This window comes from Rhizobium sp. LC145, from assembly GCF_001005825.1.
Classification (GTDB): domain Bacteria; phylum Pseudomonadota; class Alphaproteobacteria; order Rhizobiales; family Rhizobiaceae; genus Neorhizobium.
The window spans coordinates 1-49,366 of sequence record NZ_LBHV01000018.1; the positions used below are offsets into that span (position 1 = coordinate 1).

The following is a 49,366-nucleotide window of genomic DNA, read 5'->3' on the forward strand; positions in this document are numbered from 1 at the left end:
CGCCCGGCCGGGCGAAATGCTGCAGCTCTACCAGGGCATGCGCACCCGTCATTGCCGCAGGATCATACCGGATGCGCCTTGCGTCGGCGTCGACCGGATCATCATCGAGCGCCGGCGGGTCGAGATCTCGGGGATCGAGATCAACGGCGTCCGGCTTTCGGCCGACGAGATCGAGGCCTTTGCACGCGCCGATGGGTTCGCACCCGAGCAGCTGCTCGGCGCCGGCGGCTTGGACAGCATCTTCGCCCGGCACAATATGGGGATGTTCTGGTCGCTCAATCATCCGGAAGGCGGCAACTTCGAAGGCGTGTTGATCCGCTGGCAGCCTCCCAGAGAAGCGGCATAATGGAGCGTCCGGAAAACGGTCGTTTGTCAGCCGGCGCCGAATGCTTCCACCATAGTTGCGAATCAATGGGAAATCGGAAACATTCCAAAGTTATCGAAATAACGGATGATTCTTGCGCCATGGCTTTGATCGGCTACGTCAGAGTTTCAACTGATGACCAGGACACCACCCTACAGCGTGACGCCCTTACCAGGGCTGGCTGTGACAAGATTTTTTCGGACGTTGCTTCCGGCGCGAAGGCCGACCGGCCGGGATTGACCGAGGCGATGCGCTTCCTGCGAGACGGAGACACTTTCGTTGTCTGGAAACTCGATCGCGCCGGCCGATCGCTGAAACACCTGGTGGACCTCGTCGTCGAGCTGGAGAAGAAGAAGGTCGGCTTTAAGTCGCTCACAGAGGAAATCGACACGACCACACCAAACGGTCGGCTGTTCTTCCATCTGTTTGGAGCATTCGCCCAGTTCGAACGCGACCTCATCAGCGAGCGCACCCGCGCCGGCCTGATGGCGGCGAGCGCTAAGGGACGCAAAGGCGGCCGCAAGCCGGTAGTGGATGCGGAAAAGCTGAAGCGCGCGAAAGAGTTGATCAAGAGTGGACTGAACGTGAAGGAGGCCGCCGGCCGCCTTAAAGTCGGGAAGTCCGCACTTTACGACGCACTCAAGGCCGAGCGGGGCGGCGCGCCGCTGCTGCCGGCAGTTTTAGGAAACACGAGGTCTCAGAGTGAACCGATAAGGGCATAAAGTAAAAGCCCCGCCTTTGGCGAGGCAGGGCTTTTTGGATGATAGGCAACTATGGTGAGCGCCCAAGAACACGCTCAACATAGTCCACAGAATTAAAACCTGCAAGAGTCACGACTCGCGGGAATGCAGATTCTTTGCCCTGAGTCCATGCCCTTCCCAAAGTGGAAGGACGGGAAGCATGTTCAAGCAGATGGGTGCCGCGCTGGCGATCGTGCCGGCGAAGGGTAGGCGTGCGCGCACGCCGGTCCACCGCAACTCGCGGCTTGCGGGTCACTGCGAGGGAGTGTTCTGGCGCCGCACGACGCGTCAGGATGCCAGGCGCATCGTACTCGCCGCACGCAAGTATGAGATCGCCAATAAGCAGCACGGTTGCCGCAATGGCCCGCTTGGTGCTGTCGGTATCGAGATCCTTGAGTATCTTGCAAACCTGATCGACTTCAGGACCGGCCGCCTTGAGCCATCGCTTGATACGATGATGGCTAAACTGCGCCGCTCCCGTGATGCGATCGTGCGTGGGCTGAAAGCGTTGCGCCAGCATGGCTTCATTGACTGGCTGCGTCGCTATGTGCCGACAGAGAATGAAGGCAAGGGCCCGCAGGTCAAGCAGACCAGCAATGCTTATCGCCTCGCCCTGCCCCCGAGGGCTGCCGCATGCCTGGGCCGCTATGGCGAAGCCCCTCCCCTCCCCGAGGATCGCGAACAAGCCGATATGGAGCGTGTAGCCGTTATCGAGGAACACCGTAAAGGCTTAGCGCTGGATCAGCTGGCACTCTTTGACGTTGGCGATAACCGGTTAGGACAAGCCCTCGCCCGGCTTGGTTCTTTCATTAAGCAACGCGAGTCCGCCAGACAGACTGAATCCCCATCTAGATTCCTTAGTAAGAGAGAAGAATGAGCGGTCGCCGCTTACAGCGTCCGCTAACGCGGCCGCGCGGCGGGCACACCGAGATAGGTTTCTTAAAAAGGTCTAGCCTTGCGACCTTTTGCGAATGTTGCATGGGCTCTTGAAAGAGAGCCTGCCGAAATCGCCAATTCCATTATTGACGCATCTGCGTCATGATTAACGCACGTCAACGTAAGTGCAGTATAATGCGGGATGAAGCGCGATAACGCATTTGCGTCCATCATGTAGAATGTTAACGTATGGGCAAGCATTATCGTTGATCATGACGCCTCATCGTCCACCAAAAGAAAGGCTCCCCGATGCCAGTGATCGCCGTTGCCAACCCGAAGGGCGGAGCGGGCAAGTCGACAACGACGCTCGTCCTCGCCACCACGCTTGCCCGCCAGGGCGCGAGCGTCACCATTCTGGACTGCGACCGCAACCAGCCGATAGCAGGATGGAGGGCAGGGGGGTCGCAAAATCCAGTCATCGTCGACAGCGCCACCGATGAGGAGAGTTTTAAGCAAAAGCTCGACGAACACCGCCGGCTCCGCCAGTTCGTATTCGTCGACCTTGAAGGAACCGCAAGCCGCCTGATGTCCCGCGCTTTGTTCCGCGCGCACCTGGTCATAATCCCTATCCAGGCGAGCCCCACGGACGCGGAGCTTGCAGCGCGAGCGATCCACCTGATCAAGGACGAGGGGGATGCCTTCGACAAGACAATTCCGTTCCGCGTCCTGTTCACCCGCACGTCACCGCAGATCCCGACGAAGCTGGAAAAGGCCATTATCAAACAGCTTCAGGCCGGCAGCATCCCGCAGTTCAAGTCGCATCTGAACGAGCGGGCCGCGTTTAAAAGCATGTTCTTCCATCAGCTCGACCTTCAGGAGCTGGACCCGGCCGAGGTGAACGGGCTGCCGCAGGCGCGCGACAATGCTCTCCGGCTGACGGAAGAGCTGGTAGACATCGTCATTGAGAAGGAGGCTGCAGAATGAGCGGGAAAAATTTGGGCTTCGATCGCCTCGCCAGCATCAAACCGGATACCGAGCCGGAAACCGTCGTACCCGATCGCAAGATAGACGAGGTCGCGGAGAAGCATGGCTTCGTTTCGCGGGAACCGGTGCAAAAGATCGTCCGCAGGAAGGAGGCGGAGCCCTCCGCCAACCTGAATATTCGCCCGCCGATATCGACTTATAACCGGTTCGTATCATGGGCGATGCAAAACCGGCTAAGCTATCCCGAGGCACTGAAAGAGCTGATGGATAAGGCCGGCGTTCCTTGACGCATATGCGTTAACGCAAATTGACGCATTGCATGCGAGAATGCCCTACCTGTAATCTGCCGCCGTAGGTACTGAAACCAAAGTCTGTTTTCGGTTTCTAACTGAGGCGAATACCGTCAAGATACAAGAGCTTATGTCGGCAGGAGAAATCCCGTCCATGGAAGTATAAAGCCGCCCCGATCTTCGGAGCGGCCTTTCCTATTGAAGGGCAGGGGTGCGCGATTGTGGTTCCTGCCAAGGAACGCTTGACAGAGCGCTAAAATAAGAACATTTAAAGAACGCGCTTTGCGGCGGCGCTTGATGAAAACATAAGGTCGCCGCCATGGATGATATCACCCGAGAACTCAAGTCTGCCATTGCCGTGCAGATAGGTTGCTTATCAAAACCCAGTATCAATGCATTCGCCGGCACTGGTCGGTCGCGCCGGCGGCATGCCGGCGATATCCATGCAATTGCTCGCCAGCTCATGGAGCGGGGAACGTTCGGTCCATTCTCCTTTCACTGGGACTTCGGAAACAGAGAGCCGGCCGGCCGGCACGATGTCTATCTGACCGTTTTTACCGCACTCTTCGATATCGATGATGACGACGCGAAACGGTGGACGGATAGAGCCGAATGGGACATTGCCCGGCATGAGGCGGCCGGCGACATCGCCCGAGCTTTGACGAGGAAATTCGATGTCGCCAAGCGACGGCTCACTTTATCGCAAGCTGATCCTGAAAATCCCGGCCAGGCTGGCAGCGCGCACAGCCTGAGCAACAGCAGGTATGAGGATAATCGGGACTGGTAGTCTCAAAGAACCATTCCGATACCCTGACGCGCTGTAAGCAATCCGCTTACGATGCTATTGACAATCGTAAGCAACTTGCTTACATTCTCGCCATTGTTAACAGCCAATGGGCAGCGCATGGAAACGTAGGAATGACATGATTAAGACATTTAAGAGCAAAGCGCTCAAAGAGCTTTTTGAAACAGGAAAATCAAGCAAGGTTCGGGAAGATCTTCAAAAGCGGATTTTGGTTCGATTGGACCGCCTAGAACAGGCGACCAACTTAAGCGATCTAAAGCTGCCGGGGTTTAACTTTCACCCATTGAAGGGCTTCGATCCGACGCGGTACACAATCCATATCAATGGCCCATGGTGCATCACGTTTGAATTTGAAAATGGCGAAGCATCCCAAGTTGATCTGGAGCAATACCACTAACAAATCCAGCGCCAGCTTAGACGGCTGGCGCTGGTAACTGCCGAGGCAGCAGTTCCTAGAAAGATGACTATGGAGAAGAGAATGGCTTACGATGTAGCAAGGCCCCTCAAGAGGTGCCCGTCTCATCCGGGCGCGTTACTCAATGACATTATACCGGAGACCGGTAAGAGCAAGATTGAAATTGCCAGCATGCTCGGGATTTCTCGACAGCAGTTGCATGATATTTTGGCCGAAAGGAAGCCCGTCTCCGCGAATGTGGCAGCGCGCCTGGGAAAGCTTTTTGGTGACGGCGCAACGGTATGGCTGCGTATGCAGGCCGCATATGACGCATGGCATGCCGAAAACAGCATTGATCTGAGCGCAGTTCCCACACTGGAAATGGCGTAACCGCCTTCCGCACGGAGAGATTTGAGAAGGGAAGCCAAAGGCCCCTTTATCAAGACCAGAAACCAAAAAAGCCGCCCCGTTTCCGGAGCGGCTTTTTTAGTTCTTAAACAGGCAATCGGGAACGATTCCCATTGATCCCGGTTGAAATGCTCGACGTGCGGAGTTCGTCCGATGCAAGGCGTATGGAGTAAACCGATCGAAGCCGAGCTGGGAAAGATCGGCGCCTATAAGGTTATCAGCGACACAGAGGAGGCGGCCCGTGTCCTGCTTTACGAATGGCCGACAAAAAGAGGCACCGCCTACAGTACGGCAAAACAGGCCTGCCTTGCAGTTTTGGAAGGCAAGCAAGATCCCGATCGTGCACGGGAAGCTTTTCTAGCCGCCGCAACCGAAGCGGATATCAGCACCCGGATATGGCAGCGCGACGTTCCGGAGGGCAAACCGGTCAACACGCGCTTTGGCAAGCGGCGCAGGCGCTGATTACGCCGACTTGCGCGCAATCCATTTCTGCAAAAGCACCTCCATGCCCCGAGGCCCCAGATAGGCGAGGGCGGCGATCAGCCCCGTGGAAACCGGCTGCCCGAGATCGAAGTAGGACGCCGCACTTTCACCGACCAGCGCCATGCCGAGAGCAACCGGAAACTCCCATAGCAGCTCTATGCCGAAGAATTTCCGATGCCCCTTGCGCGCCTCGTTGCCGTGCCACATGGCGCGGCCGACCATGGCGGCAAGTATTGTCGTCGCCGCTCCGCCCATCCAGGCGTTCAGCAGCTCAATGAGCGAATTGTATTTGTCGGGCATGGCCGGCCTTTTCGTCAGTGGGTGAAAGCTATTTTCGGCATGCCGGATCGCGCCGGCACTGCTCGTTATTGGTATGGATGGCCGGCCCGGCAGTGGCATCTTGCGAGGCAAGGCGCGCAGCGGCCGGATCGGAAAACCTTACGATCTGATAACCCGCGCCGTCACTCACACTCCCGCTCTGGCAAGCCGCTGTCACGCATGAAGACAAGACAACGATCGCGATCCGAAAGCCTGCGGAAATTCGCATTGTTCTTCTCCAGTTTCTCGATGCGATTGAGTGCATTCTTGGCCGCCTCGATTTTGGCGGCCTCGGCCGCTTCCTGCCGGCCGTAGAAATAGGCAGGAGCGGCCATGAGGGCGCCGCCGACGATCGCGCCGGCACCAAGCTTCATCCAGTCGAGGAGGCCCATCACGCCATTCCCTCCACCGTCTTCGCCACGGCCTTCCTGTCGGCGCTCTTGCGCCAGTAGAGGAATCCGGAAATCCCGGCCACGGCGAGCAGGACCAGTAACAGGTTTTGCCAGGGCATCCCGCCGATCGCGGAAAGAGCGCTGGACAAACCCGTACCCGTCACGGCCGGCACAAGCACTTCCTTCGACTTCCACCAGGGGGCATCGAGGCTTGGCGGCGTGACTGGAACGGGAACGGGCTTCTCCTCCGTCACCGGAGCAGGCGACACAATCGCGGGGCCGATCGCCTTGGGCGCGAGATCCGCGAGCATGAGGTGGATCGCTGCGCGCGTCTGCGGCCCGTCCAACCCGTCGAGGTTGCCGCGATATTTCCCGGCCGCCTTTGCGGCTTTCTGGAAAGCTAGAATTTCCGTCGCTTTATAACCGAGATATACGAGCCCGAGGCGGGTGTAATAGTCGAGCCGGTCCGGATAGCCGTTCAGGCCGCCGTTCCACCGCCTCGTTATCATCTCCTGGTCGTTGCGGTCGGCATAGCGATTGAGCGACTTGCGATCGGGATTGCCGACATCCCAATACCAGATTGGCCCCAACCCCTCCCAGGGGTCGGTATTGAGCAGTTCCGGGTTCTTGACGAAATCCGGAGGGTTCATGCCCTTCTCGGCGCACCAGTCGCGGAAGGCGGCGTAATTTGCCCGGCCGGTAATCTGCCCTCCGGTGCGCCCCATGAACTTCTTGCCGTCGCCATCCTTCTGCGGCGTGTTGCCAAGGTCGGCGCGCGTGTCGTACCGCTCCTGCGCCGGCGTCGGGCCCCAGATTTCCCGATCGAAACGGAAGCTGCCACTCTCGTGCATGAGCTGCGCCAGATAGGGCACCTCGCGATGCGGAAGGTTGAGGCCAACGGCCGGCCCGAAGCGCTGGAGCGCGATCAGGACAGAGCTGAGATTGCTTTCAACGACGCGCACCTTAGCGGCCGCGCGCACCTGTGCGGCAGTGATCATGATTTTCTCCAAATGTTGAGGGGAGGGGAGGCGCGAACTGGCGCCGGGATTGCGGTCAGCTCCGGCAATGGAGCCGCCGCGATGTCGGAAGGGTGATTGAAGATCTACCGCAGCGGTAGGTTAGGGGGCATAGGGTCTTTGCCGTCGAGGATGATGACCTCACCGACGTCTTTGCCGACGCCACCGCGAACCGTATAGGTGAGATTGACGGAGATCATCGGGAAGGCCGAAAACACCTCGCGCACGCCGGCGCAGTCATTGAGCGAAATCATGAATCGCCCTTTGATCCTCGCCAGGCGCTCGGCCATGACGGTGAAGGTCGAGCGAGAAAACGCATCCTTTCCATAATCGCCCTCGTTCCCGTAATAGGGAGGGTCGAGATAGAAGAGGGTTTCCGTCCTGTCGTAGCGGTCGACGAAGTCAGACCAGTCAAGGTTTTCTATCACCACCCCGGAAAGCCTTTCGTGGACTTCCTCAAGGATGATGCCAAGGCGGCCGAGATTGAACCGGGCCGGCCCGGTCGTATCCACCCCGAAACTACGACCCACGATCTTGCCGCCGAATGAGAGACGCTGCAGGTAGAGAAATCTTGCAGCCCGCTCCAGATCGGTAAGGGTGGAGGGATCGGTTGCAGCGAGACGCTCGAACTCTCGCCTTGAAGTGAGCTGGAACTTCATGACTTCCATGAATTGCGGGTAGTGCCGTTGCAATATCCGGAAGAGCGTGGCGACGTCGCCAGACCGATCGTTGATCACCTCGCTTTTCGGAACGAGAGAGCGGCGGAAGAAAACACCGCCCATACCGATAAATGGCTCGGCATACAGATTGTGCGGGATCTGCTCCAATAGGGAGGCCACCCGCTGTGAAAGCTGTTTCTTCCCACCCAGGTAAGCAGCGGGTGGGGACACGGGCCGGACGGCCGTGAACTGGAAAAAGTCTTGCATTGTGAAGGACCGAATTTTCTGCCAAACCCCTGCCGCCCGAAAGGGCCTTGGGTGTGGCGATGATCCTACCGGATTGCCAGGCGGGAAGAGACGGCAATCAACGCCCGCCGTTGCAGCCGCAGGGCTGCGACCACCCGAAGCCGGGGGCTCAATGGCCGGGAGGAGACTCCCGGCCAACCTCTAGTTCTCGTCGGTGCGCCCGTAGCGGCGGTTATATTCCTCAAAGGTGCGATTGCCGGCCGGAGCCGTAGGCGCTGTACCGTTGGAAGCATCCCCGCCGCCCGAGGTAGAACCCTCGGCGGCCGAGGTCGAACCCGACCGGCCCTCGCCGGACTTGCGATCATCCTTGCCCGCACCGCTCGACGGCTGTTTCAGCTCCAGCGCTGTCGTCGATCCGCCCGATCGGTCGGCCTGATGCGTCACGCTGACAATGCGGTAGGAGCCGTCGATACCGGGCCGCGCACCTTTCAGAACGAACGTTCCTTCGGCCTGCGCTGTCACTTCGAGGTCGAGGGTGACGTTTCCCTTCCCACCTTCGCGCTCGCTTTCAGACTTGCGCCCTTCTGCAATCGCCTTCGCCTGCCCCTCGTCCGCTACTGTCGTGCGAACCTCATCCGTGGCATCGGCTTCAATTCCCGTCTCCACCTCGATTTCCTTGAAGCTCGCTGACTTGCGATCGAAATAGCGAGCCTTCGACTTGGAGAACTTTCCCCGACCGTTGAGCGGGGCGATGTCCCAATTAATGACATTGCCAATAGTTTCGCCGGGAGCCGGAGCAATGCCGACTACGGTCGGCATGGGTTGGCCGGTGGCAGACAATCCTTGCCCTCGCTTTGCAAGCACCGCCTGGTCACCGCGGATCTTGAAGGTGCCGCCCAGTTCGCGGGCGAGCTTCTGGCCGAGATGCAGGAAGCTTTCCGAACCGGCCGACCAATAATCCCGCGAAATGCTGGCAAAGTCTGGATCGATGGTGATGCCCTTCAACCCGGCATTCTTCGCCGCCTTGTCGAGGAACTGCTGAAGTGTCGCGTCATCCATATGATGCGACTGCGGCTCCTTCGCCTTTCCCTTTGCATCGAACCCCTTGGCGCCGACCGATAGCGTTCGGCCGCTTCCGCGAGCCCCACGAGAGCGGACACTATCGACCTTGCCGGTGAAGGCAGAAACACCCTGCAGGAATACCTGCACGCTCACCCCTTCCGCCGGCATCTTGATTTGCCCGTTGCTGTCGTCGAATTCGAGACTGCAGGTATCGCTGGCCGAACCGTCCTTGTCGGAGATCGAGATCTTCAACAGGAATGGCCGCATAGCCGAAGTCATGTCCTCGCCGTCGACGAAGACTTTCCAATCCACTGTCCAAGGCATGTTCAGTTTCCGAAGAGAGAGACGACGGGCTTGAAGACGAAGGCATCAGCGGCCGGCTTATCGGGGATGGTAAGCACCGTACCGAGCGGCAGGAAAGGCCCGAGGCTGGAAAGGCCGGGATTCTTCTCAAGCGTTTCCTCGAGGAGGGAGCGCCCCTCCACGCCGTATGCCTGGTGAAGCAACAGCTCGACCGTCATTCCTTCGCGGCGGATCTTGAAGGTTTGTGGCATCGTCTACTCCATGAGCCCGAATAGGGAGAGTATCGAATTGATGACGGAGGTGGAGGAACGCTCGGGGCTGCTCTTCGTCAGTTCGATGGAATGCCTGATGAAGAAGCCGACCCCGTCGCGCATCAATTCCTTGTGCCCCTCTGAAACCTTGTCGATCGTAAACCAGCCGACGCGCGTACCATCGCCGCGTTGAACCGGTTGCGAGAGTCCGGCGAGCATCATGCTCTTCACCAGCTCCAGTTCCGTCAGGCCACCAGTCTTGAAGGGCAGCAGCTGGCCGGAAAGGATCAGCTTGTCACTACCTTCACCCATGAATTCGCGGGCGATCATGCCGCCCACGATAGGCTTGTCGGCGAAATCGGCCGACATCGTCCGCTGGACCTCGTCCACGCTGAAGGGACGCGTGTCGAGTTTTAGCGCTCCAATCAGATACAACATCAGGCAACTCCATATCCGGTGTCCGCATAGACGCCGGTGACCTCTTCACGAAGCTGCTGGCCGACTATACCCGACACCCGATTCGCCAGCTCCTCGGGGTTGGTGACCCCGTGATTATGAAAGATGAGGGTCATATTGACGTTGGGAGCAGGGCGCGGATTGGTGACGTTGACGTCCTGCGTGCCACGCGGCTGGGCTATGGCGTCGATGCTTGCGGCATCGAGGCTGATAGGCTTGGCCGCACCCAAAGCATCGATGTCGCCCGCCGGCGCTCCACTGGCGGGCGGCGCGGTGGGATTTGTCTGGATGCCGAAGTGATCGCGAGCGTTGAAATCAGGCTCCGCCGACTTGCCCCACCAGAACCGATCCCAGCCGGAGACTCCCTTTTCATCCTGGTTGAGGCCGAGGATGCGGCGAAGGTCTTCCCTGTACTGCTTCTGCAGGCGCACCTGGTCTTCAAAGGTGTCGCCGGGAGTAACAGACATCGCACCCGACATGAGACCGGGAGCACCAGCTACGAAAGCACCTTTTGCCCAGCGCCCCCACTGAGCCAAGCTGGCCAAAAGACCGGTTTCCGCAGCCGGCACACCCGACTTAGCTGATGTTTTAGTCCCTCCGCCCTTTGGCATGGTACCGCCAGACATGACGTCCGCGATCGTTCCAACCGTCTTGAGGGCACCTATGATCGCGGAGGCGCCGCTGAGAAGCATCAACGCCGATGCAAGCTTCCGGACTGTGCCCGCGAGGAAGGCTATGCCGGCACCCCACAGCATTATCTGCAAACCATAAGGAGCGATCTCGGCGAAGAACTGCGCAATCGGGTTCTCCTTCAACGCGGCATTGAGTTCGCGGATCGAAGCCCCCCATTCCTTCGCCTGCATGAAGATCCGGCCGAGCTGGTCGCCGGCATTCGGGTCGATCTTGCCAGCAAAGAGGTCACCGAGATCCTCGACGATTTCACGGATGCCGCTATATCCGAGGCCCTGCGCGAAGCCCTTCATCCCGACTTCGATCTGGTCGAAGATTGAAACGCGCTCGCCGAGCGTGTCGAGGACGTAGCCTATACCTGCGGCAGCTTCCTTGATCGTCGGCAACATCTGGTCGCCCATCGCCCAGAAGACGTTGGAAACCTTGTTGCCGAGCAGCTGCAGCGCGTTGGCGGTCGTATTCGAGCGCTCGATATACTCGTTGAACGCGGAACCGGAATATTTCGTCTTGTCGCCGACACTGTCGAGCGCCTGTTCAAGCAGCCCCATATTTCCGATCAGCGGCGCGAATGCCTTTGCCTCGTCGCCAAAGAAGTCGGAGAGGAGGGCGATATGCCGATCCTTCGGCGCTTTCGCAATCGCCTGCAGGACCTTCTTCATCGCCTTCGGCGCATCCTTCTGCATCTCCTTTGCGATCTGCGGAAGGTTAAGGCCGAGTGCGGCGGCAACCTCTTTCTGTCCTTTCTTCGCGGACGCGCCACGGGTGAGCGCCTTGACGACGTTCTGCATGGCCGTGCCCGCAACTTCGGCCTCGGCGCCGGCGGCAATCATGGCACTGCCGATACCGGCAATCTGTTCCTTGGTGAAGCCGCCCATTTCGGCGAGGGCGCCGACGCGCAGCATGTAGCGCGTGATATCCTTCGCTTTGGAAGCCATGTTGTTCGACAGGTGATTGATGGCATCCGCCATGTCACCGGTCTCGGCAACCGAAAGACCAAGCTGGGTCTTGAGCTTCGCGAGGCTTTCGCCGGCCTCGCCGGCCGACATATCGAACGCGATACCGACGCGGGCCGCCATCTCGGAGAAAGCCTTGAGATCCGACGTCGCCACTCCGGATTCGCCGGCTGCGGCAAACAGCGCAGCGATGTCATTGGCCGCGATCGGCAGCTCGGTCGACATCTGGCGAATTGTCCGGCGCAGGTTCTCGAACTGCTCTTCATTCGCATCGACGACCTTGCGGACGTCGGCGAAAGCGCTTTCGAATTGGATCGCAGCGCCGGCGGTGCTCTTGATGCCTTCCGACACACCCAGATATGCACCGCCGAATGCAAGCAGCTGCCCGCCGAGCGAGCGGAACGGCGCGTAGAAAGACGCGGCCTGACGCTCGATCCCGCCAAGGGCGGCGGAGATCCCGCGCGCACGGCTGGTCACCTGATCCAGCAGGGTAATTTTCAGCCGGCTTTCATGCGTGGTCATGGCCGCGTTCCTTACTTTTCAAACAATTTCTTTGTGCGATTGAAAGCCTGAAGCAGGCGGGCAGGGCGCCACCGCCAGATCATGTCCAGCGGCGTATTCGTCCAGTGTGCGACGTAGATCGAAATCCCCAGCCAGTCGGCGTCTAGATCTCGTTTCCCACCGGGTTGCCGACCTGCTTCATGATGCTTGCCAGGTCGCGGGCCTTGATCTTCCGGAAAACGGGGAGGGGAGTACCGGAGATCGCAGCCATTACGGTCACGATCTTTTCCATTTCGGTGCTGCAGTTGGCGGCATCGAGGAGGTCACCGACTTCGGCTTCGCGGAAAGTAAGCTCGCTCACCATTTGATCGCCGTTCTGGATCGGCGTCTGCAGTTTTACGGTGGTTGTCTTCTCCGACATTGTGTTTTTCCTTTCGACGTGAAAAATTGCCGGCTCGCGGCGGGGCTTTTGAGGTGAAGATGTCAGACGTTGAATTGGGGCTGCTGGTGATTGGGATTGCCAGCATTGGTGGCGCTGCGGGCGCAAAAAGCGGGGGGCAACCGGCATGGAAGGGGTTGACGATTGTACTTCTGTCCATGCTGCTCGCCGATATCGTCTTGCGGATGGTCGCCGCTCAGAACCTGCTAATCGGTCTCTTCCTTGCGATACTTTTCGCCTGCATCATTGGAGGAGCGATGAAGATGAGCGCACGCCAGATAAGCGTGGTCCTGATCGGCGCCATCGTTATTCTTTTGCCGGCGGGCTTAGTCATAGCGATCTAAGCCCGCGAGGCGGATCACCCACCCAGCGCGCGGCGATGGCTCGCAAAACGATCAACGCCGTTGACGCGCATGATGCGCTCCCAGAAATCGACATAGAACAGTTCCTTCCCGTCGAGGTGGAACTCGTAATGCGTCACTTCCGCGAATGTATGGGTGCATCCCTGGAATTCCGCCGGCGCGCTCTCGTCGGGCTCCCATGCGTTGATGACCCCCTCGATAATGGCGCGGCCGGCAACCGGAGCGCCGCCACCAGGGCCGCGCTTCAGGTAACTGCCGGCGAACACCCATTTGTCGACCTCGCCCAGTCCACTGAAGATATCGGTGTCGATGCCCTTTGCGGAAAAAGCCGGCTCGGGCGCTTCGACGCGCGGCAGCGAGAAGTTCACCGCCATCACGCCACCGCCGGGATTATGCTCGCCGGTTGCAAACGTGATGCCGGGCAACGTGAGCGAAGCGATCGTGATGCCGCGCATCGTATCCGGCTGCGACACCCGGCGAACGTCAACCGCGGTGAGCAGGTAAAGAGGCATTTGTGCCATGGGGAATAATCCTTCCGAGCTTGGTTAGTTGACGGTGCTGAGACGGGCGATAATGTCGTTGACCAGGCCGGTGACCGCGTCGCGGTAGCGGCGCACCTCGTGTCGGGCGATCTTGAAGGCGGGCGCCGGCTCGATACCGATGTTGACGGTCAGGTGGCCGAGACGGATTTCTTCCGGGCTGTTCTTGTCGGCACGGAATTTCAGGTCGGAGCCAAGGATGTCCTCGTCTGCCGTATGATCCCGAAGCATGAACTTCAGGCTGTTAAGCCATGCTTCGGTGCGGCTGGCCGAGACCTTCTTTCCGAGGAACTGACGGGTGATCTCCATCATCTTCACGGTCAGGTAATCCGTGCCGCGCACCTGGTGGATCTGCTTCCACAGCTCGCCGGTCGTGGTGTTGTCAGTGCCGATGAACACGAAACCGCCGTCAGCTACCGCACCGTCAACCCCGCTTTCGCCGGCCACGACGATGGAAACTTCGCTTTCCAGCATCTGCTGGCCTTCCGTCGAGCCGTCGAGAAGAGAGAACGGGATCTGCCGCGACAGGCCGGCGATGCCATAGAGCGCCCGGTTTGCGATCGGGTCGAACGGCTTGCCGTTGTTTTCGGAATCGACGCGCTGAAAAAGACCGATGACGCGCGGGCCCATCGGCCGGGTGACCAGGTTGGCGCCTTCATAGATCCGAGCCGCCACGCCGACCGGCATGATGCGTTCGGAATTCAAGGTCTCGCGCGCATCGATCGCGTTGGCGGCCGACGTGTCGTCGACGTCGATGATGGATACCGCCAGCAGGCGTTCGCAGGCGGCATGCAGGGCGGCAGCCACCGGCCCGGCCGTCTCCATATTCGCGCGATAGGCACCGCGACCCGCCCAGATCAGGCGAGGCGTCGCATTCACAGCCGAGGGAATGGCGGCAACATTGGTCGGCGAAAGAGCGGTCGCGATGTTGGCGGCCGTCTCGGCGGCCGTCGCACCTTCCGCCACGCGATAGATCGTGACGTCGGCGCCGGCATTGAGGCCGTTCAGCTGGGCATTGATGCCGTTGACGGCATCGCGCAGCAGGCCGGTTCCGAGCTTGGCAATCATGCCGGCGTCGCCGGTCGAGATTCGGATCGGCTCGCCGATCGGAAAGGCCGTATTGTCGGCATCCGCCGAGGTCTCGATGAGGAGGCCCTTCGAGAAGTCCGCACCCAGCGCAGGTACAGGCTCGTCATCAGGGCGCGAGAAGGTCATGCCGAACACGGGATCGGACATCATAGGCTCCATGAATGTTGGGTAAGCCTTGCCCAAGGGCTGAAAGGGCAAAGAAAATCCCGCCGGAGGCGGGCAATTTCAGAGGTTGTCATCTGAATGATCTGGCGGGTTCAAAGCGTCAGGGCCGCTTCCCACATCGCGTCGATCGTTTCTGACGTGAGGCCGAGCACCGTACCGACCTGCGCTATGAGTGGATGCGTTCGGTTGAACGTCGATGCATATTCCCACTCGATCTTTGCGACCGCCCGATCCTGCGGGTTCTCGATCGCGTCGATCGCTGCCTCGACCTGCTCGATCGCATAACCGTTCATGACGAGGCCGAGCCGGAGTTGCCGGGCCGTAAGCGGCCCGAGGACTTGCGGAGGCGAGACATAAGGCGGAATGACGTTCCCCGCAGCTTCCCATGCCGCGATTTTCTGCCGATCAGCGTTCTCCATGTCGTCGGGGACGAATGAAACGGCTTCGCTCCCATCAAAGATGACACGGATCAGGCCGGCGTCAGTGAAACCGATCACGTTCATATTTCGCACTCCGCCAACCAATTAGTTTCGAAGTAGGTTTGGCTTGTCCCGCTGGCATCGAAGAGCAAGTCGAACTTGTAGATTGTAGGCACTTCGACGCGCAAGTTGATGCCGCCGCCGAGCGTGGCGTTAATCAGGGTGACTGTCGGAGCGGCCCGCTTTGTGACAGCAAATTCAATGCTATTCCCGAGGAACACGGCTTGGTTAGGTCCCCAAAAACGCTTCGTTCCTCTTTCATAGTAGCGCTGGCACATCATCAATTCTTGAGAGACGTGGCGAGGTTCGAACGGGTCGGCCTCGCTTCTGGCGTCACCAAGAACCACGGATACACGCGAGATGTCGAACGTTCCGGAGCGTTGGCCGAGGTTGTCGAAGCGAGAGTTCATGTCGCTTCCAGCCTCAAACCAGAAGGTGAGCGCGGTTCCCGATCCACCATTAGAGCCAATCGTTTTTCCTGCGATGCTCGGAAGGGTCACAAGGAAATCAAAACGCTGCCATGCGGTTGACAGCATAACCTTTCCGGCCGGGATGTTCACCGCTGTGGACGGTGAGCCGCCCACTCCAAATGTTTGGGTCATCTCCACAAACATAGGAAGAGCGGCATTAGCCCTTGCATAGAAGGTTATTGTCACCGTCTTACCACTGAGGAGACGAACATCCTCAATGGTTTGCCGCTTCATGTGGTAGTTTCCCGCACCGGCGGCGTGGGTGACAATGGTTCTTGAAAAGAACGTAGGATTGCCCGGCACGTCGGTTTGACCAAGCGGATGTTGCCAAACTGATACCGTATGCGATCCGCCGATATAGTTGTTGGCCCAACGGTCATCGCTTCCGTAGCCGCTTATGGTTTGTGAGCTTGCCCGCTGCCAGATGTCAAAGTTTCCGTTGAGGAGTTTGTTTCGATATCCGGCGAGGATGTCAGCGCCGATATTGCCGCGTGCCCGCCCTTTCTCTAGTTCCGTGAACTGTTGGGCATTATCAACCCGAACTCGCTTCGCAAGTGCGTTTGCCTGTTCGGTGCTGATAGGCTTGTCTGCATCCTTTGTGTTGTCGACGTTCCCTAGGCCGACATCTTCCTTCTTCAGCGCGATATTGCCGTCCAGGGGCTTGTTGTTGATCGTCAGCGAGGTCGAGACCTTGCCGGCAAGGCCGTCGATCAGCGCCTGCGCAGACGCATAGTACGAGGGAAGCTGGCCGCCGAGCTTCAGCGAATTCGGCGAGACCCCGTCAATGATGATCTGGTCGATCTGGTCTTGTGCGAGCTGGATCGAGGTTTGAAGGTTGGCGATCTGCGGGGCGAGGTTGGCCTGAATGTAATCAAGCGACGCCTGAATGCCCTGCGCCTGAAGAGCTTCGAAGGAGGCTTCCAGATCCTCACGCGCAGTAAGACGATCGGCGATGTCTCCAAAAATGGAATTCCACAGATCGCGCGTGAAGTCGGTAGGCGGCCAGGACGGAAGCTGGTAGCGGTTAGAGCGGTCGGGCATAGTCGATTGCGTCCTCTCCATCCTGCTCGATGATGGCGGCAAGAACCTTGCCGGCCATATCGATTTCGTTCAGCGGCTTATAGGTGAAGGCGCCCAGCTTCACGGGGCGCGCCAACTTCACCTGGTAAGACTTCTCGGGGTTCACTTTCATGATTGGCCTCACAATGCCGAGATGAAGACGTCCTGAACGAATGGCACCGTGACGACATTGTCTGTGGTGGCCGCCATCCGCATCCTCGCAGCCGTGGCGGCGGCGCCGAGGGTATAGGTAGAAAGATACGTGCGCCGGGTCGGCCTGTTCGGATCGACGGAAACTTCCGTCGTCGAGGGCGCGACCACGGCAGCACCCACGATGATGGACGGCGTGAAGGCGTGATGGGCCGGGTCGAACGCATCGACCGTGTACTGCGTCACGATCGAGGTCGTGGAGATCCCGAAATTGATCGCCTTGCTCACCCCGACCATGTTGGCGCGGTTTCGCGAGACGCGGGAAACCGCCTTCTCGTCAAGCTGGATCATCGGCTGGAGGTCAGCCGTACCCATCATCACCATGCGCAGCTCGACGGAAGACGGCAGACCCACGAGCGGGTTTGTCGCCGGATCGCCGTCATCGAGTTCCACCCACTTGTCGGTTCCGGCAGGGCGGATTTCCCAAGCGAGCTGGCAGCCACCAGGCACCCAGCCGGCATAGATCATGTCGATCTGCGTCATCCCGTCAGCGAGGTTGAGCGCCTGCATCGGTATGACTGTGCGCGGGCTGCGGTAACGCGCGGCGTTGACGCGGAAACAGAAGTCGGTTTCCGTCGACCCTTGAGCGAAGGCGCCGTCCGTCGTGACGAACTGCGTCCCGCCCGTGTACTTGTTGGCGGCCGAGACATGGAGCGCGTGCGCCCCTGTCGTGACGGTCATGATCGCGTACCGCTTGCCGCTTTCCAGCAGCGTGATCGGCAGGATGCATTTGTTCCAGCCGACCGACAAGGAAGCATGCGGCAGTACGCCCTGCGCGAGAACGGCGTCGAACTTCGGTGTGCCGGCATTGGTGGTTTCGACGATGAAGACATGGACGTCGCCATCCACACCGACGCGGGCAAACGCGAGATCGACGCTGGTCATCTGCATCGGCTGCGCGACAAGGAAGGTCTGCGCATAGATCGAGCCGTTGACGCCGACTTCCTCGGTCACATACTCCCAGTATGGCTCGTTATAGATCTCGTAACGGATCTGCCGAACGCCATAGGTCTGGTGACCGGGGCCATGGTTGACGTCCTGATAGACGACTTCGAACGTTTCGCCGCCGACGTTCAGCATCTGGCCGACACGGGCATCGCCGCCGAGGCCGGCCCAACCTGCCTGATTCTCGCAGGCCCATTGCGTCGGGCCGTAAGTCATCCGGATACGCGACGCTTCCTTTCGGACGAGCGTCGTTTCCGTATGCACCAGCTGGGAGATGTTCAGCGTGCCATCAAGCGAGGTGTTGGCGATGCGCGTCACCTCGTCAAAGGCGGGCACCATGCGCCGGCCACGGAAGGCGATCTTCGGATCATCCTCCGCCTGCACCTCGAGGCGGGCTTGCAAGGTGGCAGCGAAGCCGAAGCGCACGCCTTCCTCGATCCGTGCCAGCCAGTCCACATGGGTATTGTCCCACTGATCCATGACAAGGCCCTGGTCGAAGGCATAGGCGCGCGCCTCGTCCGGAAGGTCCACCTTCAGGCGAGCCGCTCCGATATCACGCTGCATCTGGCGGATGATGACCGGGCGCGGGATCTCGCTAAGCTTGCCCCAGATGTTTACAATCTGGGTCTCGATCGTTTCTGTGCGCAGGAACAGCCCGCTCAGATCCACTTCCAGCGCCGTAACCCGCCCCTCGATCTCAAAGAGGGTTTTCACGCGGCTGTCGTTACCGGGCTCGATTACGTCGATGCCGGCGGAGGTCAGCAGCACATAGGCGATGCAGGCGTCGGTCGAAGCTACCACCGGCTTACTCGGGACCGGGTTCGCTTCGCCGGGCTGTACGATCAGCGAGACAACGCGCTTGACGGTCTTCGGCGTCGTACGCTGGACGATGATGCTGGTTTCCGGATCTTCGGAAGTTTCGAAGGGCCGGTTTTCGCTGACGATGACCTCTTCGCCGCGCAGCAGGATGGCAATCCACCGCTGATCGGAGGCAGCGGCGGGGATCTGCAGCTGCAGGTTCAGGTTTGTCGGCTCGGCGTGCTCATAGACAATCTCGCCGGCGACATAGCGGCCCGCCGAAACGGTGACCTCCTGCGCTGATTTCTGAGTGACGGTAAAAGCCGCCCAATGAGCGGGATAGCCGATGGCATCGAGCCAGATCCCGTCTGTGGCGTCTTGAGCGTAACGGCCGATATTCTCGAAGTCGCCGTGATCAGCGATCTCGGCGTCGGCGAATGACACGCGGTTCATGATAGCTCCTTAATCGAGACGCAGTCGGTCTCTCCACCCGCCGACGATATGACTGCCGTCGATCGGTATTCCGTCTTGAACAGTGATCGGTCGGCGCCAGGCGAACGTGACCGAATATTGAGTTTCCGGGATCTTCGCGATCGTCATCGCCCGCTTCACCCGGCGCAGCGGCTCAAGATCGACGGGCCGAAGAGCAGCGCGGCCGAATGCCGAGCGACCGATCTGGAAACGGTTGGCCGGTGCCTCAAGGGACACCCGCACCAGGTAGTGAGCAACGAAGCTGCGATGATGGACAGGCGCCCGCCCGAGGATCGCTCGGCCAAAGGTGAAACGGGCGGGATGAGCAATGCGGTCGACGATCTCCGCGTCGACAAAGGCCAGATACCGTTTCAGCCCAGCCAGCGTTCCCTTCAAGGCAGCCAGAGGCGACGCGGGATAGACCGCAGACAGGCCGGCCGACTGCGCGATCATCTCCCGCTTGCGCGCCTCCGACCAGTCGTCGAACCACAGATCGACCGAATGGTGGGCCGCAAGCCATGGGAGGAAGGCAAGCGGTGTCTCATAGGGGTTCATGATCTGGGCATAGGGAACCGGTAGATCATCGGACGCACCGGCGGCCATAGCCCATTCCAGAGGGCCCGTGCCTTCAGCCAAAATCACGCGAGCGTTCGTCATGGGCGGACCTCGACTGTGATCGACAAGCCGGCCATGACCGGAACCGTGTAAGGCTGAGGCTCGATGACGACCGGCGACAGATCACGAACCCGGATAACGCCCGGCCCATAAGCAGCGCCGGCAAGAAGCCCTTCGGGAATTTCGCCTCCGATCATGATGCGGTCGGTCGCCGCCTTGGTGACGCGCGCCTCCGCTTCCGTTCGGATAGTTTCCGCAGAGGGACCGACGCCCGGAACTTCCAGCACAAGCGAAACCGCATACTCCAGACGGGTCGCATGCATGACGGAAATCGCCACAGCTTCCGGAGCGCGGTTCGGATCGGTCACCGCAGCTCGAACCGCTGAGATTTCCGCATCCGAGGCGAGGCGACCAAACGGGCCGATGATGACGACGTCGGTATCGCCACGCCGCCCGTGAACGGCACGGCCATTGATACGAGCGTCCCACAGGCCCAGCGCCCGATCTTCGGACTGCGGCCAAGCGGACCATGCGTCGAACAGATACCGACCGGCCGAACCTGCGGAAGGGACATCGAAGGAAAGCAGATAGCGGCGAAGCAGTGCCTCATCACTTTCCAGAATAGCAGGCTCGTCGGCAGTGGCCGGCGCGATCACAAGCCGCTGGATGTTGCGGCCGGCGACAAGCGCGTCGAGATTGCTTCCCGTCGAGAGCGGCGCCAGCAGCGCCCGCAGGCCATCATTAACCCGCTGGCGATCGAGAAGGCGCAAGTAGGTCCACGCACGGCCGACGACGATCGCCGGGTTCGTCTGCAATCGCTGCTCGTCGAAAGCAGGAAGCGTCGGATCGACGATCCGCTGCTCGGCCCAGAACGCAAGAAAGCGGTCGATATAGGCCTGCAGCAGCGTCGGCGTTGAAAGAGGCTCGATAGCCTGCGGCGCGGGAAGGCGCGAAAGGTCGATCGCCGTAGGAGCATACGTGGATGTCATGATGCTACCGCCCTGATGCCGCCGCCAAAACTGAGAGTGAAGCCGACCACGCGCTCGACCGTGTAATCGCCGAGGTGACCACGAGGCCGGAAATCGGCCTCGATGAGCAGCCCCGCTTTGCCCGTCCGGATCTCGTCGACGGAGCCTGTCGGGACGACGCGCCGAACAGAAAGGCGCGGCTCCCAAAGATCGATCGCCGTAGCGATAAGCTGCTGCCAGGCGGCAAACAAAGATGGCGTCATGCTCCGGCCGAGAAGCTCGATCACCCCACCGCCGAACTCGCGAAGCAGAACGACGGAAGAAATGCGGGTCGAGAGAATGAAAACCGCCGCCTGCAGGGAAGACGAAAGATCGTCGATAATTGCGCCCGTGCGCCGATCAATCCCGGCCATCGTCAGCACCGGCGCCGATCGCGGGAGCCGGCCAATCGTCCGGCACTGGCTGCGCTGCAGGCGAAATGCGACCGAGGCCGAGATCATAGGCCGCCTCCTGCGCATTCAAGGTAACGGTTTGCTGGTCTTTGACGCGCTTTCCGTTGATCCACGGGACGCCCGGCTTGATGCGGTATTCGACCGCGCCGTTTTCAGGTGCAGCCGTCGTCGTCTCGCCGACCTTTGCCGGCGAGCTGGTTGCCTTCTTCATGATCGTTCTCCTGTTAGTTAGACGGCACGCTCGTGTATTCCCCGCCGCGCACGACGCCACCATGCACGTGGGTGGAGCCAACGTCATGGCCGTTATGCGTTTGCTTTCCGCCGGCCTGCTCGAAGCCGTCTCCACTGAAGCGAAAGGTGACACCGCCCGCCTCGATCGTAAGCGCCCCCTCAGCGACTGAAACGCGGACGCCGGCGTCCTCGAAGACGTTGGCACCCATATTGTCGTTCGGGCTCGGGTTATCGTCAGAGTAGCCACCGCGGAACATCAACCCTTGCCGGGGATCTCCGCTCGGATTCACGACGCCAACGACCTGCCCCTTTTTAAGAGGGATGGACGTTTTGCCCGTCTCCGGATGCGGATACCAAGGCGAAAGAAACGGCTCGTCGTCTGTACCGCCGAGGCGCAGCCGATATCCCTTTTTCGCGTCGATGACCTCGACCGGCCCCACCTTCAGGGAGTTTCCGAAGGCGGTTTTCAGCATCTCGATATCAAGGCGCATCGCAACGAAATCGGAGATCATGAGCCGGTCACCGTCACGGAATTGAAGTTTTCGACATCGAGCGTCGCACTCGTCATCGGAGGCGTCGCACGTTCGGCGTCAGCCGCAAGAGGCCCCTGACCAAGCGCAAGCAGCTCGGCGGCCGTCATGCCGCGCCGCCGCTGCAGCTGTTCCCAGTCCTCGCTGGAACCATTGATCAGCGCTCGCATGAAAGCAGCCTGCTCGGCATAAGAGCGATCGCCATGGCCTTCCAAGGCAGTCAGGAACTGCATGAATGGAGTCTGAGGATCAAGAGGCTCGCGCGCCACGGGATCGTCGGCCAGCTCCACGGTAAGCCGCATTTGATGCCCGGCCAGGCGCTGGCCGTCCTCAGCGTTGCGGGCGCCGGCAAATTCGATTTTGGCGATACGGTAGTGCAGCCCGCGCCAGATTTCCGCCCACCGATTATTAGGATCAGCGAGCGCGTCACCTATCTGACGCTGGACAACGTCGAGAAAGAATTCCTGATTCCCGTCAGAAGCCGGGATTCCGACCCCAACCAGCATGGAAGCGCCTGAATTCTCATCCGTTTCAAGCATCGCCGAGGAAATGCCCATTTCGAAGATGATGTCGCAAAGTCCATTCTCGATCAGTGAGCGACCGTTGACCCTTTCCACCTTACCCTGATCGGTAAAGACGGCGATGAAAGGCTTGTCTTCCGCCGTGCGAAGGGTGCCATCCGCCTGAATATCCAGCGCGCCATTCGGTGTATCGAGAACATTGCCACGAACAAGGGTCTTACCCTTGATCGCTTCGACCGCCGCGATGCGCAGTGCAATTCGTGTCAGGCTCATTTCTCGCCAAGCTCCAGAACAAGTCGGGTGTCGCCGCGATCGTCGACCCGCAGAACCTCAAACCAGGGCTGCCCGCGCCGCGCTAAAGCGCGAACACGATCGCCAGTTTTGACTGCAGGGCCGTCATAGCGTGAGCGATCGATATGAAGCTCCGCTTTGCCGGCCGCCAGTTTCGAGCGCCAGGCGCGAGATGCGCCGGGCGCCATGCTGCTTGCCTTGCCGCCGCCAACCCGCAGAACCGCGCTGATCTCGACGGCCGGGCGTTCCGGGTCGGGCTGCTCCTCCTTGAGAAAGGACAGCTTGACCGGCTCGGCCAATTTTTGATCGACCGTGGAGACCAAGCGATCTTGGATTTCTGAGAGGTTTGCGGCGACTGGCATCAGCGCGATCCTGCTTCAATCGCTGCAGTGATCTCCGCCTTCGTCTTTGAAGCGTCGACTTCGATGCCCCGCGACTTGGCCTCGGCGATCAGCTCATCCTTGGTCATGGAGCTGAGATCAATATCGCGTGGGACATCGCCATCACGCCCAGATGCCTCGGCGGGATAACTCATCCCGGCCTTCAGGAATTTGCCGTTGTAGTATCCGGCTTCGGTAGCAATCTTGCTCGTCATTACACTCTCCGTGGGTTTTCGACCACCCGGCCGGGTGGTCGAACAGCGGCCGGCAGGCTTTACTTCGCTCTCGCGCTCCGAAGCATTTCCGGGCGAGTGCAGATGAACAGCGGATAGCTGTAGAGTTCGACGCGGTCCCATTCGTCACGGCCGGACTTGTCTTCGAGCACGAGCCCGTAGAATTCCTGACCGCGCTTATTGAGATACGGCTTGAACTCGCTGGCAGGCGCCCAACCGACCTGGAAGGCGTTGCGCGCACCGATCGGGAAGAACCGGGCCTTTTCGCTACCAATGGCAATCGTGGTGCCATCGTCGGTGCCCTGATAGTTGATGAAGACGATGCCCTCGATCTCGATCGAGGAGTACCCTTCGATATTCTCGAGAGTTGGCGCCTTCTCGGTTCCGAGCTTCGTTTCCTTGATCTGCTTGTGATTGACGAGGAGATCGAAGAATTCGTCGCCGACAAGCGCACCGACCTTCGTGCCGGGCGTCCATGCACCCTTCGCAGCCTTCTGCATCGCACGCTTGATGTCGCGGCACTTTTTGCGGACGTCGGTCGTTTCCACATTGAGGGCGAAGTTGACTTCTTCAGGCTCGTCGATCCCCCAGAACTCGAACCAGTCCACCAGGACGGTGGCGCCGTCAGCATCGATGACCTTGCCCTGAACCGCGCCGAAGCGCATGTGCTCCCACGTAAGCTCCAGATCGTCTTTGATCTGTCCCGTCCGGCTGGTCACTTCATCGGCGACTTCCACCGTCTGCTCGTCGAAGGGAAGAGCGAGCACGCCGGCCAGCTCGATCGCATAGATAGTCGAACCCTTGGCGAGGCGAACCGCCTCCATGGTCCGGATCTTCGCGCCCTTCGGGATCAGCTCTTCGGGAGGAGCGCCGTTGGCCGACGTCGGGATCAAGGTCAGCACGCCGTTGGTATCGGCAATGCCAATCACACGCGAGCGCGAATAGATCGGCGAGAAAAGATTGAGCGTACCGAGCAGCTGGGGCTTGAATGCAACGCGCTCGATGATCTCTTCCTGAACCTCGACCGCGCCCCAGGCGTTCTGATTGAAAATGTCTGCTACAAGAGCCATGACTTTTGCCCCTCCTTAGCGGGCGACGATGCCCAACGCAGCCAGAGCGGCGAGCGCGGCAGTTTTCTGAAGGTCTGTGACAGCTGCACCCCACACGAGAACATCCGCATGGATTTCCGTGTCGCGGGCAGTAACGGTGCGGCGGGCATCCGCCAAAGTCGCGTCGCACCCCTCGTAGAGGATCGCGACGGCGGTCTGGCTACCGTCTGCGCCGGCAGGATTGAACGGCACGTATTTCTTGCTGGCCGTCACCTGGGCAAGGACGGCGCCGGCGTCGAGCTTACCGCTCCCGCTGGCGATCACGGCCTGTTCTCGCGACCGATAGCCGTTGGCCTCGGAGACGATGTAGTGAGCGGTGGGCCGGAGCCCCTTCGAAAGTGTCACCATTGGAATGGTCTCCTGTTAGCGGCGCTTGTTCGCGCGTTCGACGGAAGCAGACAGGACCGCGCGATCACCCCTTGTGGAGCTTGCGAGGTCCGGCTTGTTGAGGCCCTGCGCATTCATTCTGCGAGGACGGTAGTCTCCGGGGTTGTCTTCTTCGACGGCAGCTTTCGGCGAAACGGAAAGCGTTGCCTTCGCCTGCTCGACAGTGTTGCCAAGAGTGAAGAGATGCTCCGCCAGCGCCTCGCGTCCCTTCGATTCTTCAAGGCCCATGATGGCCTCACGGCGCTCCCGATCGGCTTTCAAAGCCGCCTCGATCCCGCCGCCTGCCTTTTCGAGATCTGCCTTCAGCTTGGCATTTTCGGCGGCAAGCTGCTCCGCACGTTCCTTATCCGTCATGGAGGTCTCCTCAGTTGGACGGGGTTGCGCGGCAGATGCCGCCATGGTCGCCGGGAGCGACCAATTCTTCTTCTTCGCCATGGCCGTCAGGTGCTTTGGCGCGTGAGCGAAAAGCCGGTAGTCAAATGCGGCGACCGGCTTTGCTTTCTGTTCGGTAGTCTCGTCAGCGAAGCCCTCATTCACCGCCTCTTCAGGAGTGAGCCAGCGCTCGGCCTTCATGATCTCACGGCACTCTTCCGGAGATTTTCCGGACTTGGCCGCGTAGACGCGAGAATAGGCCGTCGCCAGTGCTTCAAGCGCCTCGACAGTCTTGCCGTGAGCCGCAGAGTTGCCGAACGTGTAGCCGGCAGGGTCGTGGATCATCATCACCGCACCCGCCGACATGGTGACGGTCGCCCCCGCCATAGCGATCAAGGATGCGGCAGAAGCGGCGATCCCCTCGACCACGACGTTCGTCTCGCCGCCGCGAGCGGTCAACAGAGCGTGGATGGCCGCACCCTCTGAGGCTACGCCACCCCCGGAATTGATGTGCACATCGAGAGTGGAATCATCGTCGATCCCAGCCAGGGCAAGCACCACGTCCTGCGACGTGAAGCCATCTTCAAAATAATAGTCGCCGACATAGCCGGTCAGCCGGAGCTTCCCGTCTTCAATAATTGCAGCCATGTTCTTGGATCCTCAGTAGGGGCGCATACGCCCGCTCATTGCGTAGCGTGTCCGCTTCGGCGTTTCGCCGCGGGAGATCTGGCACTCGCGAATAGCTTCGTTGAGCGCCTTAGTGACATCGGCCAGGCTGGCGTTCGCGTACCGCGCCATGTCCTCGCCGAACCTTGCTTCGGTGACCATCTCGCCCATAAGCAGGGCTTCCTCGACGCGACGGAGCTTCGCGGCACGCGCGCACCAGTCGATGGCGATGGGGTCGATCTCGTCAGGCATTATGATCCGGCCTCCTTTGCAGGTTGTCTGTTGCCTTCCATGGCAGCACCTTGGGGCCCGGCTCCGCCTTGCGAGCGGCCGAACGGATGAGGCACGCCGGCAGCCTCGAACTGCTTTTTCTCTCGCCCGAGCTGCACGATTTGCTCTTGCCCGTTCTTGCCGCGCTTGGCGCAGATGTCGGAGAAGGATGAAACGCCAATCTCCATCTCGATCTTGTCAGCCATGACCGCCTTATAGTTGTCGGCTGATGGCGCGCCGGGGCCATGCCACTCCGCTTGGAACACGCTTTCCCGATGTCGGCGGAACGCGACTGCACCTCCCTTGAGGTGGATTTTGCCAGTCTCGATCATTTCCTCGAGCCAGCGTTCATAGATCGCCTGCAGGAAAGGAATGACGATCCGGGTTCGGCGGCGCATGACGATCGGCCAGATCGTTGCAACCGACATCAACACCGACGAATAGGTGGCGTTGGAATGATCCATGGAGAGCGATTCAAAGGTGATGCCGAGGCATCGGGCGATCTCGCGCAATAGGTTCTGGAAGAAGGCCACATAGTCGCTGCTCGGCGTCGACGTCGTATGGAGCTGGAACTCTTCGCCCGGCCCCAAGTGGTTGATGCGAGCCGGGTCAGACATGGAAATGCCCTTTTCCTTCAACGCACCGAGACGCATGTCCCATACTTCCAGAAGGTCCTGCTGAAGCCCCCCAATGAACTCGTCCCAAGTCCCGTTGCTTTCGTCGAAGCCATCGGGCCGCTCGATATCGTTCAACGTCTGCAGAGCCTGGAAGGCCTGGTCGCTTTGCTCCGGACTTTTGATCGTCGCCGCGAAAACCGTCTGCAGCAATGTCTTTGCGAGCGTCGCGTCCGCCAGCTGGTCGGATTGTGCGAGGACCTTTAGAGCGGGCGCTACTTCCGAGATGCCACGCGGGCTATTCAGGTTTGCGCCACGATCCATGACGTGGATGACGTCTGCCGCGTCGATGTCACGATCACGCTCTACGCCACTCTCGCGGACACGAAACTTGTATGCCACCGGCCGGTTGTTGGCGTCGTGGTATATGCCTTGCTCAAGCCCCTCAGTCTCACGGGTCACCCTCGGGCACCGATGGGACGCGATCAGGGAAACCTTGGTGCCGGTCTCGACGCCATAGCGTCGGCGCTCTGCAGGCTCCATGTAGTCCAGAATGCCGAAGGCCTCGCCAGACGCCAAGTAACTGCGCAGAGCCGCATCAGCCATCTCGGCGATGGTCGACTTACCAGCGAGGTCGCATTCCTTCGGGTTCCATGCATAGCGTCGCCATTCTTCCTCGACCTGGCGGCACCAATCGGCGGTTTCTTCCTCGGTATAGCCAAGCCTTTTCAGCTTGGCGCGGCAATTCAGCTTCAGCTCCTCGCCGATCGTGTCGCATAGGATCTGGGTAACAGCGCCGGCGATCCAGCCACTGTTGTGCATGAAATCCACTGCCAGAGCGGCCGCGCGCTCCGCAGCTTCGCGAACGTCGTGGCGGGCATCGCGGGGGATTGCCTTGCGCATACTGAGAACGCCAGACCGATCACCCCGCAGATAACGCGCCACGTGGCGGCGAGATGGCGCCGCCTGGGCTGACCCAGGCGACACCTTTTCCGATTTCGCTTTTACGCGGATGCGCGGCTTTTCTTGGATCACGAGTATGACTTCCACTGTCTGCGCGGCGGCCGAGGTCTGGCATGCGCCGTCGAGGTTGGCGTGGGTTCGGGCTTCTGTTTGACAAACGGGTTCTGCTCGGCCGCCTCGAACAGATCCTGCGGCTCCTCGTGCTCACCGTGCAGCTCGCGAACTAGATCCGCCCAGCGATCGAGCGTTAGGCGTCGCTTGTTCTGCAGGTGCCACCCGAGGGCGAAGGCGTAGACGGTGGCATCGAACCAGTCGTTCATCCGGCCGACTATCTTCTTCCACTGGCGGCCGGCTTTCGGCTTGATCAGCCGGCGGGCTCGTCGGCTGACACTGGAACGGGCTTCTTCCTCGGCATCGACGAGACGCTCTGCCGTAAGCTCCTTTGCGAAGTCTGCGTCGCAGAGATCCGACCCGAAGTGGATCGTGTTACGAGGCCAATGCCCGTTTTCGGAGCGGCCCTGCACCAGGTTTGCAAGAGCGGCCGTCACCGCTGTTTTCACATCGAAGAGGCCGACTGGATAAAGCAGCACTTTCGCCACGACGCGCTTACGCTGATCTTTGATGTCCTTCTTGACCGGCGTTCCCAGCCAAGGAAGTCCGATCGGCTCGCGGCCGTCGAGCGCATAAACGTTCGGGCGGCCGGCGCAGAAGCGATAGACACGGTCAGTAGCCCAGCCGGAGTCGACACCGTTGAGATCGATGCCTTTTTCGCGTGTTCCGTTCTCGATCGGGTATGTCCGCGCCTGAGCGTCTGATAACTTGATCCAAGGTTCGTCGGATTGGTCCGGGGCCCCTTCGAAGATCTCGCGGTCGATCAGCTGGAACTGCTCGCGCGCGCCGATGGCATAAGCAACCCATTTGATCCCGTAGCCCTGAACGTCTGCGGCCGAAACGACAAGCGCCGCCCAGGACGGTATGACGCGCGACGGCTGAAGTTCGGCCTTTGCGGCCTCGACGATCTTTTCCCATTCGACGGTGACGCCACCCGGATCGTAAGGCTCCGCCAGATCCTGCTGGCAGAAGGTCCGCATTTTCGTCGTGTCGCCCTCGGCGTCCAGCCATCGCTTCCAGATTTCCGACCACTTCTCACGAGGCGCATAGGCGGCCCACAAATGATAGCTCGGCTGCCAATCCCTGCACCTGCCTTCACATGGCGGGCATGCCCACGCCTCAATCTCGGCTGATGGAATTGCCATCGGAACCGGATCACCGTGCTCCGGAACGCGTCGGGCAATCCAGTGCCCACGTTCCATCATTTCGCGCTTGTGACCGTCGAGGATTACCTCGTCGCATTTCAGGCAGCGCATGTGCACCGGCAGATCCAGTTCAGGATCTGGGCCGCGCATCATGTCGAAACTAAGTGCCTGATAAGTGTCGCAGTGCGGACAAGGCAGGTAAAAAAATCGCTGGTCTCCAGCTTCGAAATCTTCGCTGATGGTGCACTCGCCGGCAACGCCAGGTGTGGAGCCCTGCCATTCCTTGGCGAGATCGCCGTACATCTTCTGTCGGGCACGTGCCTGGTCGCGCGGACTGCCGCGACCGTCGACATCCTTCGGGTAGCCGGTCGTCTCGTCCATGGCGAGATACTTGATCGACACCATCTGCAAACCCTTGGAAGAGCCTGCATTGACGATCTGGCAGAAGCCGCCGGCGTATCGCTTGAATGAAGTGGTGCTACCTTGTTCGTCGCGGCTGCTGACTGGCATTACCTTGTGAGCGATCCGCTTCGAAGCCTCGATCGTCGGCTGAAGCTTCACGCGGTTGAACTTCGTGGCCTCCTCGATCGAGGGCAAAACAATCATCATCGAGCCCGGCGCCTGGTCAACGATGAAACAAAACCAGTTCTCGATCGCGGTTGACTTACCAAGCTGAGCTGCCCATCGCGCTGTCACCCGCCGCGCCGGGTGGTCAGGGTGCAGACAATCCTGCGGCTCGCGCAGGTACGGCACTCGGTCTGTACGGAAGTCACCGGGCCAAGGCGAGCCCGACTCCGGCGAAACCTTGCGATACCGATCGGCGTGCTCACTGATCGTCAGGTCTTCTGTCGGCCGGCTGGCGGCCTCCATACCTCGATAGATCGCGACGGCACCGTTTGGCAGGTGCGGAAAGCGAGTCCTGATATCATGGATCGTCATTGCAGTGACTGCGTCTGTTCCGAGAAAGCCATGTCGTCGTCACCGGCATCATCGCGGCGCCGCATGGCGTCCAGCTTTTCGAGGACTTGACGGTTGAAGACTGCGAGGCCGGTCTTTGCGAAATTCTTGAGGGCCAGGCGAACTACCCGCTCCTCCCAGCCGTACTTGAGCGACAGCGTGCTTGCCTCGGTGTCGATGGCACGTTCGAAGGCGCTTTGCATCATGGCAACAGCGTCGCGGCCGGCCTGATCTACCTCGGCGTAAGGCGTCAGCTCCTTACGGCGTTCCGCGAGATCCATCTCGCGTAGTTCTGCGTCAGCCTGGGCCTTACGCGCCGCGCCGTCAGATTGAGTGCGCGTCGGCAGCACGCCATGCGTAGCACCGAGGTGAGGGACGGAAATGGCAACAGCTGGGATAGGCAGCGGACGAACTCGAACGTTCTCCGATCGGTGAGCAACCAACGCGCCAAACTCGACAAGGCTCGATCGACCGTCCGGCTTGAGAGGCAGCGCCTCAGAGTGCTGTTTCAGGTAGCGGGATAGCGAGGAACGGTCGATGCGGTCTCCCGCCTCGGTCAACCGCGCCGCCGCATCCGTTATCGAGATCCATTGCTCATCCATCGTGCGCCGTCCCGTGCAACACGTGCATTTGCACGTGTATTCGTGTACCGCTTGCGAAGTATCGCACTGGCAAAATCCCGCAGTCGCGCGCTTCCGTATGCTGGTTTTTCCCCGAAACGGTCCCTGAATGGGGGGGGGGTGGGCGTCAGGGGACTGCCCCACGACAGGCCGCCCACCGGGGAGGGTCAGGGGAGCAAGTCGCCAAGGGCCTTGTCGACCCTCTCCTGCAGGAGCGGTCCGGCGATCCGGTCGAAAGCCGCCCTCGTGGCGCCGCTTGTCATCTCAACCGGAATGATCACGCCGGATCTGGCAAAGGTGATCTTCGTACCCGACCGGTTCACACGATAAAACGCGTGGCCGTCGAACTTCGCGACGTCTTTGCGATCAGGGAAGCGACCGCCGCGCATGAAGGCACCGGGGTAGAGCGTCGTCTTGCCGAAGGGCCGAGCAACGACACCGGCTTCGGTCTCTTTCGCGTTCAGGTATTTCAGGCGGATATTCCCGCCCCGCGTTACCATCTCGTAAGACAAACGCCCCGGTCGCGCCCTTGTCGGATCACCAACCGCTTTCACGATCGTTTTTCGTGGCAAGCCGGTTTGTTTGGTGAGGTTGCGAACGACCTGTGTCTTTGCGCGGTTGCCGACCTGGTTGACGATACGCGGCAGAACGTTTGGAAAGCGCTGATTGAGATCGAGAACCCGCCGCCCGTACTGCTGGAGAACCTTGTCGGCCCATGCGACGTGAACGATCCGCGCCATCACCAAAAGCCTCTGTGACAGAAACGAGAAAGGCGACCCGAAGGTCGCCTGCGATTTGTGCGGACATGGCTCACGCTCTGACCTTGAATCGAAGTCTCTGGCGAGACCGTCAAGGCTGGGTTGCGGAGGCCTGTTCCCTTGACCTTGATGGAGGTCGGTTCTGCCAGCGTCCAGCACTGACATCGGAGGGTGGCGCATCCACAGTGGCCGTTGACCGAATGACTCTCACAGCTTTTCGAGAAACGCAATAGGCAGTCGATCGACAACGACGAATTTGTCACCGACCTCGACACGCACCCTGCCACGCGGCTCCCGCTTCCATTTCACGTCGAGAACGACGCACTCCAATCCGGCCAAGGGCCCTGCGCTGATGCGGCAGCGAGACGACTGGCCGATGGTCTTGTCAACAGGCAGTTCCGCGATGTCTGGCGTAGAAATAGGCTGAAAAACAACGACATCGGCGTCGCGAACCACGTGATAGCCACTCTCGCCGCCAACGAAACCCACGATGTGATCCTGCTTTCGCACCGCTGCAAACGCTTCAGCCGAGGGCACGAGACGAACAAGCAAATAACCGGGAAAGAATGCCCGCTCGCCTTCGATTTTTTTCCCCCGCTTCACCTTCACGATTGTTTCGCGCGGCGCCAAAACCTGAACACCGCAGTCGGTGAAGAGCTTTTCCACAGTGAAGTCGTGCCCGTTCTTCACCTGCAAGCAGAACCATCGGGCGTCATTCGCCCGTGATTCGACTATTTCGCTTGAAGCTGGCCGAAGTTGAGCGCGGGCGAGTTTCAGCACGCGACCCTCGCGTTTTTGCCGCCGCTGCTCGATCGCAGCGCGCGCAGCTTCATCGGTAATGATACGAGCAGCAGCCCGCTTATCCCCGGTCATGGAAAACCTCTTTCACATGCTGTTCAAATGCTGAAATTTCTCCCGGCCCCCCGGCCGGAAACCAAACGACGCGCATTGCGCCGGTATCGGGAAGCCACGGATAGAGCAGCTGCCCATGCCACTGACGCCAATCCTCCCAGACCTCGGAACCGATCGGGACAGGCTCGCAGAAAGGTTTGATCGACGCATGGCGAGCGTCGATCAACGCTGGACCCTTTGTCGCGTCCTGCAGGCGATTGACCTCTGGAAAGCCTTCCGAGATCCGACGCCGGCGCAGCTCCTGCTCTTCGAAATCATCTGGGAAGATGAGGCAGCCGTCTGCGTCGATCGAGAGCCCTTTGCTGGCTGCGTAGCGCCTCGCTCCGGCCGAGCTGGATTTCGCCAGCACTTCGAAGCTCTTCATCACCACGGCGCGGACATCGCCGGGAAGCTCGACGCGAACCGGGCCAGCAAGCAGCGCCACGGTTCGAGCCGAACACCAGGCGGGCCCGAAGATCGGTGCGGCAATGCTGCTGCTGAGAGCCGGAGCCGCGACCGCTGCTTTCATCGCGGCGACGTCGAGGAATTTCTTGTCTCGCAGATAGACGCCAAGCGAGACCGGCTTGCCGCCGCAGGCCGCCAGATAATCATCCCGGCGCTCTTCAGCCTGCATCCGCTCACCGGGCGTTAGCTTGGCAAACTGCATCACTGCCCATCGGGTTTCCTTCCCGAGCGAGCCCGGCCACGGGTTGTTATGCCGACCGATTTCGAGAGCCTTCACCCGCCGTTCGAGCGATTTGGAATTTTCTTCCGCATCATCCTCCTCGTCGGGTTCCTCCCATCGGGTCTCTCGCGCGTCTTTCTCCCTTACGGATTCTCTTACAGTTTCCCTTACAGGGTTACTGTCCAGATTCTGGACTCGGCTTTCGCCGATTTCTGGACTCGGCTTTTGCCCGGTTTCGGACTCGGCCTCCGGCGACCCGTGTCCAGTTTCTGGACTCGGAGCCGTAGGAGAAAATTGCGAGAATTGAGGTTCGAAGGGAAAATAATACCGCGTGCGGTCTTGCCGGCGAGAGCCCGGCTTGCGCCGCCTTTCGCGCGCGATCAGGCCCGCCTCTTCGAGCTGGTCAAGATAGCCATTAAGCGTTGAACGCGGGATTTCGCACCGCTCCGCTAGATACTCCTGACTGGGGAAAGTGCCGCCATAGGCCGGGTTATGGCAGTCGGCGAGATGCCATAAGACCACCTTCAACGCGGGCTTGATGCCGCGCTGCTGGATCGCCCAATTCGTAGCATGATGACTCATTGAACACCCCCTTTCGGAGGAGCACCAAACGCAATCGCGCGCATGGCGGAGCGGGCCATTTCGAGCGCACTGCGAATGGTCTCAGGCAGTTCACCGTCATCGCCGCGCGTCGCATGCACGGCGGACAGACGTATGCCAAGGAAGTCCGCGCCATGGCGGAAACCCGCCGTCAGGAGGATATTTCGGATTGGATCGTAATCGCGCAGGACAATGCCGTCCGGAACCCGCAGGAGCCAATCGGCCCGCTCGGCGTCCTTCGTGCAGTCGTCGAGGATTTCAAGTAGGGGAAGCATCTGCATCACTGGGCACGCCCCTTTTGCAGCGCCTCGATCCGCGAAAGCTTCGCCGCCATTCTCCCGGCGAGATCGTCATCGCCGAGCGAGAGCGCCAGGTCATAAGCAAGTCGCGTCGTATGCAGGACCGGGCCGTAACGGTCGGTTTCCACCGCGCCGAAACGGATCGCGAGCGCCCGCTTGCTCATGGCGATATCGAAATGCACCCACGATGCGTTCCGATGCTTTCCAAAGCTCAATTCAGGGTGCCCCTGAATCCATTTGCGTTGCACGCCGATCCGGTCGGCCATGGCAAGCAGTTCCTCGTCGGAATCCGCCCACATGTGGCACATGATCATGCTGCCGAACCGAGCTTTCATGTCGTCGACATAGACGGTCACAGGTCACCTTTCTTCCAGAGGTAGTATTCGGCGCGCATTGCATAGAAGGCCTCGCGTGCCGGGCCGGGCTCGTTAAGCTGGCGTTTCGATTGGATGTTGAGGAGGAACTTCAAACGCGTATCGGCGGCGCGCTCGTCGCCCAGCATTCCGCCCGGTCCCTTGGTTTCCAGGAAGCGCCGAAACATCACCTGCTCACAGAGCGATTTCGCCGAGAGCGCCGCGCTGTTTTTCCCCTTCCGAGCGGGCGGCGGCGCACCGTTCGGTTTCTGCTCGCGCGGCGCGGACGAGCCCTGCATTGCGATGATCCGCGCAGTCGCGCGCTCGATCAGCGTCAGGAGAAAACGCAAGGAGTCAGCCGCGCTGCAAAAGAGGTCGATTTCGTCGGGCGAGGCGGCCGGGTGGATCGTAATGATCCGTTCCGCTTCCCTACCCCGACGCACAGCAACGAGATGGGTAGAGTTGCGATCAACTTCTATTTCCCAGGCATAGCCTTCGATCCCGTCGCGAACCCTTTTCAGGCGGGTTAGCTGCCTCAATTCCGCTTCGCGATTATTCGTCGTCATTGCTCAAGTATCCGGACAAAAATATCCGAAGCCGCTTGACATTCGGACAAAAATATCCGAATGTATGGGCATCGAAACGGAGACGGGAATGGACAAGAGAGATCGCTTCATCGCCGAAATCAGGGAGGAAGCAAAAGCAGCCGGTCTTTCCTTCCGGCTTAGCAAGTCGAAAGGAAAGGGCGGCCACGCCACAATCTGGGTCGGAGACCGCTTCACAACCCTCCCCAGCCGGGAAATCGATCCGAAGACGGCCGGGAAGATACGCAAGACGCTGGGGCTCAAATGAGCCCCGGCACTACCGTTTCCGAAAGAATGAACGCTGGATTGATTGAAGGATTGAACGCCATGAAAACTTACAGCTACGCCGCTGTTTTCGAGCCGACCGAACGCGAAGGCGGCTTTACCGTCACCTTTCCGGACGTGCCGGAAGCCATCACCGAAGGCGAGGGCATGGCGGACGCGCGCGCAATGGCCGAGGACGCCCTTGGCGTCGCCCTGCTGACCTATCTGGAGATGGGCCGCGCCCTGCCCGAGCCGATCGCCGAAGGATACATGATCGCGCCGGCGCCCGAGATCGCCATGAAGATCGCGGTCATCGAGACCTTCCGCGCATCCGGCCTGTCGCGCACCGAACTGGCGCGGCGCATCGGCAAGGACGAGAAGGAAGCCCGCCGCCTTCTCGACCCGGACACCGCGACGAAACTGCCCCTGATGAACAGCGCGCTTGCCGCCATGGGACAGCGCCTGGTGATCGGACTGGAAGCAGCTGAATGAAATGAACGCCGTCATGCCGCCACCTGCTCAGTCTGCACGGCCAGATGATTGCAGTTGGCGGCAACCAGCGCCTTGGCGACCGGCGGGCATACACTGTTGCCGACGCAAGAAACCTGAACTTCCTTGGAGAACGGCACCCAGACCGGTCCGCCATTATGGCCGATTCTCGCATGATCGAAATAGCCGTCGATCTTGTAGCCGGGCGGGAAGCCCTGCGCGTTGTAAAGCTCGCGCGGCGTCAACATGCGCATGCCGATATCGACGACAACGAAGGTGACGCCGTCTACCGCGATCGTCACGAATTCCCGTTCATCCCAAACGCCATGCGCCCGCAGGAAATCCGCCACCTGACGGGCCCGGCTCGCTTGCTCTTCGGTGAAGGGCGGCACGTCAACGATGGCCTCGACATGCGCATGGCGGGGCTTGACGGTAGCCGTGCGCATTGCCTCATCCGCGCGCGACCCCTCACCCGTCGCGTAGTAGGACTGCAGGTAAGGCATGATCAGGCGGCTCTTGCCCTGCCCTTCCGGCATGATCGTCGCAGCCGGCACATTGACAGCGTGTCCGGTCGAGGTTCCGAAGTCGCGGGCGATGTAGGCAGACACGAGCTGCTGATGGCTGCCGGTTTGCGTGATCGTCGAGGCCGCCTCCGTCATCGGCCGGCCGGGATTGACCCCGCCGATGCGCCGGCTGTCATTGTTCGCCTGCGCCATGTAGGCGCACATCATTCCCAAAGGCGCAGCCCCGCCGGGCCGCTTGATATAACTGTTCGCCGTTATGGTCGGCAGCTGCCCGTCCATTGCTACGCCGGTCGCGCCCGTATTGAAACGTTGGATTGACGGCGAAAGAAGCGCTTTCTCCCCACGATGCGCGCCAGTGATCGTCATGATCGGTTTGGCGATATCCTCGACGCGGCCGCCATGAGTGAGATTGACCAAGAAAGGCCGCTTGGCCTGCAAAACAAAGCGGTCGAAACCGCGGGCGATCCGCGCCTGCGAAGCGCCGGCGAGAGGACGAACGGCACGCAACCCGTGCTTTGCCCATATCTCCTCCGAGGTGTCGAAGATCGACGGGCACGGCAGGTTCCAGTCTATGCAGTCGGCGACGATCGGCCAGGGCAGTTTCCGCCCGGCGATCACGTCGGCATCATCAGGGCTGCCGTGCGTCGGCTCCGGCCAGACGATCGGTTGGCCGTCGAATCGCATGATGATGAACAGCCGCCGGCGGATCGTCGGCGCGCCATAGTCGCGGCCGCGCAGCTGGCGCATCTCGATCTTGGCCCCGAGGCCTCGCAGCTTGCGGCACCACTTCTGGAACGTCTCGCCCTTGCGCTCCGGATCGGGCATCTCGCCCTTGGCCGTCTGCATCAGCGGCCCGTAATCCTTGAACTCTTCGACGTTCTCCATGATTACGACATCAACCTTGCCGCCGCTCTTCTGGATTCGCTCGATCCAGCCGGGAATGATCCAGCAGAGATCGCGAATGTTGCGCGCCACCGGCTTGCCGCCCTTCGCCTTCGAGAAGTGCTTGCAGTCCGGCGAGAACCAGGCGAGGCCGATATGCTTTCCGCGCAGATGGTCGAGCGGGTCGATCTTGTAGACGTTTTCCGAAAGGTGGATCGTCTCCGGATGATTGACCGCGTGCAGCGCCAGGGCGTCGGCATTGTGGTTGATCGCATAGTCGGGCGAGCGGCCAAGCGCTTGCTCGATACCTGTTGAGGCGCCCCCGCCCCCGGCGAAACTGTCGATAATGATCGGGCGGCCGGGTTCGGGCGACAGCAGCGTCGAGGCCGAAAGAGCAGTCAGAAGGGAAGCCTGGTGCATGTTCATTCGCAGGCACCCCACTGATTACAAACGGTAGAGAAGTCGCGAGCGAGCAGCGAATATTGCCGCCCCCCGCGATCGGTCTTAGCCCACTCGACCATGCGGCGAATGCCAAACTGTTCGAGAGAAAATCGTTCGAGCGCCTTGCCGATGCGCTCAAGCTCCAGCCACTCGGCTTGCATAACCGGATCGTTGACGAGATTGAAAAATGTCGCATGGCCGCGCTTGCATGCCTCGCTGACGATAGCCCCCCATTCTTCCAAGCGTTCGATCTGCTCGGGGAAATGCTGATCGACTAGCGCCAGCTCTGCCTTTGCGCAGTTGATGCAAGGGAAGCAGCCGACGCGCTTCAAGCCCCAGCCATAGAGCGGATTAGGATCGACGCCGTGTCGGCGTGATATTGCGAAAACCTCATCCACGCTTTCGACGCGCAATAGTGGGCGGTAAACGTAGAGCCGGCCCGGCAGGTCGGCGTGCTGCCCGCCAATACGCTGGAAAGGCGGAAGGTGCTTGCGCGCTTCACTTTCAGCAGCTCTCACCCCCTGCCAGGAAATCACCGTTGCGCCTGTTGCAAGCAGCGGACGCGTCACGTTCTGATCAATCGGATTGATTTTCAGTTCCTCGGTGCAGAACTGGGCCTTCCTGCTTGGGAATCGCCCTTTCCAGAGGCATAGGTCAAGGAAGGGATTTCCAGTCGGGTGAAGCACCGCCAGCGCGCGGGAAACGAGATCGGCAGGAACGCCGTGCTCTTCCCATTTCCTCTCGATGAATGTGCGCTTCCCTGCGATCTGGCGCGAGAAATCAGCTTTCACCCACTCGACCTTAGGGCCGCCAGTCTTGAGGTGAAGGGTGTTGACCGCCTCATATGTCGCGGGATGTTCATTGCCAGTATCGGCCGCAACAGCTCGAAACGGCAAACCGCGCTCGATCGCTCGGCAATATGTCGCCGTTGAATCCTTCCCTCCCGAAACGGAAACTATATGGGCCAAAGTCATGCCGCAGCCCCTCCTGTCGACCGCAGCACCTTGTGCCGACCAAGCCGGCCTGGTTCGCTCGCGGGCGAGATCAGCCCGCCGGCAACGAACTCGGCGATGATCGCTTCGACAGTGCTGTCGCGCCGGCCGATACCCCGGCAAAGCTCCGCCCGATCGAATTCGTCGCGCTGCAGAACCCATGCCCGTGCATCCTCACGGTCTCGATCGACGCGCTCGTGAAGCTCCAGCTTCGGCGTCGTGCGCGGCGCATCGTCGAAGTGGATGCCGAGGGAATGACCGCCCTCGCCCGGTTCCAGCGTGTCGGTATCGGCGAAATCCCTCCAGTCGATTCGCCGTTCTTTCGTCCAGCCGTCCGGGTCGCCATAAGTGCCATCCTCGTTCCGCTCCCAGACGAACCAGGCGGTATTCATACGGCTCGACGCCTTCGGTCCGTCATAGCCTTCGCGGTGCATCATCGGCAGCCGGCGCTTGAAGACGTAGACGCGCGACGGCGGGCACTCATCCATGACGAAGTTGCGGTCGTCGTCGGCAAAGCCGCATTTGAAATTGAGGTTGAGCAGCAACGCCAGCTTGCGCGGCTTGTGGACGCGCAGCGCATGCGCCACGAAGGCGTTCAAAACTTCGCCATAGGGCGGGTTGGTGACGATGTCTGGCCCCTCCCCCTCGCCTTCCGGCTTGCTCAGGAGGAAGTCGCCGACCGACTGGACGTCACCGGCCTCCGAGATCGTGCCGCGATCGACGAGATCGGAGAGGATGACATCATAGCCTTGAGCTTCCAGCACCCGCGAGATAGCGCCCGCGCCGCAGGCCGGCTCCCAGATCGTCGAGGAGAAACTTTCGAAGGCCAGCAGCGATATCGTCGCGACGGCTGGCGTCTGATAGAAATTGTCGCCGCGCTCTTCCTTCGAGGCCGAGGCCGTGCCGATGGCGGCACGTAGACTTGCCTTCGTCGGCAAGATGCCGTCCGCCGACAAGGCCGCGATCGTGCGACCGATGATGCCGGGGTTAGCTACCTCTTGGTCGCGGAGCTTGCGGGCCTCCGAAAGCAACCGTTTGTCGACACGAAAATCAGCAAGCTTTAAAAGGTCCTCGCCTGAGACCTTTTTCGGGCGACCTCGGGAAGCCACTACCCCTGCCGCCTGGGCACGCTCATATTCATTGGCAAGTGCGATCTTGGCGAGGCTGCGGATTTCAAGCGCCTCAGCGACAAGAGCATGTGCGCGGGCGATCACACCTTCGCTTGCCTTGACCTTGGCGGCAAAGCCATGGGCCGCCTTCGCCTCGTCATAAGCTCCTTCTGAATAGGTGAGAGACGCCATAATGTCGCCAGCGTCCAGCAACTGCCGGGCATGATTAATCCGCTCGGCGAGAGCGATCGCGTCAAAGCGATCGAGGGGGGCCGGTATCGGTTGCGGATCGGGAAGAGCAAGGGCCGCCATCATCAAACCGCCCTCGCCCGATCCATCAGCTCGCGCGCTTCCGCCTCGGAAAGCCCGGCCTCGCGTGCGATTTCGGAAAGCGACAGGCCCTCACCCATCAGCTGGCGAACGCGGGCGGCCTTCGACTGGCGCACCAGGTCATCCGCAGTCAGTTCGTCTTGCGGCCGCGCCGCCCGTTGCGCCGCCCCCCGCATCAGGCAGCCCTCGCCGCGATCTTGCGGTCGATCGTGCTGACAGCTGCCGCAAGAGAGGAAGCAATATCGCTGATCTTTTCCCGCAGCTCCCGCAGCTCGGCGAGGGAATATTCGCCGTCTGCTAATGCTTCGGAATGAGCGCCGAGATACTCGGAAACCTCATGCATGATGTTGGCGGTATCCATGGAGAGCGAGCGGGCGCGTCCTGCAGGAGCCCCGTTGCCATCGGTTACAGTGGCGCCCGACAATCTGGCGTAGGCAGCGGAAAGGATTGGACGGCCAAGATCCGCCTCGAGCGCGATCATCGCCCAGTGCGGCATGAGGTCGGCCATCTCCCAGTTGTTCCAATTGCCGACCACAGTCTTGCCACAGCCGAGGAACAGGGAAACGCGGTCGATGCCGCCGGCGGCCGCGATGAGGTCGCGGGTACTGCCCTTGATGGCCGGGAACCACGGTTGCTTGACGATGTCTTCTTTCTTCACGGTGCCAACCTCCGGGCAAAGCGAAAGCGCAACCGGAATTTTTGCGAAAAATTCCAGTCGAGCGACGAGCGGTGAAAACGCTAATGATGATCCGGAGTCCGCTGGATTACGGAGAACCGAATGCAAACCCTACAAACCCATTCCTGCCGATCGGCACGCGCGCGGGGTTCGCGACCGACCGGCAGGATGTCCCCGGCGTCCGCAGATGCGGGTACGGACGCCGAAGCTCGGAAAGTGCAGCGCCGAGCCGCAGCCAACTGCCACACACGCGGGCGCGGCGGGCTCGGCGCACGGTCTGTCGCTGGGAGGAGCAAGCGCCAAACCGGATGGGAAATCGGGAGAGAATCATGCGCGGGCCACCTTTCTGGTAGCCGTCCGCTCAACGACCTCCGGAAGAACAAGACGAAATACCGCTTTTGGCCAGATTGCGACGCAAGTGCTTTTGCTCGACATCATATGTCAGCCCTCCGCGCTGGACGGAATGCGTCAGGAAGGAGATCCTCGCGGGGGATGCCGGTGAACTCAGACACTTCGGCAAGATGCTCCACAGGAACAGCTTTCCACTGCGAAACAGTTGACTGCCGAAGCCCGAGGCTTTCCGCCAAGCGCTTCTGCGCACCCCTATTCGCTTTGAAGAATCCAACGAGCTTTTCCATGCGTGGCAATTTCAGTCGAATAGAAATTTCAGTCAAGTAGAAATTTCATTCAGCCACTATGGATGCGAAAAACAACGACATGCGAGAATTAGCGTCATGGGAACGCGTAAGAAATTGAAACCCCCGATGGACGGACAGCCACGCCATTTCATCAAGCAATGGCGAGAGAAAAGACGGATGACGCAAGAAGAGCTTGCGAACGCCGTGGGCATGGCCGTTTCCGGCATCTCTATCCTGGAGAACGGAAAGTCCGGCTACAGCCAGCAGACGCTTGAGGCGATCGCAGCCGCGCTAGGCTGCACGCCGGCCGATCTAATCTCCAGACCGCCCGCGAATGACAACGACTGGCGCGCAAAGGCTCGCGAGGCGGTTCAGCTCGCGATCGAAGCAGGAACTGACCGCCAGGACGTAATGGACGAGTTCTTGAAACTCATGCAACTCGCACGCGATCTGGAGAAATCTCATCCGGAAAGAGTTCCAGAAGCGATCGAGGCTGCTCAACGACTACTTTCCCGGACTGACAATCATTAAATTTTTCACACGCAAGGCACTGCAGTACGATTTTGTAAGCTTTCTGTTCGCACTCGTTCATGCGCCCGATCATCTGATAGATCGAAACGTTTACGGTCATCTCAACCCTTAATGCGATCCCTTAAACGCGGGAGCGCGCACCCTCTACCCTGACGAGGGAACATTATAGGAACATATTCCGACCGGCCGTCAACCCACAACTTTGACCAGTAATAAAGTGGCACATCTGTGGCACATATCTACCATACTTGCACCATTTTCAGTCGGCCTGAATTCCGCCATAAGGCAAGAATGCCTCAGTTCAGCGACGATCGACACAATTTGCGCCTTCCGCCTGAATTGAAGAAGAGGCTTAAGCACTCGGCTACAGACAACGGCAGGAGCGTTAACGCAGAGATAGTCGATCGACTGGAAAAGTCCTTCGCTCCCGATCCCCTGCAAAATCTTGAAGCCCTGATGGGCGATATTCTATCGTTGAGTGATGTCGATCGCGCGGTGGTCTCCAAGTCCCTCTCAACGATTGCCACGATCCTCGCCAAGGAGGAACCCCGCCGCTAAAAGGCAGGGTTAGCGTGCAAACGCACGCCCGTTTTCATACCTCACTAGTTGCGTTTGACTGTTAGCGAGCCTCACTCACGGCAGGGGTGATTCCGCATTCAGATTGAAAACGGCCGCTTTTTGGACTTCAGTCGAATTGAATTTCGTGTTGACTGAATTTCAGTCGAACGCTAAGTTCGGCGCAGTTTCCAAACGGGCAGAAGGCAAACCCCCATGACGCAAGACAGGGAAACCGGTCGGCAAGACCGGAATGCGGACGCACGCGCATCCGACAGGAAAATCCACTTCGGCTGGTTCCAGGCGAAGTATCTTTGGCCGCTCCTGCCGTTCGTCGAGTATGCGCGAGAGATCGACCAGCTGCGGTTTCTGGATGGCAATATCCTGCTGGAGCCCTGCACCGAAGGCGGCGCATACCTCGTCGCCGTGACAGGCCACGCGAGCGTTATCATCCGCGACCCCGAGGCGCGGATCGATACGCCGGTGACGCTGGATATTCCCGACCAGGCTTTCTACGCCGCGAAGGGCATCGAAATCCCGACAATGGACTACTGCGGCGAACGATACCAACCGGAGGCACCGGAATGGCTTCAGCCGGGCACGGTTTATGTCTACTCCGCCGGCATGCACATCTCGCCGAAGATGCGGAACCCGATCTGGGCGGAGGAAGATGACGAATTCCACCCCACCCTGTTCAGCAGATCGGCCAGCGTTCGCGATCACACGGTGGGTCTCGACTATCGCATGACCGAGGGCGTCAAGGTGCGCTGGCGTCAGTTGTTGAAGAACATGAACCAGGCACCGTTGGCCGATGCCTCGACGGTTTACTTCAATCCGCGCGTGCCCGCGCTGTTCTCCGAACTTCTGGAATCCTTATGGGCGGAGAATGCCCATGCGCCTATCCCCCACGTCTCCCACACGATGACTGTCGGCGAGAAGGCTTCCGCCATCATCATGCGGTTCAGCGGCCACCCGGACGTCATTGGGCTGTGGGCCGGCATGCAGGCACAGGAGAACGGCCCCGAGCCGATCCCCTCCCACTTCCTTGCTTCCGAAACTCCGGAGGGCGGCCGATGAAAGCCAGCTTGATGGAGACCGCGCCGCCCGCGGATTTCACGCGAGAGCCCATTGAGGACGAGCGGCGCATTGTGACCCGCCGCAGGGTGACTGCAACCGGCTCCGGCGGGACAGCATACGTTGCCGTGAGCCTGCCTCGCATTTCCATGCACGTTGCGGCCATCGCCGAGGCGCACCGCAAGCAAATCATTCGGGAGGCTTCGAATGGCTGAAAACCATCTTGAGGCCGCCGCAACCGCGATCCTCGGTTTGCATATACGCGGCGAAATTCCGGCACTGACGACCAGGCAGGCTCTAAAGGTGGCCGAGGCGGCGCTTTCCAGTATTTCGCCATCGGCGGAAAACAAAGAACCAGTCGGCTATGCAGGCACGCTTGGCGATGTCCTCGGCCGCCATGCTCAGCCGGCTCGGCTGGCAGGGGCCAGCTGCCGCACCAAGAGCGCAGACGACAGCATCTTCGATCACATGTTCGGCGATCATCGGGAGCCGGTCGCGCCGAACGCAGGCGACCCAACGATAACCCAACTCGCCGAGGCGACCGCCACACTAGTCACCAGCCCCGGAATAACAGCGCAGTTTCGCCAGGCGCTAGCGGATCACGGCGTCAATCTGCCGCTGCAGATTGCCGACGAGGATCTTGCCACCCTTATAGACGCGGACGGCAAACCCGTCCTTGTCGTCGATGTCGATCGAGAACGCACCGACGAGGATGCCGCATGGATCGTCGGCATGATCCAAGTCGCGGTCAACACCTGCGGTGGCTTCAAGGCCATCCGCCAGCCCTCCGGCTCGGAGGCCTCGGCCGAATGACCCCAGGCAATCTTCTCCACTACGGCACAATGCCTGTTCCGTTCGCCGCCCTCTGGTCGGCAGAACAGGGAGGCATACACGTCGCCCGTTGCCCGCATATCGATCATCTGGCGCTCTGTGACGTCGACAGACGCGGCGAAGGGAAGCCGATTTTCGGCAAGCCTCACATGGGCCGCCAGCGACAGCTTATCGTGAATGACCTCTGCGACCTCTGCGCTAAACCGCTCAAGGCTCGCACGAAGGTCTCGCTCTCGCATGCCCGCGAAGTCGTTTCCGGCGGCGCGGGCATGACCGTGATGCAGGTCGAACCGATGGTTCACAAGGACTGTGCGCGGACCTGCGTCGAGCATTGCCCGTCGCTCAAGCACGATATCCGCAACGGCACGCTCTTCGTTCGGCAGGTCCTCAAGCATCGGCATCAGGTCGCTTTGCTGGCGGCCGCAGCCGTCGAGGAATTCACGGGAGAACGTCGCGAGGGTTGCGCCGGCCACGCCAAGATCGAGCTACTGCGGTGGAAGAATCGCGATCTGAATTGGCTGATGGAGAGGCGACATGACTGACCTTCTCTCCCCCACCCCGAAGCTCGCAAAGATTACCTCAGCTGATATCAGGGCGGGCATGTCCAAGCGTTGGGCCGCGCCTGAATACGCCATCATGTGGGAAGTATCCAACGCGACCGGCGGCGGGGCCAAGCGATATGCCGATGCGGTCATCATGTCGCTTTGGCCCTCTCGCGGGCTGGAGTTGCACGGCGTCGAAATCAAGATCAGCCGCTCCGATTGGAGGCGCGAAGCAGCCGATCCAAGCAAGGCGGAGGCAATCGCCCGCTTCTGCGACCGCTGGTATATCCATACCGCTCCCGGTGTCATCGACGATCTCTCCGATGTTCCGCCGGCGTGGGGCCTCCGTGAGTTCGATGGAAGGGCTTGGAAAACCATCCGGGAAGCGGAAAAAAACAATCCCGAGCCCATAACCCGGTCATTTCTTGCAGCATTGTTGAGGCGAGCTGACGAGACGATGCGCCTAATGATCGACGAGGCCACCCGAGAAGCCCGAGATCGACAAGCGGAAGAAATGCAGAGGTTTCGGGAGACCCGCAGCAAGGAGATCGACGAGGCAGCGGCGCGGCGAACGGCGCATCTGGAAAACGCATCGAAGAATATCGGTCTTTTCGAGGCCGCCTTTGGCAAGGACTTCAGCACGAACTGGGGAGTGGATCATGCCGCCGTTGGCCGAGCTGCGCGCGCTTTAAGCGAGTGCGGATCTAGGAACTACGGCAACCTAGCGAAACGGCTCCGCGCCGCAGCTGATGAGATAGACGCCATCGCCAGCTTGGTCGATGCGCCCGCCACCTCAGAGGGCTCGAACAATGGCTAACCACTTCTTCGGAATACACACGATCTTTGATGATGCCGGCAGTAGCCGCACCCCGTACATGACCCGAATTTGGATCGGCCGGCTTCGCCTGCACGTTTTTTATCGTGGCGATACTGATCCGGATTGCCACGATCATCCGTGGGATTTCTGGACGTTCCCGCTGACGTCTTATGTTGAGGAAGTGGCAACCCCTGACACTAAAGGTCTCTCCTACATGGAGGCGCTATTTTGCGGGCCGGCGCGGTATAAGCTCCACCGTCAAGTAGTTCGCGCCTTCCGTCTATCCTATCGACCCGCCACCCATTGCCACCGCGTTATTGGCCGCTATTCAGGCGATGAGCTATGGGAGTGGGTCGGCCGGCAGCGAGGCGATCCCCCGATACCACAGACAGACGATCGCAAGATCATCACGCTTGTCTGGCGTGGACGCGCGGGGCGCAAGTGGGGCTTCCTCCGCAACCGTGACGGTAAATGGTGCTGGACCCCATGGAAAGAATACGTGTTTGGCGGCGCCAAGCATGCGCCGTGCGAACCGGCTCCATCCGCAGCGCCGCAGACGAATAACCCCGCATCCCAGACGAAGATGCAATCGCGCAGAACTGCGATTGATCGCAATGACGGGTACGAACTCGCCCTTGAAAGCATCGCGATGATGATCGAAGCCAATGTGATCCAGGACACGAGCGAAGGGAAGAAGCTCGTTCCGCGACAGGAAGGCAACCAGGACGGCCTTCACTACGCCAAGGTCATCAGAGAGTTCGCTGTTGAGACTCGACCGCAGACGAGTATGGTGGCTCTAGAAGAGATCAAGTATCTCGCACTTACAGCCGGAGCGCCAAACTATACGCCGACCCCTGATGCGCTCCGCCGCATCCTCTGGCTATGCCGTAAGGCGGGCGTGACGAAGACGCTCGATGAGTTGGGGGAGTATGCCCAGGGCAGAAGGGACGACACCCCATCGACGCGGACCAACGAACTGCCGATCGAGCTCGATGGCGTTTCCGACGCCCTCGAATACGGCAAGGGCTTCTGGCGCACCTGCACCGGCTGCCATGAGAGCAACGAAGGCCATCCGACCGGCCCTTACAGCAGCGTCATGCGCTGCCACCTTGGCGGCGGCTGCTTTGAGTGCGGCGGGATCGGCGCGGTTTGGGATAGTACCGATTATGAGGACATAGGCCGCTTCGTCGCTCGGATTCTCAAGGAGGATTCGGCAGAATGACGCCGACGCGCTCAATCCTTCGCTGGCATGGCAGCAAGTGGCGGATTGCCCCATGGGTGATCAGTCATTTCCCACCTCATAAAGTGTACGTTGAGCCATTCGGCGGCGCAGCGTCCGTCCTTCTCCAGAAGCCTCGCACCCTTTCAGAGATCTACAACGACCTCGATAGAGATCTAGTCAGGATGTTTCGCGTCATTCGTGACCAACCCGACGAACTAGCGCGGGCAATCGCTCTATCGCCTTACGCTCGCGACGAGTATCGGGAGCTTTATGAGCCGGTAGACGATGACCTCGAGGCAACGCGCCGCTTCATTATTCGCTCATTCATGGGCATGAACTCTAAAGGCGCGCTGTCCAAATCAGGTTTCGATGCGCGTACGAACCCGGACGGCTTCACGTCAAGGCTGCGCTCGCTCGCGGATCTTCCAGAGCAGGTCGCTTTGGTTGCCGGCCGCTTCCTTCATGTGTTGATTGAGAACTGCGACGCAAAGAAGCTGGTGAAGAGGTACGACCGCGACGACGCGCTGATCTATCTGGACCCGCCCTACGTGGCAGAGACCCGCAGCGGCAAATACTACGCCCACGAGATGACGGATGCGGACCACTCCGCACTTCTGGCTGCGATCGATGCTTCACGCGCCATGGTGATCATCTCCGGATACCCTTCCGAACTGTACGACAGCGCGATGAAAGGGTGGCACCGCGTGGAGACTAAGGCTCACACCGATGGAGCGAAGGCGCGCACAGAGGTCCTTTGGATTAATCCGCTCGCCTGGTCGCGCATCGAGCGCAACCAATCCTCCCTTTTCTCCAACCTAAAAGGAGATGCAGCGTGACCGATAAGCTTTTGCCATGCCCGTTTTGCGGCGGAGACGCCGAGCAGGACTATCAACGCTCTTTCCGCCACCTGTCCGGCGGCCGGCTTGATCACGGCGCTGCGGTCTACTGCACGAGCTGCAACGCCGACATGATTATGTGCCGGGCTGATCATCCGGATCTTTCCGACGAAGAACGAATGGCGGTCATGGTGGAGAGCTGGAACCGCCGCGCACCCGCTCCCTTGTCGAATGTGAAGCGTCACACGTCCGGTATCCCGGATGGCTTTGAGCAATATGCCGAAGACCCGGCGCCACATCCGAGGGAGGGATCGGCCAATGGCTGAAAATTCCGCGATCTCATGGACCCGTCACACATGGAACCCGTGGATGGGCTGCACGAAGCTCAGCCCGGCCTGCGATGGCTGCTATGCAGAAGCCCTGATGGACAAGCGGTATAACAAGGTGCAGTGGGGCAATGCGCCCCGCGTCCGAACCGGCGCCCATACTTGGAATGATCCTTTCCGATGGCAGCGCCAGGCCGAGAAGGACGGCGACCGGCCGTTCGTATTCTGCGCCAGCCTTGCCGACATCTTCGACAACCAGGTTGACCCACAATGGCGGGCCGATGCCTTCGAGGTGATGAGCAAGACGCCGCGGCTGATCTATCTGCTGCTAACCAAGCGCCCACAGAACATCGTCAAGATGGCTGATGCGGCCGGCGGACTCCCTGCCAACGCCGCGCTCGGCGCGACATGCGAGGATCAGCCGCGCGCTGACAAGAACTTGCCGGCGCTTCAGGTTGCCAAGGTCGAGCTGTCGCCGCTCTTCACATTCGGATCTTTCGAGCCCCTCATCAGCGATATCATCGTCCCTCCCACTTTCATGCCTGACTGGGTGATCACCGGAGGCGAGACAGACCAGGGCGATCACAAGGCGCGGCCGACGCACCCGGACTGGTTTCGCGGCTTGCGCGACCAGGCGGCTGCCGCCGGCGTTCCGTTTCACTTCAAGCAGTGGGGCGAATGGACGCCGGGCGAGAACGTACCGGCCTCTGTCAAGGGCCGCCGACCCTCAGCGCATTGGCGGGCCGATTCATGGCTGATCGGCAGCACCAATATGAGCGACCCCGAAGATGGCTGGGACGATGAGCCCGACGTCTACCGTATCGGCAAGAAGCTCACCGGCCGCATGCTTGACGGCGTAGCCCACGATGCTTTTCCGGAGATCCGCAATGACCAATGAGGAGGAAACCCGCGCCGTGGTGACCGCCATGGAACGCGTCATCGACATCCTTCCCGAGGATCGCGACCTCGCCTTCGCAGCGCTTGCCTTCGCGATCGTCGACGTGGCGGCAGAAGCCGACATAAGCCGGGAGCAGATCCACGCAAATATCGAGAAGGTATTGAACGCCAGGCTCGTCGCGGCAAGGCAGATGATGTCATGACCCTTATCCAGCACCAGGGCAAGCTGCAGATCACTTGTGATAGCTGCCCCCTCACCTATCGCCGCACCTATGCGCAGGAAGATTTCAGCATCATGCGCGAAGACATCACAGCCGAGGGCTGGCGCACTAGGCGCGTTGCGGACAAGTGGACGCATACCTGCCCCGACTGCGCCAAATGGATCGAACGGAGACTATTCTAATGGTTGCCTATGGCTTCAAGGCGTTCTTCGCGCCGCAGATCGAATCCGGCATCAAGCGCCAGACGGTTCGGGCTAACCGCAAGCGGCACGCCCGGCCGGGCGAAATGCTGCAGCTCTACCAGGGCATGCGCACCCGTCATTGCCGCAGGATCATACCGGATGCGC

The 49,366-nt window shown here is 60.3% G+C and carries 67 protein-coding genes; 26 read left to right on the forward strand and 41 right to left on the reverse strand.

The annotated features are described in order from the left end of the window. From YH62_RS30605 to YH62_RS27455, 9 genes are all read left to right on the forward strand, one after another. A partial coding sequence (locus YH62_RS30605) for a hypothetical protein (RefSeq protein WP_046797506.1) occupies positions 1 to 346 on the forward strand: 346 nt, incomplete at its 5' end. 119 nt (positions 347 to 465) lie between these two features. Beyond that, positions 466 to 1,086, forward strand: a complete 621-nt coding sequence (locus YH62_RS27420; protein WP_046797507.1) for a recombinase family protein — start codon at positions 466 to 468, stop codon at positions 1,084 to 1,086. Between the two features lie 178 nt (positions 1,087 to 1,264). Continuing rightward, a complete protein-coding gene (locus tag YH62_RS27425) occupies positions 1,265 to 1,981 on the forward strand; it encodes a replication protein A (protein WP_046797508.1) in 717 nt (238 codons plus the stop codon). A gap of 308 nt (positions 1,982 to 2,289) precedes the next feature. Then, complete coding sequence (locus YH62_RS27430) at positions 2,290 to 2,964, forward strand: ParA family protein (protein WP_046797509.1); 675 nt, start codon at positions 2,290 to 2,292, stop codon at positions 2,962 to 2,964. After that, the gene (locus YH62_RS27435) at positions 2,961 to 3,251 is read left to right on the forward strand and encodes a hypothetical protein (protein ID WP_046797510.1); all 291 of its coding nucleotides are present in this window, start codon (positions 2,961 to 2,963) and stop codon (positions 3,249 to 3,251) included. Before YH62_RS27430 ends, YH62_RS27435 begins: the two co-directional genes overlap by 4 nt. A gap of 322 nt (positions 3,252 to 3,573) precedes the next feature. Then, entirely contained in the window at positions 3,574 to 4,041 is a 468-nt protein-coding gene (locus YH62_RS27440) for a hypothetical protein (RefSeq protein WP_046797511.1), read from the forward strand. A 136-nt stretch (positions 4,042 to 4,177) separates the two neighbouring features. Next, positions 4,178 to 4,456 (forward strand): type II toxin-antitoxin system RelE/ParE family toxin, encoded by a 279-nt coding sequence (locus tag YH62_RS27445; RefSeq protein WP_046797512.1) that lies wholly within the window; start codon positions 4,178 to 4,180, stop codon positions 4,454 to 4,456. A gap of 81 nt (positions 4,457 to 4,537) precedes the next feature. Beyond that, positions 4,538 to 4,843 carry a HigA family addiction module antitoxin gene (locus tag YH62_RS27450; protein ID WP_046797513.1) on the forward strand — a complete coding sequence of 102 codons (306 nt, stop codon included), beginning with the start codon at positions 4,538 to 4,540 and terminating at the stop codon, positions 4,841 to 4,843. 171 nt (positions 4,844 to 5,014) lie between these two features. Then, on the forward strand, positions 5,015 to 5,323 hold the full coding sequence (locus YH62_RS27455) for a DUF982 domain-containing protein (protein WP_052760540.1): 309 nt from the start codon (positions 5,015 to 5,017) through the stop codon (positions 5,321 to 5,323). On the opposite strand, the gene YH62_RS27460 is transcribed toward YH62_RS27455, so the two are convergent. The 9 genes from YH62_RS27460 to YH62_RS30610 form a co-directional block, all read right to left on the reverse strand. Next, the gene (locus YH62_RS27460) at positions 5,324 to 5,644 is read right to left on the reverse strand and encodes a phage holin family protein (protein WP_046797514.1); all 321 of its coding nucleotides are present in this window, start codon (positions 5,642 to 5,644) and stop codon (positions 5,324 to 5,326) included. A gap of 161 nt (positions 5,645 to 5,805) precedes the next feature. Further along, positions 5,806 to 6,054 carry a hypothetical protein gene (locus YH62_RS27465; RefSeq protein ID WP_046797515.1) on the reverse strand — a complete coding sequence of 83 codons (249 nt, stop codon included), beginning with the start codon at positions 6,052 to 6,054 and terminating at the stop codon, positions 5,806 to 5,808. Then, positions 6,054 to 7,052, reverse strand: a complete 999-nt coding sequence (locus YH62_RS30360; RefSeq protein WP_046797516.1) for a glycoside hydrolase family 19 protein — start codon at positions 7,050 to 7,052, stop codon at positions 6,054 to 6,056. The genes YH62_RS27465 and YH62_RS30360 overlap by 1 nt, the downstream gene beginning before the upstream one ends. 104 nt (positions 7,053 to 7,156) lie before the next feature. Beyond that, on the reverse strand, positions 7,157 to 7,996 hold the full coding sequence (locus tag YH62_RS27475; RefSeq protein WP_046797517.1) for a DNA adenine methylase: 840 nt from the start codon (positions 7,994 to 7,996) through the stop codon (positions 7,157 to 7,159). Between the two features lie 180 nt (positions 7,997 to 8,176). After that, a complete protein-coding gene (locus YH62_RS27480) occupies positions 8,177 to 9,361 on the reverse strand; it encodes a late control D family protein (protein ID WP_197082559.1) in 1,185 nt (394 codons plus the stop codon). 2 nt (positions 9,362 to 9,363) lie between these two features. After that, positions 9,364 to 9,591 carry a tail protein X gene (locus YH62_RS27485; RefSeq protein ID WP_046797518.1) on the reverse strand — a complete coding sequence of 76 codons (228 nt, stop codon included), beginning with the start codon at positions 9,589 to 9,591 and terminating at the stop codon, positions 9,364 to 9,366. Between the two features lie 3 nt (positions 9,592 to 9,594). Beyond that, entirely contained in the window at positions 9,595 to 10,029 is a 435-nt protein-coding gene (locus YH62_RS27490; protein ID WP_046797519.1) for a phage tail protein, read from the reverse strand. Beyond that, positions 10,029 to 12,212, reverse strand: a complete 2,184-nt coding sequence (locus tag YH62_RS27495; RefSeq protein WP_046797520.1) for a phage tail tape measure protein — start codon at positions 12,210 to 12,212, stop codon at positions 10,029 to 10,031. The genes YH62_RS27490 and YH62_RS27495 overlap by 1 nt, the downstream gene beginning before the upstream one ends. Before the next feature lie 142 nt (positions 12,213 to 12,354). Then, a complete protein-coding gene (locus YH62_RS30610) occupies positions 12,355 to 12,612 on the reverse strand; it encodes a phage tail assembly protein (protein ID WP_046797521.1) in 258 nt (85 codons plus the stop codon). A 59-nt stretch (positions 12,613 to 12,671) separates the two neighbouring features. On the opposite strand from YH62_RS30610, the gene YH62_RS29840 reads away from it, so the two are divergent. Next, positions 12,672 to 12,974 (forward strand): hypothetical protein, encoded by a 303-nt coding sequence (locus tag YH62_RS29840; protein WP_046797522.1) that lies wholly within the window; start codon positions 12,672 to 12,674, stop codon positions 12,972 to 12,974. A gap of 14 nt (positions 12,975 to 12,988) precedes the next feature. Here YH62_RS29840 and YH62_RS27510 read toward each other — a convergent pair whose 3' ends face one another. The 24 genes from YH62_RS27510 to YH62_RS30940 form a co-directional block, all read right to left on the reverse strand. Further along, positions 12,989 to 13,513, reverse strand: a complete 525-nt coding sequence (locus YH62_RS27510; protein WP_046797523.1) for a phage major tail tube protein — start codon at positions 13,511 to 13,513, stop codon at positions 12,989 to 12,991. 24 nt (positions 13,514 to 13,537) lie between these two features. Continuing rightward, complete coding sequence (locus tag YH62_RS27515) at positions 13,538 to 14,770, reverse strand: phage tail protein (RefSeq protein WP_245282229.1); 1,233 nt, start codon at positions 14,768 to 14,770, stop codon at positions 13,538 to 13,540. Positions 14,771 to 14,877: 107 nt separating this feature from the next. Further along, the gene (locus YH62_RS29215) at positions 14,878 to 15,288 is read right to left on the reverse strand and encodes a hypothetical protein (RefSeq protein ID WP_052760541.1); all 411 of its coding nucleotides are present in this window, start codon (positions 15,286 to 15,288) and stop codon (positions 14,878 to 14,880) included. Continuing rightward, the gene (locus tag YH62_RS29220; RefSeq protein ID WP_052760542.1) at positions 15,285 to 16,775 is read right to left on the reverse strand and encodes a hypothetical protein; all 1,491 of its coding nucleotides are present in this window, start codon (positions 16,773 to 16,775) and stop codon (positions 15,285 to 15,287) included. Before YH62_RS29220 ends, YH62_RS29215 begins: the two co-directional genes overlap by 4 nt. Continuing rightward, on the reverse strand, positions 16,759 to 16,926 hold the full coding sequence (locus YH62_RS30615) for a hypothetical protein (RefSeq protein ID WP_170986358.1): 168 nt from the start codon (positions 16,924 to 16,926) through the stop codon (positions 16,759 to 16,761). Before YH62_RS30615 ends, YH62_RS29220 begins: the two co-directional genes overlap by 17 nt. Before the next feature lie 8 nt (positions 16,927 to 16,934). Further along, positions 16,935 to 19,199 carry a hypothetical protein gene (locus YH62_RS27530; RefSeq protein ID WP_046797525.1) on the reverse strand — a complete coding sequence of 755 codons (2,265 nt, stop codon included), beginning with the start codon at positions 19,197 to 19,199 and terminating at the stop codon, positions 16,935 to 16,937. Between the two features lie 9 nt (positions 19,200 to 19,208). Next, complete coding sequence (locus tag YH62_RS27535) at positions 19,209 to 19,874, reverse strand: phage tail protein I (RefSeq protein WP_046797526.1); 666 nt, start codon at positions 19,872 to 19,874, stop codon at positions 19,209 to 19,211. Then, positions 19,871 to 20,821: a baseplate J/gp47 family protein gene (locus YH62_RS27540; RefSeq protein WP_046797527.1), complete on the reverse strand. Its 951-nt coding sequence runs from the start codon at positions 20,819 to 20,821 to the stop codon at positions 19,871 to 19,873. The genes YH62_RS27535 and YH62_RS27540 overlap by 4 nt, the downstream gene beginning before the upstream one ends. Then, positions 20,818 to 21,213, reverse strand: coding sequence for a GPW/gp25 family protein (locus YH62_RS27545; RefSeq protein WP_046797528.1), 396 nt, complete (start codon positions 21,211 to 21,213; stop codon positions 20,818 to 20,820). Before YH62_RS27545 ends, YH62_RS27540 begins: the two co-directional genes overlap by 4 nt. Continuing rightward, positions 21,200 to 21,463: a hypothetical protein gene (locus YH62_RS27550; RefSeq protein ID WP_046797529.1), complete on the reverse strand. Its 264-nt coding sequence runs from the start codon at positions 21,461 to 21,463 to the stop codon at positions 21,200 to 21,202. Before YH62_RS27550 ends, YH62_RS27545 begins: the two co-directional genes overlap by 14 nt. Before the next feature lie 13 nt (positions 21,464 to 21,476). After that, positions 21,477 to 21,995: a baseplate assembly protein GpV gene (locus YH62_RS27555; RefSeq protein ID WP_046797530.1), complete on the reverse strand. Its 519-nt coding sequence runs from the start codon at positions 21,993 to 21,995 to the stop codon at positions 21,477 to 21,479. Then, positions 21,992 to 22,807 (reverse strand): hypothetical protein, encoded by an 816-nt coding sequence (locus YH62_RS27560; RefSeq protein ID WP_046797531.1) that lies wholly within the window; start codon positions 22,805 to 22,807, stop codon positions 21,992 to 21,994. Before YH62_RS27560 ends, YH62_RS27555 begins: the two co-directional genes overlap by 4 nt. Continuing rightward, positions 22,804 to 23,187 (reverse strand): hypothetical protein, encoded by a 384-nt coding sequence (locus YH62_RS27565; RefSeq protein ID WP_046797532.1) that lies wholly within the window; start codon positions 23,185 to 23,187, stop codon positions 22,804 to 22,806. Before YH62_RS27565 ends, YH62_RS27560 begins: the two co-directional genes overlap by 4 nt. Then, positions 23,187 to 23,420 (reverse strand): SAP domain-containing protein, encoded by a 234-nt coding sequence (locus YH62_RS27570; protein ID WP_046797533.1) that lies wholly within the window; start codon positions 23,418 to 23,420, stop codon positions 23,187 to 23,189. Before YH62_RS27570 ends, YH62_RS27565 begins: the two co-directional genes overlap by 1 nt. Positions 23,421 to 23,479: 59 nt before the next feature. After that, the gene (locus YH62_RS27575) at positions 23,480 to 24,508 is read right to left on the reverse strand and encodes a major capsid protein (protein ID WP_046797534.1); all 1,029 of its coding nucleotides are present in this window, start codon (positions 24,506 to 24,508) and stop codon (positions 23,480 to 23,482) included. A gap of 15 nt (positions 24,509 to 24,523) precedes the next feature. Then, positions 24,524 to 24,895 carry a head decoration protein gene (locus tag YH62_RS27580; RefSeq protein WP_052760543.1) on the reverse strand — a complete coding sequence of 124 codons (372 nt, stop codon included), beginning with the start codon at positions 24,893 to 24,895 and terminating at the stop codon, positions 24,524 to 24,526. A 15-nt stretch (positions 24,896 to 24,910) separates the two neighbouring features. After that, positions 24,911 to 25,954 (reverse strand): head maturation protease, ClpP-related, encoded by a 1,044-nt coding sequence (locus YH62_RS27585; RefSeq protein ID WP_046797535.1) that lies wholly within the window; start codon positions 25,952 to 25,954, stop codon positions 24,911 to 24,913. Between the two features lie 12 nt (positions 25,955 to 25,966). Beyond that, a complete protein-coding gene (locus YH62_RS27590) occupies positions 25,967 to 26,224 on the reverse strand; it encodes a hypothetical protein (protein WP_046797536.1) in 258 nt (85 codons plus the stop codon). Further along, complete coding sequence (locus tag YH62_RS27595) at positions 26,224 to 27,759, reverse strand: phage portal protein (RefSeq protein ID WP_245282230.1); 1,536 nt, start codon at positions 27,757 to 27,759, stop codon at positions 26,224 to 26,226. The genes YH62_RS27590 and YH62_RS27595 overlap by 1 nt, the downstream gene beginning before the upstream one ends. Before the next feature lie 128 nt (positions 27,760 to 27,887). Then, positions 27,888 to 30,014: a terminase gpA endonuclease subunit gene (locus YH62_RS27600; protein WP_046797537.1), complete on the reverse strand. Its 2,127-nt coding sequence runs from the start codon at positions 30,012 to 30,014 to the stop codon at positions 27,888 to 27,890. Beyond that, positions 30,011 to 30,634 carry a hypothetical protein gene (locus YH62_RS27605; protein ID WP_046797538.1) on the reverse strand — a complete coding sequence of 208 codons (624 nt, stop codon included), beginning with the start codon at positions 30,632 to 30,634 and terminating at the stop codon, positions 30,011 to 30,013. The genes YH62_RS27600 and YH62_RS27605 overlap by 4 nt, the downstream gene beginning before the upstream one ends. Before the next feature lie 185 nt (positions 30,635 to 30,819). Then, the gene (locus tag YH62_RS27610) at positions 30,820 to 31,392 is read right to left on the reverse strand and encodes a hypothetical protein (RefSeq protein WP_046797539.1); all 573 of its coding nucleotides are present in this window, start codon (positions 31,390 to 31,392) and stop codon (positions 30,820 to 30,822) included. Positions 31,393 to 31,617: 225 nt separating this feature from the next. Continuing rightward, a complete protein-coding gene (locus tag YH62_RS27615; RefSeq protein ID WP_052760544.1) occupies positions 31,618 to 32,283 on the reverse strand; it encodes a transcription termination/antitermination NusG family protein in 666 nt (221 codons plus the stop codon). Then, positions 32,270 to 32,968 carry a hypothetical protein gene (locus tag YH62_RS30940; RefSeq protein ID WP_052760545.1) on the reverse strand — a complete coding sequence of 233 codons (699 nt, stop codon included), beginning with the start codon at positions 32,966 to 32,968 and terminating at the stop codon, positions 32,270 to 32,272. Before YH62_RS30940 ends, YH62_RS27615 begins: the two co-directional genes overlap by 14 nt. A gap of 599 nt (positions 32,969 to 33,567) precedes the next feature. Between YH62_RS30940 and YH62_RS30365 the strand changes: the two genes are divergently transcribed. Continuing rightward, on the forward strand, positions 33,568 to 33,852 hold the full coding sequence (locus YH62_RS30365; RefSeq protein ID WP_046797540.1) for a hypothetical protein: 285 nt from the start codon (positions 33,568 to 33,570) through the stop codon (positions 33,850 to 33,852). Between the two features lie 14 nt (positions 33,853 to 33,866). On the opposite strand, the gene YH62_RS27630 is transcribed toward YH62_RS30365, so the two are convergent. Beyond that, a complete protein-coding gene (locus tag YH62_RS27630) occupies positions 33,867 to 34,241 on the reverse strand; it encodes a DUF4031 domain-containing protein (protein WP_046797541.1) in 375 nt (124 codons plus the stop codon). Then, complete coding sequence (locus YH62_RS27635) at positions 34,238 to 34,804, reverse strand: hypothetical protein (RefSeq protein ID WP_046797542.1); 567 nt, start codon at positions 34,802 to 34,804, stop codon at positions 34,238 to 34,240. Before YH62_RS27635 ends, YH62_RS27630 begins: the two co-directional genes overlap by 4 nt. Before the next feature lie 88 nt (positions 34,805 to 34,892). Here YH62_RS27635 and YH62_RS27640 point away from each other — a divergent pair, with 88 nt between their 5' ends. After that, on the forward strand, positions 34,893 to 35,090 hold the full coding sequence (locus YH62_RS27640; protein WP_046797567.1) for a hypothetical protein: 198 nt from the start codon (positions 34,893 to 34,895) through the stop codon (positions 35,088 to 35,090). A gap of 59 nt (positions 35,091 to 35,149) precedes the next feature. Beyond that, positions 35,150 to 35,578 (forward strand): type II toxin-antitoxin system HicB family antitoxin, encoded by a 429-nt coding sequence (locus YH62_RS27645; RefSeq protein ID WP_046797568.1) that lies wholly within the window; start codon positions 35,150 to 35,152, stop codon positions 35,576 to 35,578. A gap of 11 nt (positions 35,579 to 35,589) precedes the next feature. Here the strand turns inward: YH62_RS27645 and YH62_RS27650 are convergent, their stop codons facing one another. The 6 genes from YH62_RS27650 to YH62_RS27675 all read right to left on the reverse strand — a co-directional run bounded on the left by YH62_RS27650 (position 35,590) and on the right by YH62_RS27675 (position 41,203). Next, positions 35,590 to 37,401, reverse strand: coding sequence for a DNA cytosine methyltransferase (locus tag YH62_RS27650; RefSeq protein ID WP_046797543.1), 1,812 nt, complete (start codon positions 37,399 to 37,401; stop codon positions 35,590 to 35,592). 2 nt (positions 37,402 to 37,403) lie between these two features. After that, entirely contained in the window at positions 37,404 to 38,396 is a 993-nt protein-coding gene (locus YH62_RS27655; RefSeq protein WP_046797544.1) for a phosphoadenosine phosphosulfate reductase family protein, read from the reverse strand. Further along, complete coding sequence (locus YH62_RS27660; protein ID WP_137326834.1) at positions 38,393 to 39,838, reverse strand: hypothetical protein; 1,446 nt, start codon at positions 39,836 to 39,838, stop codon at positions 38,393 to 38,395. Before YH62_RS27660 ends, YH62_RS27655 begins: the two co-directional genes overlap by 4 nt. Beyond that, positions 39,838 to 40,029, reverse strand: coding sequence for a hypothetical protein (locus YH62_RS27665; protein ID WP_046797545.1), 192 nt, complete (start codon positions 40,027 to 40,029; stop codon positions 39,838 to 39,840). The genes YH62_RS27660 and YH62_RS27665 overlap by 1 nt, the downstream gene beginning before the upstream one ends. Continuing rightward, positions 40,029 to 40,511, reverse strand: coding sequence for a hypothetical protein (locus YH62_RS27670; protein WP_046797546.1), 483 nt, complete (start codon positions 40,509 to 40,511; stop codon positions 40,029 to 40,031). Before YH62_RS27670 ends, YH62_RS27665 begins: the two co-directional genes overlap by 1 nt. A 452-nt stretch (positions 40,512 to 40,963) precedes the next feature. Beyond that, entirely contained in the window at positions 40,964 to 41,203 is a 240-nt protein-coding gene (locus YH62_RS27675) for a YdaS family helix-turn-helix protein (RefSeq protein ID WP_245282231.1), read from the reverse strand. A gap of 90 nt (positions 41,204 to 41,293) precedes the next feature. Between YH62_RS27675 and YH62_RS29230 the strand changes: the two genes are divergently transcribed. The 13 genes from YH62_RS29230 (at position 41,294) to YH62_RS27740 (ending at position 49,201) form a co-directional block, all read left to right on the forward strand. Continuing rightward, positions 41,294 to 41,698 (forward strand): helix-turn-helix transcriptional regulator, encoded by a 405-nt coding sequence (locus YH62_RS29230; RefSeq protein ID WP_280950086.1) that lies wholly within the window; start codon positions 41,294 to 41,296, stop codon positions 41,696 to 41,698. A 291-nt stretch (positions 41,699 to 41,989) separates the two neighbouring features. Next, positions 41,990 to 42,256, forward strand: coding sequence for an Arc family DNA-binding protein (locus tag YH62_RS27685; protein ID WP_046797548.1), 267 nt, complete (start codon positions 41,990 to 41,992; stop codon positions 42,254 to 42,256). A 213-nt stretch (positions 42,257 to 42,469) separates the two neighbouring features. Next, positions 42,470 to 43,330 (forward strand): hypothetical protein, encoded by an 861-nt coding sequence (locus YH62_RS27690; RefSeq protein ID WP_046797549.1) that lies wholly within the window; start codon positions 42,470 to 42,472, stop codon positions 43,328 to 43,330. Then, a complete protein-coding gene (locus tag YH62_RS27695) occupies positions 43,327 to 43,542 on the forward strand; it encodes a hypothetical protein (protein WP_046797550.1) in 216 nt (71 codons plus the stop codon). Before YH62_RS27690 ends, YH62_RS27695 begins: the two co-directional genes overlap by 4 nt. Next, positions 43,535 to 44,140: a hypothetical protein gene (locus YH62_RS27700; RefSeq protein ID WP_046797551.1), complete on the forward strand. Its 606-nt coding sequence runs from the start codon at positions 43,535 to 43,537 to the stop codon at positions 44,138 to 44,140. The genes YH62_RS27695 and YH62_RS27700 overlap by 8 nt, the downstream gene beginning before the upstream one ends. After that, positions 44,137 to 44,700 carry a hypothetical protein gene (locus YH62_RS27705; protein ID WP_046797552.1) on the forward strand — a complete coding sequence of 188 codons (564 nt, stop codon included), beginning with the start codon at positions 44,137 to 44,139 and terminating at the stop codon, positions 44,698 to 44,700. Before YH62_RS27700 ends, YH62_RS27705 begins: the two co-directional genes overlap by 4 nt. Continuing rightward, a complete protein-coding gene (locus tag YH62_RS27710; RefSeq protein WP_046797553.1) occupies positions 44,693 to 45,517 on the forward strand; it encodes a hypothetical protein in 825 nt (274 codons plus the stop codon). The genes YH62_RS27705 and YH62_RS27710 overlap by 8 nt, the downstream gene beginning before the upstream one ends. Further along, positions 45,510 to 46,739: a hypothetical protein gene (locus YH62_RS30620; RefSeq protein WP_197082560.1), complete on the forward strand. Its 1,230-nt coding sequence runs from the start codon at positions 45,510 to 45,512 to the stop codon at positions 46,737 to 46,739. Before YH62_RS27710 ends, YH62_RS30620 begins: the two co-directional genes overlap by 8 nt. Further along, a complete protein-coding gene (locus YH62_RS27720; protein WP_046797554.1) occupies positions 46,736 to 47,575 on the forward strand; it encodes a DNA adenine methylase in 840 nt (279 codons plus the stop codon). The genes YH62_RS30620 and YH62_RS27720 overlap by 4 nt, the downstream gene beginning before the upstream one ends. Further along, positions 47,572 to 47,901, forward strand: a complete 330-nt coding sequence (locus YH62_RS27725; protein WP_046797555.1) for a Lar family restriction alleviation protein — start codon at positions 47,572 to 47,574, stop codon at positions 47,899 to 47,901. The genes YH62_RS27720 and YH62_RS27725 overlap by 4 nt, the downstream gene beginning before the upstream one ends. Next, positions 47,894 to 48,799, forward strand: a complete 906-nt coding sequence (locus YH62_RS27730; protein WP_046797556.1) for a DUF5131 family protein — start codon at positions 47,894 to 47,896, stop codon at positions 48,797 to 48,799. Before YH62_RS27725 ends, YH62_RS27730 begins: the two co-directional genes overlap by 8 nt. Then, entirely contained in the window at positions 48,789 to 49,001 is a 213-nt protein-coding gene (locus YH62_RS27735) for a hypothetical protein (protein WP_046797557.1), read from the forward strand. The genes YH62_RS27730 and YH62_RS27735 overlap by 11 nt, the downstream gene beginning before the upstream one ends. Beyond that, positions 48,998 to 49,201: a hypothetical protein gene (locus YH62_RS27740; RefSeq protein ID WP_046797558.1), complete on the forward strand. Its 204-nt coding sequence runs from the start codon at positions 48,998 to 49,000 to the stop codon at positions 49,199 to 49,201. The genes YH62_RS27735 and YH62_RS27740 overlap by 4 nt, the downstream gene beginning before the upstream one ends. Positions 49,202 to 49,366 lie beyond the last annotated feature (165 nt).

Coding starts and splice junctions, on each gene's coding strand:
- YH62_RS27605 (WP_046797538.1), bottom strand. CDS start 30,634: ATGGATGAGCAATGGATCTCGATAACGGATGCGGCGGCGCGGTTGACC.
- YH62_RS27645 (WP_046797568.1), top strand. CDS start 35,150: ATGAAAACTTACAGCTACGCCGCTGTTTTCGAGCCGACCGAACGCGAA.
- YH62_RS27570 (WP_046797533.1), bottom strand. CDS start 23,420: ATGACGAGCAAGATTGCTACCGAAGCCGGATACTACAACGGCAAATTC.
- YH62_RS27655 (WP_046797544.1), bottom strand. CDS start 38,396: ATGACTTTGGCCCATATAGTTTCCGTTTCGGGAGGGAAGGATTCAACG.
- YH62_RS27585 (WP_046797535.1), bottom strand. CDS start 25,954: ATGGCTGCAATTATTGAAGACGGGAAGCTCCGGCTGACCGGCTATGTC.
- YH62_RS27740 (WP_046797558.1), top strand. CDS start 48,998: ATGACCCTTATCCAGCACCAGGGCAAGCTGCAGATCACTTGTGATAGC.
- YH62_RS27660 (WP_137326834.1), bottom strand. CDS start 39,838: ATGATGGCGGCCCTTGCTCTTCCCGATCCGCAACCGATACCGGCCCCC.
- YH62_RS27665 (WP_046797545.1), bottom strand. CDS start 40,029: ATGCGGGGGGCGGCGCAACGGGCGGCGCGGCCGCAAGACGAACTGACT.
- YH62_RS27465 (WP_046797515.1), bottom strand. CDS start 6,054: ATGGGCCTCCTCGACTGGATGAAGCTTGGTGCCGGCGCGATCGTCGGC.
- YH62_RS27460 (WP_046797514.1), bottom strand. CDS start 5,644: ATGCCCGACAAATACAATTCGCTCATTGAGCTGCTGAACGCCTGGATG.
- YH62_RS27485 (WP_046797518.1), bottom strand. CDS start 9,591: ATGCCACAAACCTTCAAGATCCGCCGCGAAGGAATGACGGTCGAGCTG.
- YH62_RS27735 (WP_046797557.1), top strand. CDS start 48,789: ATGACCAATGAGGAGGAAACCCGCGCCGTGGTGACCGCCATGGAACGC.
- YH62_RS27445 (WP_046797512.1), top strand. CDS start 4,178: ATGATTAAGACATTTAAGAGCAAAGCGCTCAAAGAGCTTTTTGAAACA.
- YH62_RS27530 (WP_046797525.1), bottom strand. CDS start 19,199: ATGAACCGCGTGTCATTCGCCGACGCCGAGATCGCTGATCACGGCGAC.
- YH62_RS27510 (WP_046797523.1), bottom strand. CDS start 13,513: ATGGCACAAATGCCTCTTTACCTGCTCACCGCGGTTGACGTTCGCCGG.
- YH62_RS30940 (WP_052760545.1), bottom strand. CDS start 32,968: ATGCAGTTTGCCAAGCTAACGCCCGGTGAGCGGATGCAGGCTGAAGAG.
- YH62_RS27550 (WP_046797529.1), bottom strand. CDS start 21,463: ATGAAGAAGGCAACCAGCTCGCCGGCAAAGGTCGGCGAGACGACGACG.
- YH62_RS27705 (WP_046797552.1), top strand. CDS start 44,137: ATGACCCCAGGCAATCTTCTCCACTACGGCACAATGCCTGTTCCGTTC.
- YH62_RS27610 (WP_046797539.1), bottom strand. CDS start 31,392: ATGGCGCGGATCGTTCACGTCGCATGGGCCGACAAGGTTCTCCAGCAG.
- YH62_RS27600 (WP_046797537.1), bottom strand. CDS start 30,014: ATGACGATCCATGATATCAGGACTCGCTTTCCGCACCTGCCAAACGGT.
- YH62_RS27635 (WP_046797542.1), bottom strand. CDS start 34,804: ATGACGACGAATAATCGCGAAGCGGAATTGAGGCAGCTAACCCGCCTG.
- YH62_RS27435 (WP_046797510.1), top strand. CDS start 2,961: ATGAGCGGGAAAAATTTGGGCTTCGATCGCCTCGCCAGCATCAAACCG.
- YH62_RS27475 (WP_046797517.1), bottom strand. CDS start 7,996: ATGCAAGACTTTTTCCAGTTCACGGCCGTCCGGCCCGTGTCCCCACCC.
- YH62_RS30615 (WP_170986358.1), bottom strand. CDS start 16,926: ATGAAAGTGAACCCCGAGAAGTCTTACCAGGTGAAGTTGGCGCGCCCC.
- YH62_RS29230 (WP_280950086.1), top strand. CDS start 41,294: ATGGACGGACAGCCACGCCATTTCATCAAGCAATGGCGAGAGAAAAGA.
- YH62_RS30620 (WP_197082560.1), top strand. CDS start 45,510: ATGGCTAACCACTTCTTCGGAATACACACGATCTTTGATGATGCCGGC.
- YH62_RS27560 (WP_046797531.1), bottom strand. CDS start 22,807: ATGAGCCTGACACGAATTGCACTGCGCATCGCGGCGGTCGAAGCGATC.
- YH62_RS27425 (WP_046797508.1), top strand. CDS start 1,265: ATGTTCAAGCAGATGGGTGCCGCGCTGGCGATCGTGCCGGCGAAGGGT.
- YH62_RS27450 (WP_046797513.1), top strand. CDS start 4,538: ATGGCTTACGATGTAGCAAGGCCCCTCAAGAGGTGCCCGTCTCATCCG.
- YH62_RS29215 (WP_052760541.1), bottom strand. CDS start 15,288: ATGAACGTGATCGGTTTCACTGACGCCGGCCTGATCCGTGTCATCTTT.
- YH62_RS27535 (WP_046797526.1), bottom strand. CDS start 19,874: ATGACGAACGCTCGCGTGATTTTGGCTGAAGGCACGGGCCCTCTGGAA.
- YH62_RS29220 (WP_052760542.1), bottom strand. CDS start 16,775: ATGCCCGACCGCTCTAACCGCTACCAGCTTCCGTCCTGGCCGCCTACC.
- YH62_RS27710 (WP_046797553.1), top strand. CDS start 44,693: ATGACTGACCTTCTCTCCCCCACCCCGAAGCTCGCAAAGATTACCTCA.
- YH62_RS27515 (WP_245282229.1), bottom strand. CDS start 14,770: ATGATGTCCGATCCCGTGTTCGGCATGACCTTCTCGCGCCCTGATGAC.
- YH62_RS27555 (WP_046797530.1), bottom strand. CDS start 21,995: ATGATCTCCGATTTCGTTGCGATGCGCCTTGATATCGAGATGCTGAAA.
- YH62_RS27730 (WP_046797556.1), top strand. CDS start 47,894: ATGGCTGAAAATTCCGCGATCTCATGGACCCGTCACACATGGAACCCG.
- YH62_RS27690 (WP_046797549.1), top strand. CDS start 42,470: ATGACGCAAGACAGGGAAACCGGTCGGCAAGACCGGAATGCGGACGCA.
- YH62_RS30610 (WP_046797521.1), bottom strand. CDS start 12,612: ATGTCGGAGAAGACAACCACCGTAAAACTGCAGACGCCGATCCAGAAC.
- YH62_RS27695 (WP_046797550.1), top strand. CDS start 43,327: ATGAAAGCCAGCTTGATGGAGACCGCGCCGCCCGCGGATTTCACGCGA.
- YH62_RS27490 (WP_046797519.1), bottom strand. CDS start 10,029: ATGTTGTATCTGATTGGAGCGCTAAAACTCGACACGCGTCCCTTCAGC.
- YH62_RS27420 (WP_046797507.1), top strand. CDS start 466: ATGGCTTTGATCGGCTACGTCAGAGTTTCAACTGATGACCAGGACACC.
- YH62_RS27640 (WP_046797567.1), top strand. CDS start 34,893: ATGGACAAGAGAGATCGCTTCATCGCCGAAATCAGGGAGGAAGCAAAA.
- YH62_RS27430 (WP_046797509.1), top strand. CDS start 2,290: ATGCCAGTGATCGCCGTTGCCAACCCGAAGGGCGGAGCGGGCAAGTCG.
- YH62_RS27615 (WP_052760544.1), bottom strand. CDS start 32,283: ATGACCGGGGATAAGCGGGCTGCTGCTCGTATCATTACCGATGAAGCT.
- YH62_RS29840 (WP_046797522.1), top strand. CDS start 12,672: ATGTCAGACGTTGAATTGGGGCTGCTGGTGATTGGGATTGCCAGCATT.
- YH62_RS27685 (WP_046797548.1), top strand. CDS start 41,990: ATGCCTCAGTTCAGCGACGATCGACACAATTTGCGCCTTCCGCCTGAA.
- YH62_RS27650 (WP_046797543.1), bottom strand. CDS start 37,401: ATGCACCAGGCTTCCCTTCTGACTGCTCTTTCGGCCTCGACGCTGCTG.
- YH62_RS27545 (WP_046797528.1), bottom strand. CDS start 21,213: ATGGCCGGGATTGATCGGCGCACGGGCGCAATTATCGACGATCTTTCG.
- YH62_RS27700 (WP_046797551.1), top strand. CDS start 43,535: ATGGCTGAAAACCATCTTGAGGCCGCCGCAACCGCGATCCTCGGTTTG.
- YH62_RS27440 (WP_046797511.1), top strand. CDS start 3,574: ATGGATGATATCACCCGAGAACTCAAGTCTGCCATTGCCGTGCAGATA.
- YH62_RS27595 (WP_245282230.1), bottom strand. CDS start 27,759: ATGCGCAAGGCAATCCCCCGCGATGCCCGCCACGACGTTCGCGAAGCT.
- YH62_RS27540 (WP_046797527.1), bottom strand. CDS start 20,821: ATGACATCCACGTATGCTCCTACGGCGATCGACCTTTCGCGCCTTCCC.
- YH62_RS30360 (WP_046797516.1), bottom strand. CDS start 7,052: ATGATCACTGCCGCACAGGTGCGCGCGGCCGCTAAGGTGCGCGTCGTT.
- YH62_RS27565 (WP_046797532.1), bottom strand. CDS start 23,187: ATGCCAGTCGCCGCAAACCTCTCAGAAATCCAAGATCGCTTGGTCTCC.
- YH62_RS27575 (WP_046797534.1), bottom strand. CDS start 24,508: ATGGCTCTTGTAGCAGACATTTTCAATCAGAACGCCTGGGGCGCGGTC.
- YH62_RS27720 (WP_046797554.1), top strand. CDS start 46,736: ATGACGCCGACGCGCTCAATCCTTCGCTGGCATGGCAGCAAGTGGCGG.
- YH62_RS27590 (WP_046797536.1), bottom strand. CDS start 26,224: ATGCCTGACGAGATCGACCCCATCGCCATCGACTGGTGCGCGCGTGCC.
- YH62_RS27480 (WP_197082559.1), bottom strand. CDS start 9,361: ATGCCTTGGACAGTGGATTGGAAAGTCTTCGTCGACGGCGAGGACATG.
- YH62_RS27455 (WP_052760540.1), top strand. CDS start 5,015: ATGCAAGGCGTATGGAGTAAACCGATCGAAGCCGAGCTGGGAAAGATC.
- YH62_RS27580 (WP_052760543.1), bottom strand. CDS start 24,895: ATGGTGACACTTTCGAAGGGGCTCCGGCCCACCGCTCACTACATCGTC.
- YH62_RS27495 (WP_046797520.1), bottom strand. CDS start 12,212: ATGACCACGCATGAAAGCCGGCTGAAAATTACCCTGCTGGATCAGGTG.